This is a genomic window from Methylomonas sp. Uni0011 (genome assembly GCF_056850255.1).
This window is the reverse complement of the sequence record NZ_JBVVNO010000020.1, coordinates 1-57,181: the sequence shown is the minus strand read 5'-3', so window position 1 is coordinate 57,181 and position 57,181 is coordinate 1. Positions and strand designations below refer to the sequence as shown.

The 57,181-nt window shown below is 57.1% G+C and carries 53 protein-coding genes (1 of these 53 cut by a window edge); 26 read left to right on the top strand and 27 right to left on the bottom strand.

The window, feature by feature from the left end:
- A protein-coding gene (locus AC0IM9_RS17505; protein ID WP_482804850.1) for a CHASE2 domain-containing protein crosses the window boundary here: on the top strand, window positions 1-836 show its final stretch. It extends 1,339 nt beyond the left edge of the window; only the last 836 of its 2,175 coding nucleotides appear in the window; its start codon lies off the left edge, out of view; its stop codon occupies window positions 834-836.
- 37 nt (window positions 837-873) lie between these two features.
- On the opposite strand, the gene AC0IM9_RS17500 is transcribed toward AC0IM9_RS17505, so the two are convergent.
- The 10 genes from AC0IM9_RS17500 to AC0IM9_RS17455 form a co-directional block, all read right to left on the bottom strand.
- A complete protein-coding gene (locus AC0IM9_RS17500) occupies window positions 874-2,604 on the bottom strand; it encodes a bifunctional protein-serine/threonine kinase/phosphatase (protein WP_482804849.1) in 1,731 nt (576 codons plus the stop codon).
- 34 nt (window positions 2,605-2,638) lie between these two features.
- A complete protein-coding gene (locus tag AC0IM9_RS17495; protein ID WP_482804848.1) occupies window positions 2,639-2,944 on the bottom strand; it encodes a hypothetical protein in 306 nt (101 codons plus the stop codon).
- A 52-nt stretch (window positions 2,945-2,996) separates the two neighbouring features.
- A complete protein-coding gene (locus AC0IM9_RS17490; RefSeq protein WP_140912296.1) occupies window positions 2,997-4,472 on the bottom strand; it encodes a NarK family nitrate/nitrite MFS transporter in 1,476 nt (491 codons plus the stop codon).
- A gap of 28 nt (window positions 4,473-4,500) precedes the next feature.
- Entirely contained in the window at window positions 4,501-6,288 is a 1,788-nt protein-coding gene (locus AC0IM9_RS17485) for a bifunctional protein-serine/threonine kinase/phosphatase (protein ID WP_482804847.1), read from the bottom strand.
- 18 nt (window positions 6,289-6,306) lie between these two features.
- Complete coding sequence (gene cynS, locus AC0IM9_RS17480; RefSeq protein ID WP_445370188.1) at window positions 6,307-6,750, bottom strand: cyanase; 444 nt, start codon at window positions 6,748-6,750, stop codon at window positions 6,307-6,309.
- Between the two features lie 63 nt (window positions 6,751-6,813).
- Window positions 6,814-7,626: a formate/nitrite transporter family protein gene (locus AC0IM9_RS17475; RefSeq protein ID WP_445370187.1), complete on the bottom strand. Its 813-nt coding sequence runs from the start codon at window positions 7,624-7,626 to the stop codon at window positions 6,814-6,816.
- Window positions 7,627-8,283: 657 nt separating this feature from the next.
- Window positions 8,284-8,883, bottom strand: coding sequence for a PqiC family protein (locus tag AC0IM9_RS17470; protein WP_445370186.1), 600 nt, complete (start codon window positions 8,881-8,883; stop codon window positions 8,284-8,286).
- 15 nt (window positions 8,884-8,898) lie between these two features.
- Window positions 8,899-9,891 carry an MlaD family protein gene (locus AC0IM9_RS17465; protein WP_140912301.1) on the bottom strand — a complete coding sequence of 331 codons (993 nt, stop codon included), beginning with the start codon at window positions 9,889-9,891 and terminating at the stop codon, window positions 8,899-8,901.
- Window positions 9,888-10,679, bottom strand: a complete 792-nt coding sequence (locus AC0IM9_RS17460; protein WP_140912302.1) for an ABC transporter ATP-binding protein — start codon at window positions 10,677-10,679, stop codon at window positions 9,888-9,890. The genes AC0IM9_RS17465 and AC0IM9_RS17460 overlap by 4 nt, the downstream gene beginning before the upstream one ends.
- 2 nt (window positions 10,680-10,681) lie before the next feature.
- Window positions 10,682-11,848, bottom strand: coding sequence for an MlaE family ABC transporter permease (locus AC0IM9_RS17455; RefSeq protein ID WP_482804846.1), 1,167 nt, complete (start codon window positions 11,846-11,848; stop codon window positions 10,682-10,684).
- Window positions 11,849-12,458: 610 nt separating this feature from the next.
- Here AC0IM9_RS17455 and AC0IM9_RS17450 point away from each other — a divergent pair.
- The 5 genes from AC0IM9_RS17450 (at window position 12,459) to AC0IM9_RS17430 (ending at window position 16,177) form a co-directional block, all read left to right on the top strand.
- Window positions 12,459-13,193, top strand: coding sequence for a hypothetical protein (locus AC0IM9_RS17450; protein WP_482804845.1), 735 nt, complete (start codon window positions 12,459-12,461; stop codon window positions 13,191-13,193).
- An 87-nt stretch (window positions 13,194-13,280) separates the two neighbouring features.
- On the top strand, window positions 13,281-13,730 hold the full coding sequence (locus AC0IM9_RS17445) for a hypothetical protein (RefSeq protein WP_482804844.1): 450 nt from the start codon (window positions 13,281-13,283) through the stop codon (window positions 13,728-13,730).
- 74 nt (window positions 13,731-13,804) lie between these two features.
- A complete protein-coding gene (locus AC0IM9_RS17440; protein WP_482804843.1) occupies window positions 13,805-14,365 on the top strand; it encodes a hypothetical protein in 561 nt (186 codons plus the stop codon).
- A gap of 392 nt (window positions 14,366-14,757) precedes the next feature.
- Window positions 14,758-15,375 carry a hypothetical protein gene (locus tag AC0IM9_RS17435; RefSeq protein WP_482804842.1) on the top strand — a complete coding sequence of 206 codons (618 nt, stop codon included), beginning with the start codon at window positions 14,758-14,760 and terminating at the stop codon, window positions 15,373-15,375.
- A gap of 307 nt (window positions 15,376-15,682) precedes the next feature.
- Window positions 15,683-16,177 carry a GFA family protein gene (locus tag AC0IM9_RS17430; RefSeq protein WP_482804841.1) on the top strand — a complete coding sequence of 165 codons (495 nt, stop codon included), beginning with the start codon at window positions 15,683-15,685 and terminating at the stop codon, window positions 16,175-16,177.
- An 83-nt stretch (window positions 16,178-16,260) separates the two neighbouring features.
- Here AC0IM9_RS17430 and AC0IM9_RS17425 read toward each other — a convergent pair whose 3' ends face one another.
- The 4 genes from AC0IM9_RS17425 to AC0IM9_RS17410 are packed head-to-tail and all read right to left on the bottom strand — an operon-like array spanning window position 16,261 to window position 21,023.
- Window positions 16,261-17,376: a HupE/UreJ family protein gene (locus tag AC0IM9_RS17425; RefSeq protein WP_482804840.1), complete on the bottom strand. Its 1,116-nt coding sequence runs from the start codon at window positions 17,374-17,376 to the stop codon at window positions 16,261-16,263.
- Window positions 17,373-18,557, bottom strand: coding sequence for a tetratricopeptide repeat protein (locus AC0IM9_RS17420; RefSeq protein ID WP_482804839.1), 1,185 nt, complete (start codon window positions 18,555-18,557; stop codon window positions 17,373-17,375). Before AC0IM9_RS17420 ends, AC0IM9_RS17425 begins: the two co-directional genes overlap by 4 nt.
- Window positions 18,558-18,616: 59 nt before the next feature.
- Window positions 18,617-20,248, bottom strand: a complete 1,632-nt coding sequence (locus tag AC0IM9_RS17415; RefSeq protein ID WP_482804838.1) for a DUF4331 domain-containing protein — start codon at window positions 20,246-20,248, stop codon at window positions 18,617-18,619.
- A 43-nt stretch (window positions 20,249-20,291) separates the two neighbouring features.
- Complete coding sequence (locus AC0IM9_RS17410) at window positions 20,292-21,023, bottom strand: DVUA0089 family protein (RefSeq protein WP_186289563.1); 732 nt, start codon at window positions 21,021-21,023, stop codon at window positions 20,292-20,294.
- A gap of 428 nt (window positions 21,024-21,451) precedes the next feature.
- Here AC0IM9_RS17410 and AC0IM9_RS17405 point away from each other — a divergent pair, with 428 nt between their 5' ends.
- A complete protein-coding gene (locus AC0IM9_RS17405) occupies window positions 21,452-22,090 on the top strand; it encodes a sigma-70 family RNA polymerase sigma factor (protein WP_482804837.1) in 639 nt (212 codons plus the stop codon).
- The gene (locus AC0IM9_RS17400; RefSeq protein ID WP_482804836.1) at window positions 22,083-22,922 is read left to right on the top strand and encodes a cupin domain-containing protein; all 840 of its coding nucleotides are present in this window, start codon (window positions 22,083-22,085) and stop codon (window positions 22,920-22,922) included. Before AC0IM9_RS17405 ends, AC0IM9_RS17400 begins: the two co-directional genes overlap by 8 nt.
- A 7-nt stretch (window positions 22,923-22,929) precedes the next feature.
- Here the strand turns inward: AC0IM9_RS17400 and AC0IM9_RS17395 are convergent, their stop codons facing one another.
- Window positions 22,930-24,522, bottom strand: coding sequence for an ABC-F family ATPase (locus AC0IM9_RS17395; RefSeq protein ID WP_482804835.1), 1,593 nt, complete (start codon window positions 24,520-24,522; stop codon window positions 22,930-22,932).
- Between the two features lie 205 nt (window positions 24,523-24,727).
- Between AC0IM9_RS17395 and AC0IM9_RS17390 the strand changes: the two genes are divergently transcribed.
- On the top strand, window positions 24,728-25,402 hold the full coding sequence (locus tag AC0IM9_RS17390; protein ID WP_482804834.1) for a glutathione S-transferase: 675 nt from the start codon (window positions 24,728-24,730) through the stop codon (window positions 25,400-25,402).
- Entirely contained in the window at window positions 25,396-25,707 is a 312-nt protein-coding gene (locus AC0IM9_RS17385; protein WP_482804833.1) for a hypothetical protein, read from the top strand. The genes AC0IM9_RS17390 and AC0IM9_RS17385 overlap by 7 nt, the downstream gene beginning before the upstream one ends.
- A gap of 97 nt (window positions 25,708-25,804) precedes the next feature.
- On the opposite strand, the gene AC0IM9_RS17380 is transcribed toward AC0IM9_RS17385, so the two are convergent.
- Complete coding sequence (locus tag AC0IM9_RS17380; RefSeq protein WP_482804832.1) at window positions 25,805-25,960, bottom strand: hypothetical protein; 156 nt, start codon at window positions 25,958-25,960, stop codon at window positions 25,805-25,807.
- Window positions 25,961-26,170: 210 nt separating this feature from the next.
- Here AC0IM9_RS17380 and AC0IM9_RS17375 point away from each other — a divergent pair, with 210 nt between their 5' ends.
- Both AC0IM9_RS17375 and AC0IM9_RS17370 read left to right on the top strand, forming a co-directional pair.
- Entirely contained in the window at window positions 26,171-26,455 is a 285-nt protein-coding gene (locus AC0IM9_RS17375; protein WP_140912316.1) for a type II toxin-antitoxin system HicA family toxin, read from the top strand.
- Between the two features lie 53 nt (window positions 26,456-26,508).
- On the top strand, window positions 26,509-27,762 hold the full coding sequence (locus tag AC0IM9_RS17370; protein WP_482804831.1) for a hypothetical protein: 1,254 nt from the start codon (window positions 26,509-26,511) through the stop codon (window positions 27,760-27,762).
- Between the two features lie 90 nt (window positions 27,763-27,852).
- Here the strand turns inward: AC0IM9_RS17370 and leuB are convergent, their stop codons facing one another.
- Window positions 27,853-28,959: a 3-isopropylmalate dehydrogenase gene (leuB, locus tag AC0IM9_RS17365; RefSeq protein ID WP_278212474.1), complete on the bottom strand. Its 1,107-nt coding sequence runs from the start codon at window positions 28,957-28,959 to the stop codon at window positions 27,853-27,855.
- A 422-nt stretch (window positions 28,960-29,381) separates the two neighbouring features.
- Between leuB and AC0IM9_RS17360 the strand changes: the two genes are divergently transcribed.
- The 5 genes from AC0IM9_RS17360 to AC0IM9_RS17340 all read left to right on the top strand — a co-directional run bounded on the left by AC0IM9_RS17360 (window position 29,382) and on the right by AC0IM9_RS17340 (window position 32,724).
- Complete coding sequence (locus AC0IM9_RS17360; RefSeq protein WP_482804830.1) at window positions 29,382-29,609, top strand: hypothetical protein; 228 nt, start codon at window positions 29,382-29,384, stop codon at window positions 29,607-29,609.
- A gap of 368 nt (window positions 29,610-29,977) precedes the next feature.
- The gene (locus AC0IM9_RS17355; protein WP_482804829.1) at window positions 29,978-30,502 is read left to right on the top strand and encodes a hypothetical protein; all 525 of its coding nucleotides are present in this window, start codon (window positions 29,978-29,980) and stop codon (window positions 30,500-30,502) included.
- A gap of 25 nt (window positions 30,503-30,527) precedes the next feature.
- Window positions 30,528-30,830, top strand: coding sequence for a hypothetical protein (locus AC0IM9_RS17350; protein WP_482804828.1), 303 nt, complete (start codon window positions 30,528-30,530; stop codon window positions 30,828-30,830).
- A 558-nt stretch (window positions 30,831-31,388) separates the two neighbouring features.
- Window positions 31,389-31,844, top strand: a complete 456-nt coding sequence (gene mscL / locus AC0IM9_RS17345; protein WP_222101894.1) for a large conductance mechanosensitive channel protein MscL — start codon at window positions 31,389-31,391, stop codon at window positions 31,842-31,844.
- Window positions 31,845-32,127: 283 nt separating this feature from the next.
- Window positions 32,128-32,724 carry a Uma2 family endonuclease gene (locus AC0IM9_RS17340; protein WP_482804827.1) on the top strand — a complete coding sequence of 199 codons (597 nt, stop codon included), beginning with the start codon at window positions 32,128-32,130 and terminating at the stop codon, window positions 32,722-32,724.
- A 25-nt stretch (window positions 32,725-32,749) separates the two neighbouring features.
- Here the strand turns inward: AC0IM9_RS17340 and AC0IM9_RS17335 are convergent, their stop codons facing one another.
- From AC0IM9_RS17335 to AC0IM9_RS17325, 3 genes are all read right to left on the bottom strand, one after another.
- Complete coding sequence (locus tag AC0IM9_RS17335; RefSeq protein ID WP_482804826.1) at window positions 32,750-33,472, bottom strand: pseudouridine synthase; 723 nt, start codon at window positions 33,470-33,472, stop codon at window positions 32,750-32,752.
- A 32-nt stretch (window positions 33,473-33,504) separates the two neighbouring features.
- Window positions 33,505-35,052, bottom strand: coding sequence for a hydroxymethylglutaryl-CoA lyase-like TIM-barrel protein (locus AC0IM9_RS17330; RefSeq protein ID WP_482804825.1), 1,548 nt, complete (start codon window positions 35,050-35,052; stop codon window positions 33,505-33,507).
- 145 nt (window positions 35,053-35,197) lie between these two features.
- Complete coding sequence (locus AC0IM9_RS17325; protein WP_482804824.1) at window positions 35,198-36,703, bottom strand: phenylacetate--CoA ligase family protein; 1,506 nt, start codon at window positions 36,701-36,703, stop codon at window positions 35,198-35,200.
- A 105-nt stretch (window positions 36,704-36,808) separates the two neighbouring features.
- Between AC0IM9_RS17325 and AC0IM9_RS17320 the strand changes: the two genes are divergently transcribed.
- Window positions 36,809-37,768, top strand: a complete 960-nt coding sequence (locus AC0IM9_RS17320; protein ID WP_482804823.1) for an alcohol dehydrogenase catalytic domain-containing protein — start codon at window positions 36,809-36,811, stop codon at window positions 37,766-37,768.
- On the opposite strand, the gene AC0IM9_RS17315 is transcribed toward AC0IM9_RS17320, so the two are convergent.
- Entirely contained in the window at window positions 37,765-38,295 is a 531-nt protein-coding gene (locus AC0IM9_RS17315) for a YgjV family protein (protein WP_482804822.1), read from the bottom strand. The genes AC0IM9_RS17320 and AC0IM9_RS17315 overlap by 4 nt on opposite strands.
- Before the next feature lie 188 nt (window positions 38,296-38,483).
- Here AC0IM9_RS17315 and AC0IM9_RS17310 point away from each other — a divergent pair, with 188 nt between their 5' ends.
- The gene (locus AC0IM9_RS17310) at window positions 38,484-38,918 is read left to right on the top strand and encodes an SRPBCC family protein (protein ID WP_482804821.1); all 435 of its coding nucleotides are present in this window, start codon (window positions 38,484-38,486) and stop codon (window positions 38,916-38,918) included.
- Window positions 38,919-39,894: 976 nt separating this feature from the next.
- Here AC0IM9_RS17310 and AC0IM9_RS17305 read toward each other — a convergent pair.
- The 3 genes from AC0IM9_RS17305 to AC0IM9_RS17295 form a co-directional block, all read right to left on the bottom strand.
- Entirely contained in the window at window positions 39,895-40,362 is a 468-nt protein-coding gene (locus AC0IM9_RS17305) for a hypothetical protein (RefSeq protein WP_482804820.1), read from the bottom strand.
- 1 nt (window position 40,363) lies between these two features.
- A complete protein-coding gene (locus AC0IM9_RS17300) occupies window positions 40,364-40,717 on the bottom strand; it encodes a hypothetical protein (protein WP_482804819.1) in 354 nt (117 codons plus the stop codon).
- Window positions 40,718-41,186: 469 nt separating this feature from the next.
- Complete coding sequence (locus AC0IM9_RS17295; RefSeq protein ID WP_482804818.1) at window positions 41,187-42,149, bottom strand: hypothetical protein; 963 nt, start codon at window positions 42,147-42,149, stop codon at window positions 41,187-41,189.
- Window positions 42,150-43,164: 1,015 nt separating this feature from the next.
- On the opposite strand from AC0IM9_RS17295, the gene AC0IM9_RS17290 reads away from it, so the two are divergent.
- A complete protein-coding gene (locus AC0IM9_RS17290) occupies window positions 43,165-44,115 on the top strand; it encodes a CFI-box extended C-terminal domain-containing protein (protein WP_482804817.1) in 951 nt (316 codons plus the stop codon).
- A 17-nt stretch (window positions 44,116-44,132) separates the two neighbouring features.
- Window positions 44,133-46,940, top strand: a complete 2,808-nt coding sequence (locus tag AC0IM9_RS17285; protein ID WP_482804816.1) for a CHAT domain-containing protein — start codon at window positions 44,133-44,135, stop codon at window positions 46,938-46,940.
- A gap of 101 nt (window positions 46,941-47,041) precedes the next feature.
- On the opposite strand, the gene AC0IM9_RS17280 is transcribed toward AC0IM9_RS17285, so the two are convergent.
- Window positions 47,042-47,509, bottom strand: a complete 468-nt coding sequence (locus AC0IM9_RS17280) for a single-stranded DNA-binding protein (protein ID WP_482804815.1) — start codon at window positions 47,507-47,509, stop codon at window positions 47,042-47,044.
- A 30-nt stretch (window positions 47,510-47,539) separates the two neighbouring features.
- Entirely contained in the window at window positions 47,540-48,925 is a 1,386-nt protein-coding gene (locus AC0IM9_RS17275; protein WP_482804814.1) for an MFS transporter, read from the bottom strand.
- Between the two features lie 252 nt (window positions 48,926-49,177).
- Here AC0IM9_RS17275 and AC0IM9_RS17270 point away from each other — a divergent pair, with 252 nt between their 5' ends.
- From AC0IM9_RS17270 to AC0IM9_RS17250, 5 genes are all read left to right on the top strand, one after another.
- Window positions 49,178-49,618 (top strand): putative lipoprotein, encoded by a 441-nt coding sequence (locus AC0IM9_RS17270; RefSeq protein ID WP_278212501.1) that lies wholly within the window; start codon window positions 49,178-49,180, stop codon window positions 49,616-49,618.
- Window positions 49,619-49,630: 12 nt separating this feature from the next.
- On the top strand, window positions 49,631-51,508 hold the full coding sequence (locus AC0IM9_RS17265; protein ID WP_482804813.1) for a hypothetical protein: 1,878 nt from the start codon (window positions 49,631-49,633) through the stop codon (window positions 51,506-51,508).
- A gap of 167 nt (window positions 51,509-51,675) precedes the next feature.
- Window positions 51,676-54,492 (top strand): excinuclease ABC subunit UvrA, encoded by a 2,817-nt coding sequence (uvrA, locus tag AC0IM9_RS17260; protein ID WP_482804812.1) that lies wholly within the window; start codon window positions 51,676-51,678, stop codon window positions 54,490-54,492.
- Between the two features lie 72 nt (window positions 54,493-54,564).
- Window positions 54,565-55,155 carry a Uma2 family endonuclease gene (locus AC0IM9_RS17255; protein WP_482804811.1) on the top strand — a complete coding sequence of 197 codons (591 nt, stop codon included), beginning with the start codon at window positions 54,565-54,567 and terminating at the stop codon, window positions 55,153-55,155.
- Window positions 55,156-55,592: 437 nt separating this feature from the next.
- Window positions 55,593-56,081 (top strand): hypothetical protein, encoded by a 489-nt coding sequence (locus tag AC0IM9_RS17250; RefSeq protein WP_482804810.1) that lies wholly within the window; start codon window positions 55,593-55,595, stop codon window positions 56,079-56,081.
- Window positions 56,082-56,502: 421 nt separating this feature from the next.
- On the opposite strand, the gene AC0IM9_RS17245 is transcribed toward AC0IM9_RS17250, so the two are convergent.
- Window positions 56,503-57,030: a PEP-CTERM sorting domain-containing protein gene (locus tag AC0IM9_RS17245; protein WP_482804860.1), complete on the bottom strand. Its 528-nt coding sequence runs from the start codon at window positions 57,028-57,030 to the stop codon at window positions 56,503-56,505.
- Window positions 57,031-57,181: the final 151 nt, after the last annotated feature.

Genomic DNA, 57,181 nt, shown 5'->3' with positions numbered 1-57,181 from the left:
AATGGGCCACCTTCGTCCCGGCTGCGCCCGGCGACTGGAACCCGGATCGGCATTTGCCGCCGACCCGCCCGGAACGGGATGTCAGCGGCTTGTGCCTGGCGACCGATATCGCCGGTTACACCGGCATTGCCGCCCAGCATTCGCCGCATGAAATGTGGCAGCTGTTGAACGCCTATTATCAAGTGCTCGGCCACCCGGTGATTTCGCACCAAGGCGCGATCGCCGACGTCACCGGCGATGCCATGATGGCGGTCTGGTTCGAGCTCGCGCCGGCCAAACAGCGGCTGTTGGCCTGTCTGGCGGCGCTGGAAATGGCCGAGGCGGTCGCAGCCTTCAACAAAACCTCGCCACTGGCGGCATTGACCACCCGCATCGGTCTGCATGAAGGCCCGCTGACGCTGGGCCGGCTGGAAACCGGGCAGACCAGCCATTACCGGGCCATCGGCGACACGGTCAATACTGCGTCCCGGATCCAGGGCGTCAATACCCCGCTGGGTACGCGTATCCTGGCAACGTCGACCATCACCGCCGGGATCGACGGCGTTCTCAGCCGCCCGGTGGGCGCGTTTCGACTGGTGGGCCGCGCCGAAGCGGTGGAATTGACCGAAATCGTCGGCCATGGCGAGTCGATTCCGAACATCGTGCACAGCATCTTCGCCGATGGCCTTGCCGCGTTTCGAGCCGGCCATTGGCCGGAAGCGGTGCGGGTGTTACAAGCCGTTTTGGAGCTGGACGCTAACGACGGCCCCAGCCGTTTTTATCTGAAAAAGGCGCTGGCCTACCGGCAACACCCGCCCGAGGTTTGGGACGGGGTCATCGACTTGGACAGCAAATAAACCAGCCCGCCGCCGACACATCGGCCGGCCAAACAGTCTATTTCCCGCTCAGCAGCAGCAAAGCCAGCACAAAGCTACAGACAAAAAAGAACAACGCCGCACTCTTCCAGAACAATAACGGATTGCGCTCGACCAACGGGATTTTGTCTTCGGCCTTCAAGAATTGGGGATTCGGCGTCGCCAGATCGTGCAGAAACTCCGAAAGCTCGTCGTAACGCGATCGCGACTGGATGCTAGTGGCCTTACATAACGCACCGTCGATCCAGACCGGCACCAGCGGATTGCGCCGTATGCTCGGAACGTACTGCAAGCGCTCCAGATTGGTCCGGTTGGGTTTTTCCGGCAACGTACCGTACGGCAACTCGCCGTTCAGCATTTCGTAGCAAATCACCCCCAGCGAAAACAGATCGGACTTGACCGTGCCGCGCTGACCAAGGTGGTATTCCGGCGCCGTGTAATTTAACGTGCCGAGGATATTTTCGTCGCCGGCATAATCCAGCGGCGTGATTTCGGCAATCCCGGCGATTTTAACCGAACCGAAATCGATGATTTTGACGCTGCCGTCGGCGGCAATCATGATGTTTTCCGGCTTCAAATCCTGGTGCAGCATTTCCATGCGGTGAAACGCGCGCAAGCCTTTGGCGATTTGCTCGACTAAAGCCCTGACCTGGCGCACCTCCGGTTTCGGATTGTCCGCCATCCAGTCGCGTAAGGTGAAGCCGTCGATATATTCGGTCACATAATACAGACAGGACTTGCTGCGGTCGGTTTCCAACACCTGCAGCACATTGGCGTGCTGAATCCGTTTTCCGGCCCATTCCTCGTGCAGAAAATGCTCGATGTAATGGGTGTCGTCGTCGTACAGCACAGAGGGCGTTTTCAGAATCACCCGCCGGTTGTGCAAAGTGTCGTAAGCCCGGTAGATCTGAGTGCGCTTGCTGGCGTGCAATTCGGCTTCGATCCGGTAGCCGTCCAGCAGCATGCCCGGCTCCAGCGGCGGCGGGAACGGCAAATGGCCGTTATGGCGCAGCACTTCGTCCTCCCGCAACAACGGCAGACTGTCGACTTCGACGATCTGGCAGGTGACGTTATCGTCGCTGCCGTTGGCCAAAGCCGCAGCCACCAGATTGCGCGACACTTGTGCCAAATCGACCGCTTCCGCCAATTGTGCGCGGATCACCGCCTCGCCGACAAAATCGTGCAAGCCGTCGGTGCTGAGCAGGAAACGGTCGCCCTTCTCCAGCGTCAGCGATTTGTAATCGATCTCCAGATGCGGCTCGATGCCCATCGCCCGGTTCAAGTAGCTCTTGTCGTCGCTAACCCACAGCCGGTGGTCGCGAGTGAGTTGCTCAAGCTGGCCCTGGCGAAACAGATAGATGCGCGAATCGCCGACGTGGAAAAGATGCGCGGTATTGGATTTCAGCACCAATACGCTCAAGGTGCTGACCATGCCTTTGACCGAGGCATAACGCATCCGGCCCTGACTGTGCAGCCAGGAATTGGTGGCCGACAGGATTTTTTGGCCGGCCTTGGTCACCGACCAGGAATCCGGCGTACTGTAATAATCTTCCAGAAACGCGGTGATGCAACAATGGCTGGCTTCCTTGCCGGCCTCGCTGCCGCTCATGCCGTCGGCAATCGCGACGGCAATGCCTTTTAAGGTCAACTGCGGTTCGGCCGGCACCAAGGCGCCCCAGAAATCCTCGTTGTCGGCTTTAACACCTTTGTCGCTGGCGGCACCGATGCGTACCGTTAAAGTTTTGACCATTCTGCGGGTTTAACCTGGTGCGGAGACAAGCCCGTCAGCAAGCCGGACTGCGGCCGAGTTCGGCCAGAGCCTGTTGCAGTTTGGCGCTGACCAGCGCTTGGTGGTGGCGGCGCAATACCGAATCGGACGGGCACGGCGCCAAGCCGGCCTGGATTTCGCTATTGATTTGCGCCAGAAAGTGGCGCCTCAACACAGCATCTTCCGGCAAACTGCGGCTGCGCACCGCACAAACCGCTGCCCGCTCCGGCACCGCTTCCAGCATTGCGGCCGACTGGCGGCAAGCGGTGCGCCAACAAAATACCATCCCCAATGTCACGGTCGCCAATACAGTTTCAATCACGTCGAATACTCCTAAATCACAAGTCACAAAATGGCCGGGAGCCTCCGGCCGCTCAGTTCAGTTCGATCATCGCCACGCTACCGTCTTCCATGACTTCCGCCATATGCCCGGCCGGCTCCTCGATGAATTGAACGCTTACCGCCACCAATACCGCCGTAGCGGCGATGGTCAGGAAGAAGATTTCCGGCGTCACGAATGACAGCACGGTCAAAAAAGTCACGCCGCCAACGTTGCCGTAAGCGCCGACCATGCCGGCGATCTGGCCGGTCATACGCCGTTTGATCAGCGGCACCATCGCGTAAACCGCGCCGCAACCGGCCTGAACGAAAAACGAGCATAAAAAAGTGGCAGCGAATGCCAATACGATCGGCCAATTCGAGTCGATTTGCGACATTGCGGCGTAGCCGACCGCACAGCCGATCACGCAGATACTCAAGGACAATTTGCGGCCGTATTTATCGCTGAGCCAACCGCCGCCGGGCCGCGCCACCAGATTCATGAAGGCGAAGCTGGAGGCCAGCAAGCCGGCCTGCACCGTGGTAATCCCGGTATGCTTAAAAGTGTCGTGGAAGAACATCGGCAGCATCGAGACCACCGCCAATTCAGAGCCGAAGGTTACCAGGTAGGCTAAATCCAAAATCGCGACCTGCTTGAATTTATAGTGGTGTATCGGTTCTATAGGCTGCGCCAAGTGCTCGGCGTTGATATGCACGATTTTGTAGACGTTGAAGGCAAACAGCGTCCAAATCACGACGTAGGCGGCGATGGTTGCCGGCTCCGAAAGCAATTTCATGCCGGTCGGCGACAGCTTCCAGGCCAGCAGGGTCAGAGCCGCATACAGCGGTACGCTCATCAGGATGTACAGCGCCAAGTCGGCGTAGCTGGTGACTTCCATCGCCCCGGCCTTCTTCGGTTTGAAATAGGTCGAGCCTTTGGGCGTATCGCTGACGCTGAAAAAATACACGACCGAATACAACAGAGCCAACACGCCGGTCGCCGCAATCGCGTAACGCCAGCCGTCATCGCCGCCGAAGGCCAGCGCCAGGGACGGCAATACGATCGCCGCCGCCGCCGAACCGAAATTGCCCCAGCCGCCGTAGATGCCTTCGGCGATGCCGAGCTGCTTGGCCGGGAACCATTCCCCCACCATCCTGATGCCGATCACAAAACCGGCGCCGACGAAGCCCATCAGAAACCGGGCCAGCGCCAATTGCTCGAAATTGTCGGCGGCGGCGAACATGAAACAGGGCACGCTGCCGACGGCAAGCAAGGTCGAATAAGTACGCTTCGGCCCGAATTTGTCCACCAAAATGCCGATCGCAATCCGCGCCGGGATTGTCAGCGCCACGTTCAGGATCAAAATGGTTTTAGCCTCGGCCGGGCTGAGCTGCAAAGTTTCGGAAATCGCCAGCATCAGCGGCGCGTGGTTGAACCAGACCACGAAGCTGATAAAAAACGCCAGCCAGCTCATGTGCAAAATTTTCATTTTGCCGGCAAAACTGAACAAATCGAGGTTGCTTGATGACATATAAAACCAAAGAACAGAGTGAATGAAACTATCGTGCGGCCGCTGCCGGCGATACCGGGCCGGTCAATGCCGCCTGTGAGTGGGTGGCTTTGTGCAGCGCCAAGCTTAAGCCGAAAACCAGCAGCGCCAACAGCAACGCCAACCCCTTCCAGAATGCCAGCGGGTTGCGTTCGATCAAGGGCGGCCGCGCCCGGCGTAAGAACGCCTGATTGGGTTGGCGCAAATCGTGAACGAATTCGGCGATGTCGGCGTAACGCTGGGCGGGGTCGGGATGCAAAGCCTTGCGCAGGGCATCGTCGACCCACACCGGAATCTGCGGTTGGGCGTAATGCAGGTCGTCGTAACGCAATTTGGATTGCGCCTGCCGGCTGCGGCATTTGGCGACTTCGGCACCGTAGGGCAAGCGGCCGCTCAACATCTGGTAGGTAATCGCGGCCAAGGAAAACAAGTCCGAACGCGGCGTGCCCTGCTCGCCCAGAAAATATTCCGGCGCCGTATATTGGGCCGTACCGAGAATGTTAAGCCCGGCCTGCTCCGGCAAGAGTTCGGCGACGCCGGCCACCCGCACCGAACCGAAATCGATGATTTTGACGCCGCCGGCATGGTCGATCATGACGTTCTGCGGCCGCAGGTCCTGGTGCAGCATTTCCAGGCGGTGAAACGCGCGCAAGCCCTTGCCGATCTGTTCGACGATGGCGCGCACCGCTTCCAGCGCCGGTTGCGGGTGGTCCAGCATCCACTGCGCCAAGGTGCGGCCGTCGACGAATTCGGTCGCGACGTAAAGAAAATTGCGTTTGCGGGTCGGCGGACACGGTTTTAGCACGAAAGGGCTGTCAATCCGGCGCGCAATCCAGTCTTCCATCAGAAACCGCTCCAGATAGGCAGGATCTTGGCGCAAGTCGATCGACGGCGTCTTCAGCACCACCTGGGTGCAGCTATCGTTATCGAACGCCAGATGGACGTGGCTGCGGCTGCTGACGTGCAGCTCGCGTAGTACCGTGTAGCCATCGAATTCCATCCGCTCGCGCAACTGCGGCGGCAGCGGCAACTCGGCCAAGGCCGGCAATACTTCGTCGGCTGCCGGCTGCGGCAATTGCTCGACGCGGACGATTTGCACGGTCAGGTTGTCGCCGCTGCCGGCGGCAAGCGCAGCCTCGGCCAGCGCTTTGGCGGCGACGTCGAGATCGCTGCCGGCAGCGGCGATGTGCTGATCGAACAACTTGACACCGGTGAATTCGTAGACGCCGTCGGTAGCCAACAGGAATAGATCGCCGTTTTCCACGGTCTCCGCCCGGTAATCGAGTTCCAGATGGCTGTCGATTCCGAGCGCCCGGCTCAAATAGCTGGTTTCCGGCGACACCCACAAGCGGTGGTCGTTGGTCAGTTGTTCCCATTCGCCGCCGCGGCAGCGATAGATCCGGGCGTCGCCGACATGAAAAATATGGGCCGTGGCCGATTTGATGACCACAGCGCTGAAAGTGCAGACGTAACCGCGATCCTTGTCATAGCAATAGCGGCTGTGGCGGGTTTGCGCGTAAAGCCAGGAATTGGTCGCAAACAAGACTTTTTGCGCCGATTTTTTTACCGACCAAGCCTCGGAAGTGCAGTAATAGTCCAACAAAAACCCGGTTACCGCGGCCTGACTGGCAATATGGCTGACGTCGCTGCTGCTGATACCGTCAGCCACGGCGAATGCGATGCCTTTTGCGCTCAATTGCGGCTCTTTGGCAACGTAAACGCCGTGGCAATCCTGGTTCAGCGGCTTGCGGCCGCGGTCGGAATATTGGCCGACGCTGACTGCCAGTCGTCCGGACATCTAGGCTCCGGCTGCGAATCAGTAGCTCTTGTACGGCAAAAACTTACCGCTCATGACAATCCTGACCCGGTCGCCTTTCGGGTCCGGCTCGCGCTGCAAATCCATGCTGAAGTCGATCGCGCTCATAATGCCGTCGCCGAATTCCTCGTGGATCAGCGCCTTGAACGTGGTGCCGTAAACGTTGACCAACTCGTAGAAGCGGTAAATCAGCGGATCGGTCGGTACCGCACTCGGCAGCGAGCCTTTGTAAGGCACGACTTGCAGCTGCTCGACCGCCTCCGCCGGCAGGTCCAGTAGCTCGCCGATGGTAGCGGCTTGTGCCGCGTTCAAGGTCATCTGCCCCAACAGTGCGGCCGTGGTCCACTCCTTGCTCATGCCGATGGCCTCGGCCAGTTGCGGCCAGCTCAGTTGTTTGCGCAGTTTTTGGGCGATAACCAGTTCGGTGACTTCGTTGCGGTTCATATTGCGTTCTCCTTGTCTAATAAATACGAAATGAAGGCCCGCCGCAGGCGGGCCGGATACGGCTTAGTTAGCAGCGCGTTTCGGCGCGGTTCTGACGTGAGTGGAATACAAGGTCAGGCCGGTGAATGCCAGACCGCCGACCAGGTTACCCAGCACAGTCGGAATTTCGTTCCAGACGAAATAGTCCATAATCGAGAAATTACCGCCCATGATCAACCCGGACGGAAACAGAAACATGTTGACCACTGAATGTTCGAAAGTCATGCCGAAGAACAGCATGATCGGCATCCACATCGCAATGACTTTGCCGCTGACCGAGGTGGAAATCATCGCCCCGACCACGCCGGTCGACACCATCCAGTTGCAAAGCATGCCGCGGATGAAAATGGTAAACCAGCCGGCCATGCCGTATTTGGCATAGCCCAAGGTTCTGGCTTCGCCGATGCCCGCCAGCTTTTGGCCGACCGCATCCGGCGGCACCGAAAAGCCGTAGGTGAAAACAATCGACATCATCACCGCGACGGTCAATGCGCCCAGAAAGTTGCCGACAAAGACCAAACCCCAGTTGCGTAAAATGCCGCTCGGCGTGACTCCAGGCCGCTTGTCCAGCCAGGCCAGTGGTGCCAATACAAACACGCCGGTCAACAGATCGAAGCCCAGCAGATACAGCATGCAGAATCCCACCGGGAACAAAATCGCACCGAAGATCGGCGAACCGGTCTGCACCGTAATCGATACTGCAAACACGGCAGCCAAGGCCAAAATTGCACCGGCCATGTAAGCCCGGATCAAAGTATCCCGGGTCGACATGAAGACTTTGGATTCACCGGCATCGACCATTTTCGTGACAAATTCCGCTGGAATCAGATAAGACATAATTCACCTTTGAATTGGATTAGGTACGCAAAACCCGGACGTAACAAGGCAAATGCCCGGATGGATGTTATGGAGCCTGATCGCGCAAGCCTCCGTCCCCGACAACTGACGCCGTTATGCGCCGATTGCAGGACCTGAGACCTCAAGGTGGGAACAATGGCGAATAGCGGGTGCCGCCCGCAAATCGCGAGCCGCTTTTCAACGCCATTGTTGAAGGGGAAACGGTGCTGCTGTGCACCGGCCAGATGTAAAGCAGAATTAATGCCAATCCTCGCAATACCGCCAATTTCCTGACGGCCTCCCGAGCCAACCCAGCATTGACCCAGCAAGCTCGCACCAACTTGGACCAAGAGCGCACCAAAACCGACACAAAGCGGGGTCGACCAGGATTTGACCAGCCGGCCCGATTTACAAGGCTGCCGGCAGCGATGTCGCGGCGGCTAAAGCTCATCGTTCTACACAAGTGCCGTCATGCCAGCAGGACGCGGGCATCCAGTGCCATCGACGGCAACTTCGAGCCCTTGCAGCCTGGATTCGCTTCGCGGTCGGCTCCGGCACAAATCTGTCTGGAACAGATTTACATTACCCTGTCAGGCAGGGCAGCCTGACATGAATCCCTGCCGGAATGAAGGTTACAAACAACGATGTCTATAACGGCTAATGCGCCGCCGCAGCGGCGCGCACGGCGCCGGCCAACTCGGCGGCGAAGCGGCTCAAACAGGCGCTCTGTGCGGCGACAATGGCCTCGGCATTGTCTGCCGCCGCTTCGCTGCATTCGAAGCGCTTGCCGGCCAGATTCCGCTCGCCCTGCTTCAATTGCCACTGTGCGGACAGTACGCTGCGTCCGGCGGCGGTCTGGTGCAATTCCAGAATGTCGAAGCCAAGTTGATAGTCCAGCCGCTGCCGCGCCGGCCATGAGTAGCGCACCACTTGCTCGACGCCGAGCCGGATGGCCAAAGTCTGACTCAAGGTCCGGGCGATGTTTTCGTCCAGCCGTTCCGCCCAGCGGTTGTGTTCGTCCAGCCGGTACTGGTGATCGCTCAAGGCCGTGACCAATTGCGGCCGGTCCAGATAGGCCGGCAAGCGGATCGGCCCCAGGCCGATCACCGTTCCCGGCGCCAGCGCCGGGCCGGATTCGTTCGACGCGCCGCTGTCGGCCGTCAGCATGTAAAACTGTAACGGCGCACTGCCGCAAGCGGCCAGTCCCGCAATCGCCGCGGCCGCCAGCGCCGAGTAAATCCATCGCCTGCCGATCATCGCTTCTGCCTCCGTCTATTTGCCGTAAATGATTGCATTCGGCTGCCGCTCCAACGATTCGCCCAGGTCTTTCAAGGCGCGGGCGGCGTTGCGCATTTCCTGCATCGCCTGACTTAACGGCGCGTCCGGCGCTGCCATCGCCTCGACCGCAGCCAACGTCCCCTGCGAGGATTGCATCAACTGGGTGGCCGTATTCAAACTGGTTTCGACGGCCTTCAGCACCGGCAACAACTGCTTGTTCAATTCCTGCAAGGTGGTGCGGGTATCGCTCAAGGCACCGTTGGCGTTGGTCAGCAACGGTCCGGTCTGGCTATTTAAGGTTGTCATCAATTTCTGGGTTTCCTGCAGCGATTTGGCCAGGGCCGCCATCGATTTGCGGGTATCGTCCGATTGCAGCAACGTCCGCATCTCGATCAACGTTTCGGACAGGTTTTTCAAGGTTTCTTCCAACGGCAACTGTTTGGCGCGGTTGATGATTTCGTCGGCGGTATTGCGGATTTCGTCGACCGTGGTCGGTACGCTGGGCAATTCCGGCAGATTTTTGTAGTCCAGCTTGACCAGATTCATCGGCTTGTCGGCATGAAAATTCAGGTCTACATACAGCAAGCCGGTCAGCAGGCTCTGGGTTTCCAAACGGCCTTTCAACCCCAGGTCGATCAGTTTTTGCGCGGCCTGGCGGTGTTGCTTATCGGTGTGCGCGCCGCTCTGCAGCCCGGAAACGTCGCGTAGCAAGGCCGGGTCGATTTCAATCACCACCGGTTTGAACACCCGGCCGGTGGCTTCATCCATCACCAGCGAAATTTCGCTGACGTTGCCGATATTGACCCCCTGCAACTTGACCGGGGCGCCGACATTGAGGCCGTTCAGGGCCGAATCGAAATAAATCACGAAGCGGTTCTTTTCCTTGAAAAACTGGCCGCCGCCGAACACCATCAACGCGACCACCAGCAGCGTCAAAGCGCCGACCAGAAATATCCCGATTGCCAAAGGATTGGCTTGTTTACTCACCTATCGCTCCCTATCAAATGTTTGCTGCCGTGGCGGCCGTCCTGCTCGCCGCGGGTCAGGAAGCGGACGATACTCGGATCGGTGGATTGTTCCAAGAGCTGGCGCGGCGGGCCGCCGGCAATCATGGTGTGGGTCTCGGCATCCAGAAACACCGAATTATTGCCGATGGCGAAAATGCTATCCAGATCGTGGGTGACGACGACGATGGTCGCCGACAGCGCGTTGCTCAAACTCAAAATCAAATCGTCCAGCAGCTTGGCCGTGATCGGGTCCAGCCCCGCAGACGGCTCGTCGAAAAACAGAATTTCCGGATCCATCGCCATGGCCCGCGCCAGGCCGGCGCGCTTTTGCATGCCGCCGCTCAACTCCGACGGATAATAATCCTCGAAGCCGGCCAAGCCGACCAAGGCCAGTTTGTAGGATACGATTTCCCGAACCTTCTTCGGCGGCAGCGTGGTGGCTTCGGTGATCGGCAAGGCGACATTCTCGGCCAAGGTCATCGAACTCAACAGCGCCCCGCTTTGAAACAGCACGCCGGTGCGGGACAGTATCCGCTCGCGGGTATTCGGATCGGCTTGCCACAAGCCTTGCTCTCCGTAATAGACGTCGCCCTGGGCCGGCGCCTTCAAGCCGATCATGTGCCGCAACAACGTGGTCTTGCCGCAGCCGTTGCCGCCCATCACCACGAACACGTCGCCGCGGTTGATCGTGAAATTCAGGTCGCGCTGAATCACGAAATCGCCGTAGGTCATGGTCAGGTCTTTGACCGTGATGCAAGCTTCGGCCATGGCTAGATCCCGAGCCGGTTGCAAATGATCGTCATCACCGAATCGGCCACGACGATGAAAACGATGGCGGTGACTACAGCCGAAGTCCCGGCCTCGCCGACCGCCGAGGCGCTACGGCCGCACTGCATGCCGCGCATACAGCCGGACAGCGCGATCAGGATGCCGAACACCCCGCATTTGACAAAGCCGATGGTGAAGTCCTTCATTTTTACGGCGCTGGCGGTGCGATCCACATACTCGGTCAATGAGACGTCGAAGAAATTGACGGTCACCAAACCGCCGCCGATGATGCCCATCAAATCGGCGTACAAGCACAGCAGCGGCATGATCAGAATCAGCGCCAACATCCGCGGCAGCACCAGAAACGCCATCGGGTCCAGATTCATCGTGCGCAAAGCGTCGATTTCGCTATTGACGTGCATCGTTCCAAGCTGAGCGGCATAGGCGGCGCCGGTGCGGCCGGACATGATGATCGCCGTCATCAAGCCGCCCATTTCCCGGGTCATGCCCAGACTGACCAGATTGGCGATATAGATTTGGGCGCCGAACAACGAAAGCTGCACGGCGCCGACGAAGGCCAGAATCAGCCCGACCAGCAAGCTGATCAAGGTGACGATAGGCAAAGCCGACGGCCCGCATTCCTGCACGTACAACCACAAGTCCTCGCGGCGGAAGTGGGCCTGACCACGCACGGTCGCCAGCGTGCTCAACGCCATTTCACCGACGAACAACAACATAGCCCGGCCTTCGCGTAGCGCGCCGAGCCAGGCCGCATGCATGGCCTCATGCCACGAGACCGATTGTTGCTGGCGGTGGGCGTCGATCCGCTCCGGCACCGCGGCCGCCAGCGCCAGCAGGTTCTGGATCGGTAGCGGCAATGTGGTTTTATCGACCGCAATGCCGCTGCGATTGGCGCAATCGAGCAGTTTGACCACTTCGGTGACCAGCATGCTGTCCCAGCGCCCCAGGCCGGCCGTGGCAAAAACCAGGCTCTTCAGTGCGGTATCGGATTCGATTTGCGTCAACACCGGCTCCAGCGGCGGCACCGGCGCGTCCAGCACCCAGTCGCCGCCAATCGCCACTTCCAGCGTCTGCTGGCGGCGGACGGTACTGATTGAGGCGCCGGCAACGGCGTTAACGATTAGGGGAGAATTATCGCTTTGTATCATTCCTTGGCTTACCGAATGGAACGGGCGACCAGTATGCGCACAAGCCCGGAACAAGGCAAGGGCCGCGCAGCAACTCGTCGGCGCGCAGCCGCTTCAGCAATGCAGCGGAAGAACCGGCAGCCGGCTAGCCGATGTCCTTAAGTTAAAGATGATTCAAGCCCTGTAGCAGCAGGCCATGCCTGCGACCCTAGGCGTTTGCTCGCGGGCATGGCCCGCTCCTACAAACCACAAGCGGCCGTTGTTACCGCCAACCCACATTCTCCGCGAACCAGACGCTGTTCAAGGTTGGACGCATCTGCGCGGAGAGCTCTTTAACCAGCCTGCCGATCCCGCGGAGACTGACTGCACAAGCAAACTTCGGGAAGTCTTGACCTGGGGTTTTCGATCTGTTGCGGTCTATCGCCTAACGTGATTCAATCACAACGATTGAATTGTTTCCAGCCATAGCCTGCCATCATTGACGATATACAGAATGGATAATTATATGAGTATCAATATCTTATATTTTATAAGGCCGTTTTTTCGTAGTTATACGGAAACTATCTAATTCCTTGTTAGAGGTTTTCAAACCCGATCCAATTTCACTAGTACTTTTCAAAGGGAGTTACTCATGTTTGGTAAGTTGTTTGGCTCGAAACAACAAGAGAAGGAAGAACCGCAATTGGACCCGAAGACGGCGGCTCTCATCAATGCCATTCGGGAACGCAGCAAAGAAGACCCTTTGGTTGGCGCAAAACTCGGTGCCAAAGAAGTGTTTCAGCGACTGCTTGACGGAATGAAAGACTCAAAGGGCGTTCACGTTGAGTCTCTCCTGACTGCATTGGGTGCCTTGGCCGGCTATGCATGCCAGGCCAATCTTCGAGCCCAAGCCTTGGCTAAGGGCATGCCGGAAACAGCACCGTTCCAAGTCATTGGTACAAAAGATGGCAAGCAGTATTTCTTCGGTGACCCTCTGAACAACGCACTCGCGGGGTCTCAATACTCTGTATGGGGCTTGGTAGGTGGCGCTGTACAGCATGCGGGTGCCAAAGACTTCCCTGATCTAAATGAAATCTTCCAGCACACTTCTTCCGTGTTGGGTAGCGAGCAATTTGGAGTTCCTCGTGTTCCCGAGAACCACAAGGCTGTCGATACACCACTTAATTACCTAAAAGCCCTTTGGCCATCGCTATTTCCAACTGTAAAGCTGTTTTGCCCGAACCCAGTGGATTGGCCAATCCTTTATAGCCTCGCGATCCAAGAGGCAATCTACGCAGGCAAGGAGTCAATTGACCCGGGCTTGGCATTTCGCATAGTCATGGAAAGCGCCATTCCAATGTCAAAGGTTGATCTTGCTAACCCCTAACATGGCGCTCAACCTCGCTCCCTTCGGTCGCTGGACGCTGCGCGATAAAGCCGCGCAGCGCCGGTTAGCTCTACGTTATATGTACGAATGAAATCGCCCCAATATCAACGCTTACTGCCTTTAATTATTTGCGCCGCTCTGTTTGGCTGCACGTCAGTCCCCTTGCCATCAAAATCGTCGATAACCACCATCGAAGTCTGTAGTGGGCGGCGTGACTGTAATAATGGGAAGTTCAAAATCGAAGACAATGTGTCCATCACTAGTGCAATTGAAATGCTGTTGCCTTTTGAAAGTGGGTGGAGGACCGAAACGCAGATGGCTCTTACAACTGGCTGGTTTACCTATCCTACGCCGGAAGACCACGTGCTTTTCCGTAATAGAGATGGCGAAGTAATTCTTGTAATATGGTTTGGTACTGGTTGGATGGGGGCCGCCGTTTACGATGGCAATAACCAAGGAAAGTATTTCAGAAGTACCAGCGCTGAGGAAGTGAAGGCACTTCGTGAAGCGTTACATATAACTAGCGGGTCAACTTGACCAGCAAAAGCTACGCTCCTATCGTCGCTACGCTTTCGCCGGCAAGTTACCCTTTTCGTTATGCCACAAAAGCCATGAAGAAACTGATCCCAATTATTTTGCTAACGTCTATTACTAGTGCTACCCATGCGATAGAACTGAAAATAGTTACCGAAGGCGGATATGTTTCGTTTGCGGCGGAAGATCAATGGCCGGTGATTGCGTCTCAAACAAAGCCGCCTGTAGCCGTAATGGCATTTCAAATACCGAACCAAGGTGATGCAAGCACCCAAGATTCGACCAATTTATCAATAAGTCTATTTACTCTAAATTCTCCAAAGGCTCAGTCGGCGCTAGCTAAAATTGGAAAAAGCTTCGGTTTTGAAAATCCTACAAACCAGAAATATAAAGATTGGGAAACTTATAGCCAAAGAGCAATGCAAGAGCAAACACCTTACACAATACTTGATGCCACTAAAAAAGTGGCCAATGTGGTTGTGGCTGCCAGATTAGCTTGGCCGACGCTTAATACAAACAGAATGAGCTATGACCAAGAAATGAGGAAACTATTTTATAACTTTCTCGACTCAATAAATGGTTATACCGGCAAATATGAGCCGAAGCCTAATGAAGTTATAAGAAGACCAGTAAATTGAAGCATAACCAACGGGTAGAGGGTGTCCTGAATTTTGTGTAAACGGGATTTAATTATCGATTGGGCATCCTGTCTTCAAACTGAATGCTAAACCGATTCAAAGCGGGCACATATCTGGAAAGCCATTTTCGTTGGCAAATACGTACCTTCTGGTTCAGCTTGTTGTGGGGCATCATTGGCTTCGTTACATTCTTTATTGTCGTTGGCTGGTTTGTGCTGATTGCCGATCTTGTCTGGTTTATCTACCGTATTGTTAAAGGATGGCTACGCCTCAATGAAGGAAAACCAATGTATAGCGTCTGACCCCGTCCTCTACTCGGACAGTAAAAAGCGGCGCGACGTCGTTGCCCCGCTGTTTTACTGCCGGTTGTGGCAGACATTAAACTAGCCGTCATGTCTTTCGATTTTTGGTGGCTGGCGCGTTTCGTAGACGAAGAAGAGGTCGGCTCGGTCTCAATCTCGTTTGCAACGGCAATGGCGGCCGGAGGGCCATCAGCGGAGGGTCTGCTGGCAATTCGGCGGTGGATTCAGAACGAACCATGCGCCGCAGCGCAAAGCTACATGAGTTTGCCGCCAAGTGTTAAACAGGCTTTTGGTGGTTGGTATAAGGATTTCATTTGGGCTTTCAATCTGCCGGGATTTCAAGTTTTTGGTGAACAGGTAGCAAGTCAGCTAACCGAAGACAACTGCTGTCGCTTCATTTCAATTCGCCGCTGTAGCCCCGCCGCAGTCTTGTGGCAGGCCTTGGGATACGAAAGAGCTAGTCGTCTTCCCGGCATTTACGGGAACCTGTTCATACCGGCAAGTGAAGTGGCAACCGCCCTGAGGGTTGTTAAGGAAACCTATGCCGGACTTGACTTGGATCAGGCGACGGCACGTGCCCATGCTTGGATAGCGGATAGCAACAGCCTAGAGCAGACCAGAGAGGTAATAGAGTTATTGCCGGTCGCGCTGACCGAGGCAGCGCAGCGGGGCAAGGGTTTGGTCGTCGTAGGGAGGCCGCAGATTTAGGCATCTGCGGGCAGTTCAAAACCACCCGGCGTTTTGCTATCGCGAAAACGCCTTACGGTCTTGCCGATGACATTACAGATTCACGAGAAATCTGAAATGTGAGCTCGCGTAGGTTGGGGTGAGGTACGAACCCCAACATTTTTGCCTTTATTGGTTATTGATGGTTTATTGGTCGTGATGTCTCGCTATCACGCTCGGTTGGTGGCGGAACGGCTGTCGTGTTGGGGTTCCTGTCGTCACCCCAACCTACGCTCTGACTACCGGTAATAAATAGGGCCGGGTCAATAATCGTCCGGGGAAAGCGGTGATGACCAACCCGCTCGCGCCTATAAAACCTTGGGCGGCTAAAACTCGTGCAATACTTTTGCCCGACAGCACAGAGAACGGGATTGAGGAGGTCCTTGTGAAATATTACGGCCAATGCTTATGCGGTGCGATCCGCTATCAGCTTGCAGGCGATCCCAAGCTAGTCGCCTTGTGTCATTGCAAGGACTGCCGGAGAAGCGCCGGGGCGCCTATGGTGGCATGGGCGATGTTTCCTGAGTCAGCCCTGACTGTAACAGAAGGGCAACCAAAGACGATCAATTCGTCAGGTACCGCGATGCGCAGTTTTTGCGCCGAGTGTGGGAGCGGCCTGTTTTACCGCAACGCCGCGGTCCTTCCGGGGCTAGTCGATGTACAGACATCGACTCTCGACGACCCTGACGCCCTTGCACCTACAATGCAAATACAGGTGGCGGAGCGGCTCGTATGGATGAAACATATTCATGAGCTGCCAGAGTTCGAACGCTATCCGGTCTAAATCGAAGTGTCTGTGCTGACCTCCAATTCGGATGCACGAGCCGCCCTTTCCACCAGGCAGCTCAGCACCGAATCGGAATCCGCTCAGAAAATCGGCAAACTGATCTCCAGACTGCGCTCGGCCAGCCAGACGCAGGCCAGCGCCGCTATCGCTGCCGAGCCCCAGCGCAGCGCCGACTGCGAATAGACCGCAAACCGGCCGGCATAAACCACCAGCGGCAAAACCGCCGCCACCGCCGCCAACTGCCCGGCTTCGACGCCGAGGTTGAAACCCAACAGCGCGACCAGTTGCGAGCCGCGTGCGCTACCCATATCCAATAGCACGCTGGCGATACCCATGCCGTGAATCAAACCGAAGCCGAATGCCAGCCAGGCCCGGCGCCGAGACAGCAGCGGATAGATATTGTTCAGTGCCGCCAACGCCACCGATGCGGCAATTGCGGATTCCACCCAACGCGCCGGCAAGGCGATGACGTGCAATGCGGTCAGGCTCAAGGTCAGAGAATGCGCCAGCGTAAACGCGGTCACCACGGCGGCGGCGTCCCAGGCCGCCGTGCGCCAACTGCCGACGGCGCGCCAGCCGGTGCGATCCCAGGCCAGTCCGGCCGGCAGCAACAAGCTCAACAGAAACAACAGATGGTCGTAGCCGATCAGGATGTGCCGCATCCCCTCGCCGGCAAAACTGGCCAACACCGGCCAAATGCCGGTTTGGCTAGCCATATCGAAATCGATGCGGTGCGCGTCCGGCCCGAACACGGCCGGCCGATCGCTGCCGGCCCAACTGAACAGGCCGCGGTGCTGGGCGTCCAGATCGAAAAACAAGCGGTAATCCACCGACCACGGCCCGGCCGGGTCCGGGCAGGCCAGCGCAAAATTCAGCACGGCATAGTTGCCGTCGCTATGGCTATCGACTTGCAATGCGCCCGGCTGCAACGCGCAGGGCTGGCCGGCGCTGGCGACGGTCAGACGCTGCAAGGCATAAGCGAACACGGCATCGCCCAGCTCGCGCAATTCGCCCCAGGTGATGGCGCCGTCGCCGTTCGCATCCAGGCCCAAGGCATAATCCAGGTCGCGCAAGGCAATATCCCAGCGGCCTTGCCGGTGCGCACTGTCCAGACTCAAATAACTGTCGCTGGCTTTATGCGCCATGGCCGGGGTGCAGCAACACAAGCATAAGCAGAATACGGCCCAGCGCTTCATACTCCCTCCTCGCCGAAACGGGCGATCAACGGTTGCAAGCGGCTGTCCTGCACACCGCTGACGGCCAGGAAATCCAGCACCGGCCGCAACTCGGTCCGGGGTTTGCCGGCGGCCAGCGCCGCTTCCAGCAAGATCCTGGCGTCGCGCGGCTCGCGTTGAATCATCCAATTGGCTTGGGCCAATGCGAACGCCGCCTCGGCCTCATTGCACAGCTGCAATCGGAAGCGGGCTTCGTCGGCTTGGTGGCGGTTGTCGCCGCGCAGCCGCAACGCGGCAAACCGGGCCTGCAATGCTTCGGTATGGGCATTGCTATCCCGCTGCGACAAATGGCGTTCGGCCAGCGCCAGCCGTAACAGCAACGGGTCGGCGCGGGTGCGGTCGGCCAATAAATCGACCACCTCGGCGTAATGCTGCCGGTCCAACAGAAAATCGGCATAAGCGGCCAGCAGATAGCCGTCAGCCTCGGCTGCAGACAGCGCTTGCCGGTAATGGCGCTCGGCGGCGGCGACATCGCCGCGGCGTTCGGCGATTTCGGCCAACGTTACCAAAGCCCATTGCCGGTCGGTTGCGGCAGCCCCGGAAGCATGCTCGAGCGCCTGCTGCAACTGCCGGTAGGCCGTCTCGCTCTGCCCGGCCAGACTCAACACCGAATTGATGCAGACGGCGCCGACCAGCGCTGCGGCGGTTTTTGCTAACGGCAGACAACTGCCGGCGGCCGCGGCATAGTCGCCCTGCACTTCCAGAATCGCCGCCCGGGTCAACCAGGCCTGCGCCAGACGCGGCTGGACCGCCAAGGCCCGCTGCAACAACGCCAGCGCCGGCGCGAATTCGTGCCGGTTTTGCAGCAACGTGGCTTGCAGCGTCAACACTTCGGGATCGGCAGCTGGCCGCAGCAGCCAAGGCTGCAGGGCCGCTTCAGCGTAGCCGAAATAGCGCGGATCGGCCTCGGCCCGGCCCAACTCGATATAACGCCGGGCCAGTTGCAGCACCGGCGGCAACGCCTCCGGCTCGGCGGCAGCTTGCTGGCGCAAGGTGCGCAGTTCCAGCCAGTGGCTGCCGCGCGCCGGCAAAGTCTCGATCACCTGGCCGGCGTCGGCCGGCAGGTAGGCTTCAGCCCAAGCGGCCGGAAGCACCGACGCCAATCCGATAAACAAAGTTACCCATCTCCAACTATTTGCCATGATTGATCTCCGGATCGATGCGGCGGCGGCCAGGCCGCCACCGCAGTTGCAGCTAAGGCTCAGTTGCCCGGGCAATTGCCGGGTAAGTCAGTCAAGGCATTGAAGCAGCCGGCCTCGCCCGGATCGACGTGCCGGCTTTGGCGGCCGCTGTTGGCGAAGGCGACGTAAGGAAAGCTTTCCTGGTAGATGCGGTCGTTGCCGTTGACGCCGTCGGCGATGCGGTTGTTGGGAAAGCTGTTGAAGGACGGATTCAATACTCCGGCCACGGCCTGGGCGGCGATGTCGGTGACGTCGTCCGAGACCCGGCGGCCGTTGGGGAAACCGGCATTGTCGCCGGCCAGAAAGCCCATGCGTTGCCGTGCCGCGGCGACGGTCGGGCCGATGCCGGTGTTCAGTCGTAACAGGTCGGCCAAGGGTCCGCTCTGCCCGGCCGCACAGCCGGGGCAAATCGGCGCTGCGTAGAACACCAGCGGAGCCAGATCCAGCCGCGGCGGCGCCGGAATCGGTACCGCGCCGGCATAGGCGGCGTTCAGCACCCGCGCCAACAGCGGATCGAGCAGGTAATTGGCGAATGCCGCGTCGTTTTTCGGATCGCTCATGCTGAATTTGTCTTTGTCGCCGGTGCCGATCAACAATTCGTTGATCAACGGGTTACCCATGCGCTGGATCTGGGTATAGGCGTTCGCCAACTTGGGTTTGCCGCCCGGCTTGTCGGCATAGGCCTTGGTGCGCGGCCGCGATGTGGTGGCATAGGTACCGATCACGGCCAGCGCATCGCCGGCGGCATGCAGCTTGCCGTCCTGAGTCAATAGTGCAATCGGCAGTTCGATCGCAATCGAGTTGACATTGAAGCCGGCCACGTCGTCCGGGGCGTAATTCTTGCCGTTGTCGGCCGCCTGCGCGTCGGAAAACACGCCGGGAATGCCGGAGCCGAAGGCATCGCCGCGAAAATTGAAAGTATCGAACGCCGCACCCAGATCGATGTAGAACGGATCGTCCACCGTGCCGGCAAACACCCGGACGCCGCCGGCCAAATCGTAGATGCCCTGCCGGGCCAGGTCGGTGTAATTCGGCATCGTCCGCGGCCCGACGTTGGACGGCACCGCAAACAGTTTCTGCTGCCGGCTCAGATCGATGACCTGGCGGTTGGCGCCCTTGCCTTTGATCAAGGTCACGCTGTAACTTTGGCGCAAGCCCAGGCCCTCGGAACCGGGACCGTCCAACGCGGTGATCGCCGGCGGCACCACTGGACTGCCCGGCGCCACCGGAGCCGGCGAATTGGCCGGCGCGAAAATGCCGCTGCCGGCACCGACGAAGCCGGTGAACACGCCGGGCAAACGGTTTTCGGTTTTAAAACGAAATTGCAGCGTGACGTCTTCTTCGGCATCGAAGTTGTTGTCGACTTTCATCTCGTAGAGTATTTCCGGATCGAACCGAAAATAATTCGGGCCATTGCCGGGCTCCAGCAACGGATCGACGTTGAGTATCATCGTCACTTTGCTCGGATCGTCATAGCTGACGAAAGCGTACCAGTCGGTAATGTCGGCCTTGCTGTCCAGCGCCGTTAACGGCGCCTCGCGGTGGTTCGCGCTTTCGGCAGCCGGCAATCCGGCCAGATTGAGAATGGCACCGGCGAGCAAGGCCAGCGGCCAGCGCTTGCCGGGGGTTGTCGGTTGGATAGGCTGTTTCATAATCGGTCTCCTGTCGGATAAGTAAGCGGATACAAACTTCGCATCAGGCAATACGCGCCGGCATGCCATTCGGATGCAACGCGGCGGAAATTTTTTCGGCGCCGGTGTCCGGCTGGCCGCACAGGTAGCCCGGCCCGCGTTTCGGTTTGGCGTAGCGGCCGCCCAGCAAAAACAGGCCGGACAACCCGAGCAGCATCAGGGTCGGCGGTTCCGGGACCGTGGCCGCCTGCGCGGTATCGACGTTCAGAATGTGGAATTCCCAGGCAGCGGTGCGGTTGGCTTCGACCGGATCGTTGTTGCTGTCGAGCAGGATGCCTGCGCAGAACCGGCCGTTGGAGCAGCCGAAAGCGGCGGTAAAGTTCGGGTCGGCGTCGCGCAAGAAGCCGTCGGCCAACGCCGTGCTGGCCGAGAAATTGTCGTATTGGGTCAAGGTCGCAAGATAATCGCCGGCCGCCAGATTCAAGGCCAGGTAACTGTCGAACTCGCTGTAGTTGAAAACCGTGCCGTTGGAAACCTGGCTGCCGCCGGGGAAGCCGTCGTCCTGTTCCGCCAATTGGTTGCCGGCACTGTCCCACAGGCTCAGAATCGGATCGAAGCCGCCGCCGAGCCAGGACGAGGTAAATAAAGTGACGACGCCCGGTGCGCCGACCGTGAAATTGAAGCGCAACACGTCGTTGTCGTTGACGAAACTGCCGCTGAAGTCGAAGTCGGCGGCAGCGGCAGGCCCGGCGCTCAGACTCGCGGCGATCGCCGCCGCGCGAAGAATGGTTTTCATGATTTGGCACTCCAAAATTAGTGGTTGGCAAACGCAAGCCCCAACAGCAGCACGGCGTGCGCCGGCCGTTCGCATGGCTTGCAATCACCAATACGCGCCAAATCCGGTCGCGGATGCAGCTCGGCGAAAAAAACTTCGGCCCAAATCCGGCAGCGGCCGGTTCCGCGCGGCGACTATTTTTGGAAGCTGTTGCCTTTCAATGACTTGAGCCGGCGGCACTCTGCAGCGGGTTTGCCAGGCGAACGGAACCTGCTTTATAGTGACCGGCAAAACCCGACCGCTCCCCATAGCCTTGTGCCGTATCACGCCCGGTTGCCGACCGCATCGGTTGAATATGCTCACCAGCTCGCACATTTCAGCGCCAATCAACTCCCGCCCTGCATCCAAGCCGGCGTTTACCGCGTATTTACCGTAACGGAGCAACGGCAATGACGGACAGCAATTGGAACAATGATGACGAAGTGCAGGCGCCGGGCCGAACGACTGCGGTCGACGAAGCGCAATTGCAAAGCTGGATTGCCGCCATCGTCGATCAAGACCAGTTGGCGTTGGAACGACTCTACGATTGCCTGGTCGACCAGGTCTACGGCTTGGCGTTGCGGATAACCGGCCAGGTGCAATGCGCGGAGGAAGTGGCGCAGGATACGTTCTGGCAGGTCTGGCGGCAGGCGCCGCGTTTCGACCCGGCGCGCGGTTCGGTCAGGGCCTGGGTCATGACCATGGCCCGCAGCCGGGCGCTGGATGCGTTACGACAACGCGATACCCAGCAGACCGAATTGGCAGACGATGCCCTGGCCGCCGTCGCCGCGCCGGCAGGACAGATGCCGACCGATCTGCTCGGTGCGGTGCAACAAGGGCACCAGTTGCACGCGGCCTTGGCGCAGTTGGAACCGGTGCCGCGACAGTTGCTGGCGCTGGCCTTTTTCAGAGGGCTGAGCCACGACGAAATCGCCGAGAACTGCGGTTTGCCGTTGGGCACGGTCAAATCGCATATCCGGCGCGGATTACAGAGTATGCAGCATTTACTGACAGCCGATTTCGGCGAGGTTGATCGAACCGATGATTGAACAGCAACCGCCTCTACCCGGCTCGGAAGACGACGAGCTGGCACCGCTACGAAACCTGTTGGCGGAACACATCGCGCCGATTGCGCCGGCCGGCGAACGCCGCAACGCGATGCGGCGCGGGCTGCTGGCGCAAGTCGCAGCGGCCGTCGCCAAACAGGCCGGCCTGACCACGGTGCGGGCCAAGGACGGCGTCTGGCAAACCTTGAAAACCGGCATCCGGGTCAAACCGTTATGGGACGGCGGCAGCCTGGGCCGCTCGGTGTTGATCGAGTTCGCCGCCGGCGCCAGTCTGATCCCGCACCGACATAACAGTCTGGAGGAAGGCATCGTGCTGCGCGGCGATTTGGCGATGGGCGATTTGCGGCTGGGACCGCTGGATTACCATGCCGCCGCCGCCGGCAGCCGCCACGGCGCGATCCGCTCCGAGCGCGGCGCGCTGGCCTATCTGCGCGGCACTTCGCTGGGCGATAGCCGCGAGGTGTTGAAAGAAGTGTTGAGCGGTTTGCTGCCGTTCGGCGTCGGTCCGTCGCTGACGGCCCATGCCTCTGATATGAACGATTGGCCGGAAATCCTGCCCGGCGTCCGCAAGAAAACCTTGTGGATCGAAGGCGAACGCGAGTCGTGTTTTTACCGGCTGGAGGCCGGCGCCCGCTGTCCTGAGCACGGCCACGATACCGAAGAGGAATGCATGATGCTGGCCGGCGATTTGTTCATCGACGACCTGCTGCTACGCGCCGGCGACTACCAACTGGCACCGGCCGGCAGCGTCCACCGCGAGGTCTACACCGATGTCGGCGCCACCTTGTTCGTGCGCGGCGGCCGCAGCGATTGATCCGGGCTTAGCCGATATTCTGACTGTTCAGATAATCTTCGTAACTGCCGCTGAAATCGACGATGCCGTTCGGGGTTAACTCGATGATCCGGGTGGCCAGCGACGAGACGAATTCGCGGTCGTGGCTGACGAAAATCAAGGTGCCGGGATAGTTTTCCAAAGCCGCGTTCAAGGATTCGATCGATTCCATATCCAAATGGTTGGTCGGCTCGTCCAACACCATCACATTGTTTTTTTGCAGGATCAATTTGCCGAACAGCATCCGCCCCTGCTCGCCGCCGGAAATCACTTTCACAGATTTGTTGATCTCATCATTGGAAAACAACAAGCGTCCCAGCGTGCCGCGAATCGTTTGGTCGTCGTCGGATTCCTTCCGCCACTGGCCCATCCATTCGATCAGCGACATATCCTCGGCAAAATCCTCGGCGTGATCCTGGGCGAAATAACCGACGTCAGCGTTCTCCGCCCACTTCACTTCGCCGCTATCCGGCGTCAAATCGCCGACCAAGGTCTTCAATAAAGTAGATTTACCGATACCGTTGGGCCCGATCACCGCCACCCGTTCGCCGACCGCGATCATCATGTTCAGATTTTTGAACAATGGCTCTTCGCCATAACCCTTGGCCAAATCCTTGGCTTCCAATGCCAATCGGTACAATTTTTTGGCCTGATCGAAGCGAATAAACGGATTCACCCGGCTGGACGGCTTGACTTCGTCGAGTTTGATTTTCTCCAATTGCCGAGCCCTTGAGGTGGCCTGCTTGGCCTTGGAAGCATTGGCCGAAAAGCGGGCGACGAAGGTTTGCAACTCGGCAATCTGCGCCTTTTTCTTGGCATTGCTGGCCAGCAATTGCTCGCGCACCTGGGTCACGGCAGTCATGTAATCGTCGTAATTGCCCGGATAAACCCGCAGTTCGCCGTAATCCATATCGGCCATATGGGTGCAGACGCTGTTCAAAAAGTGGCGGTCATGCGAGATGATCACCATCGTCGAATTACGCTCGTTCAGCACGTTTTCCAGCCAGCGGATGGTGTTGATGTCCAGGTTGTTGGTCGGCTCGTCCAACAGCATGATGTCGGGATTGGAGAACAAGGCTTGTGCCAGCAACACCCGCAATTTCCAGCCTGGCGCCACCGCGCTCATCGGGCCGTTATGCTGTTCCAGCGGAATATCCAGGCCCAGCAGTAACTCGCCGGCCCTGGCTTCGGCGGTATAGCCGCCGAATTCTGCAAATACCGTTTCCAGATCGGCGGCGCGCATGTAATCGTCTTCGCTGGCTTCCATATTGGCGTAAATCGCGTCGCGCTCGGACATCGCAGCCCACATTTCGGCGTGGCCCATCATCACCACGTCCAGCACCCGCTGGTCTTCGTAGGCGAACTGGTTCTGGCGCAGGATGCCGAGGCGCTCGTTGGCATCGAGGCTGACATTGCCGGACGACGGATCCAGATCGCCGCTCAGGATTTTCATGAATGTAGACTTGCCGCAGCCGTTGGCGCCGATCAGGCCGTAGCGGTTGCCGTTGCCGAACTTGACGGAAACGTTTTCGAACAGGGGCTTGGCCCCAAATTGCATGGTGATATTGGCTGTAGAGATCAAGGGAATGTCCGTAAATGGTCAACAGAATGGCGATTGAGTACCTGAGGCGCGATTACGCATCGGCAACGGCAAAACAAAGCGGCGATTTTACCAGAGTTTGGCCGGGGCCGATTTGCAATGGCCGTAAAACGACAGCCCGGCGCCTGTTACAATCGGCGCCCAACATTCGCTTCAACAACCTGCAACTGCCCAAGCCGGCGAGGCCATGACTGCATCCAGCCACCCTATTCTTTACAGTTTTCGCCGCTGCCCGTATGCGATGCGCGCCCGCTTGGCGATCGCCGCAGCGGGCCTTTGCGTCGTGATCCGCGAAATCGAACTGCGGGCCAAGCCGGCGGAAATGCTGGCAATCTCGGCCAAGGGCACGGTACCGGTGTTGCTGCTGCCGGACGGCCGGGTCATCGACGAAAGCCTGGACATCATGCAGTGGGCCTTGGCGCAGCACGATCCGCTAGGCTGGCTGCCCGCTTCGGATAAAGCCGACGCCAAGCAGCTGATCGCAAGCAACGACGGCGATTTCAAATACTGGCTGGACCGCTACAAATACGCCGACCGTTATCCAGAACATCCGGCCGAGCACTATCGGCAACAGGGCGAACGTTTCCTGGCCGAACTGGAGCAGCGCCTGCAACGCAACCCCGGTTTCTGCGGCGAGGGTTTCGGTCTGGCCGACGCCGCGATTCTGCCGTTTATCAGACAGTTCGCCGCGGTGGACGCCGCCTGGTTCGCCGCATCGCCCTACCCGGCTTTGCGCGCAGCCTTACAACAATTGGTCGAATCCGAGCTATTCGGCAAGGCCATGGAAAAATACCCGGTCTGGCAAGCAACGGATGCGGCCAACTTTTTCGGAGCCCATCCCGACAGGAGCAGCTTATGCTGAAAATCTATAGAAAAGTCGTCGTCATCGATTCGAATCCGGCCGATCCGCGACTACCGCCGCCGCCCAAGTCCTTGTCGCAGCGCCTGTCCGGCTTATTGGCGATTCCGGCCATGGTCGCCGGTGCCATCGTCGGCACCTTGGTATTTTCGGCGCTGTTTGCCATTCTGCTGATTCCGTTGTCGATCGTCGGTTTCAAACTCTGGCGCGCCTGGCGCAATGCCCAACGCCAGCAGGCCGAGCAAACCCTGGACGCCGAGTACACCGTCATCTCCAGCGAGCACGACGACAACCGCCCCGGCCGCTAACCGCCCCGCAAAAAAAAGGCCTCTAACCTTGCGGGAAGAGGCCACGTAAGATGCAGAGCATTTACAACGAGGAGGTACTACGAAAATCGGGAAACGCTTAAATCCGGACCGGTTTGGCAACGCTCAGGTTGCTGGCCAACGAGGCCGCGCCGAACAGCAATGTCGACAGCACGAACTCGCCCGACACGAAGCTGAAAATACCGGTGGTGAAAAACAGGCCGGTAACGATGTCTTTGAATTTTGACTGGTTCATTTTTCCGCCTTGACTGAATTAAGTCGAATCGTTGAAGTTGGGTTAACTATAAACCTTTAATTTTTATTTACAATAAGCCTGTTTATAGATGATTTGTTTCTTTATGAGAAACAAAAATCGACACCGACCCGCCCGCCACGACATCGGACGGAAAATGACTGAGCATTTTTCAGGCAATCCTTTAGCCACACTATTCAGGAGTACGCCGCCATGAGCCACCATCTAAACCTGCTCCGCGCGATATTTCAGGACCCGGTCAGCGGCAACTTGCACTGGCGCGACATCGAATCTTTGTTGCGCCACTTGGGCGCCAACGTCCAACCCAGCCACGGCGCGCGCTTTCATGTGGTGTTGAACAACGTCGAAGGTTTTCTGCACCACCCGCACCACAGCGGGGTTTGCAGTAAACAAGAGATTAAACACATCCGCGAATACCTCAGCCATGCCGGCATCAGCGTGGCGCAATACGAAGCGGACCGGCACAAATCCGGTTAAGCGTCGGTTGCCGCGTTCATTTCAAGGATGACTCCATTACCAGCGCGTAAGCGATGAGACTATTCGGAAAGTTGTGCCGGCTGGCGTTCATGCTGACGCCGGTGTTAATCGCGCTGGCGATTTACGCTGGGCTGGACGCCAAACCTTTGTTGCAAAGCCGCGCCGAATTGACCCCGGAGCAAATCGGCCGCGCCCGGCAATTGTTCCACCAAAACGACCCGCGCCGGCTGCGCTCCGGCACGACCGCCCGCCTCAGCCTGGAGCAAGCCGATCTGGACCTGGCTTTGAACTATTGGGCCAACCAATTCGCCGGCGCCAGCGCCAGCTTGCAGTTGGAACAAAATCGGGCCCGGATCGACGCCACCTGGCCATTGCCGGCCAATCCGTTCGGCGGCTACTTGAATCTGCGGCTGCAACTGCGGCAGAAAATCGGCTTGCCGCAGATCGAATCGGCCCGCCTCGGCTCGCTACGGATACCGGGGCCGCTCGCCGAACTGACCGTCAAAGCCGCTGTAGCGGCACTACCGTTGCCGATCGACCTGAAACTCGTCGCCGGCCTCGTCCAGCATGTGCAGTTCCTGCCGCAACGCGCCAGCGTGTATTACCGCTGGCAAGCCGATTTGCCGGGCAAATTGCGCCGCGCCCTGCTGGCCGACGCCGAAGCCCAAATCCTGGAGCCGTACCAGCGCCGACTGGCCGAACTGAGCCGAAACACGCCGGACCGCGCCAGCCTGACGGCATTGATGCAGCCGCTGTTTCAACTGGCGCAACGTCAAAGCCGGACCGGCGACCCTATCGCCGAAAACCGCGCGGCGATTTTGGTGCTGACGCTTTATGTCAACGGCATTCCGTTAGCCAAAGCGGTACCTCAGGCAGCACTTTGGCCGCGCCCGGTCCGGCACACATTGCTGCTGAACGGCCGCGACGATTTGACCAAGCACTATTTGGTGTCGGCGATGCTGGCGGCCTACTCCGGCACACCGTTGGCCGATGCGGTGGGTCTATACAAAGAAATCCAGGACTCGCGCGGCGGCAGCGGTTTTTCGTTTCCCGACCTAGCCGCAGACCGGGCCGGCACCCGAATGGGCGAAACCGCCGTGGCCGACCGCAGCCAAGCCCTGCGGGTGCAGCAACGTCTAACCCAGGCCGGCGAAGCGGAGCTGATGCCGGCCACCGCCGACTTGGTCGAATCGATGACCGAAGCCGAGTTCATCCAGCGCTTCGGCGGCTTCGACGGCGTTGCCTACCGGCAAACCCTGGCAACCATCGAACGCCGCATCGCCGAACTGGCGCTGTTCCGGGATTGAATCGGCAGAATTCGGCCAATAAAAAAGGCGGGCCCTTACGGCGCCCGCCTTTAACTGGGTTTTAGGCCGATTCGGCTTTGCCGCCGGGATTTAAACCTTAGGCATCGCCCGCAGTTTTTCGACCACTTTGTCGCCAAATTCCTGGGTGCTGATCATCGTTACGCCACTGCCCGGCTTGGACAGGTCGGCTGTCGAGTAACCGTCGCCGAACACGCCCTGCATCGCCGCCCAGACGTTTTTGGCTTCGTCTTCCATATCGAAGCTGTTTTCCAACATCATCGCCACCGAGCCGATCATCGAATACGGGTTGGCGATGTTCTTGCCGGCGATATCCGGCGCCGAGCCGTGCGACGGCTCGTAATACGCCTTGTCGGGACCGATACAGGCCGACGGCATCAAGCCCAGCGAACCCAAGATACCACCGCCTTGGTCGCTCAAAATGTCGCCGAACATGTTTTCCATCACCATCACGTCGAACTGGGTCGGTTTCAGGCACAGCGCGGTGGCGGCGGCGTCGACCAGATAATTGACAACCTGCACGTCCGGATAGTCCTTCGCCACTTCTTCCATCACCTCGTTCCACAATACGCTGGACATCAGCACGTTGCTTTTATGGATGTTGTGCAGCAACTTGCGGCGTTTTTGCGCCAGCTTGAAGGCCTCGTGCATGATGCGGCGAATTTGCTCTTCGTCGTATTCCAGGGTTTCGCGGACATAGCGCTGACCTTGCTCGTTGACGCCGCGCTCTTTGTTACCGAAGTACAAGCCGCCGACCAATTCGCGGACCATGATCAAATCGATGCCCTCGCCAATAACTTCCGGCTTCAACGGCGAGAAATGCGCCAGCGATTTGGGCAAGGACACCGGGCGGAAGTTGGCGTAGGTGTTGTAACGGCGGCGCATTGGCAGCAGCGCGCCGCGTTCCGGTTGTTTTTCGACCGGAATTTTCTTGGATTCCTCGTGGCTCAAGCCAATCGGACCTTTCAGGATCGCGTCGGCCTGATCGCAGATGTCGATGGTGGCTTGCGGGAAGGCGTCGCCGGTTGCGAAGTAAGCGCAGGCACCGAACAAGGCCGGCAGCAATTCGAACTGGACGTCGTTGCGCTCTTCGATGACTTTTAAAACCTTGATGGCTTCCGCGGTGATTTCAGGGCCGATACCGTCGCCGGCCAGGACTGCGATTTTGTAGTTTTTCATGGGATGGTGCTGGTTGAATGGATAAATCGATAAATACGGACTGAGATCCGAGCAATAAACCTACCGATTTTACCAGATAGCGCAGGTCGTAACGCCCGGAAATAACGTTTGCACACACTGCCGCTGCATTGCCCTGCTTCCGCATTTGATAGGTCAAACCGCTTACTGCCGCCGTAGTGCTGCGACGACAGGCCAGCCCAGCTGCCAAGCAAACGAATTGCATCCCGTCCGAACGCGACTGGATAGAAACAGACCTAAAAAGCTGGCCGATCAAGGATTGCGAGGCTTCGCCGGACAATCGTTTCGGCAGGTTGAGTATTGGAAATATCGACTGTAGGGTTTATAACCAAGGCAAGTTTCAATCGATTGACGCCATTTAACCGCCATGTTTACACTCCCGTTCAAATACTCAAGAAGCAGCCATGAGCGAAGCCGTAGTCGACATTCAGCAATCGGGCAATAACCTGGGCGTGCGCCTGCCGGCGGCCGTAAAGCCGAACCAACCAGCTACGTGCTCTGCGACCCAACCCAAGTTGTTCGACTGGCGCTTGGGCAAAGCCAATCCGTATCCGCTCAAATCCTTGCCGGGCGATTTGTTCGTTCAGGTTTGTGAGCGGTTAAATCAGATGCTTCAGATTGGTTCGGGCTGATATTGCTGAGCGCTTCGTTAACGTTTCCGTCGGCTGGATTGAATAGCATCAAACCCAGTATTGATGGCTTTGGCACTGGATTTCACTGTCGTTCTAGCTAGCCCTGCATGTCCAGTACTATGCCCCTCAATGCCGTTAAATTAAGGAATAGAGGCTGGTTCACATCCTGTAGGAACAGGCCATGCCTACAACCGAAGGCTTATGATCGCGGGCAGGGCCCGCTCCTACCATCCTTAACTTAACGACATTGCCATGCCCCTCACCGGTGCCTACGCCGGCCAGAGCTTGACGGATAACGACCTGCCCGCGGCCGGTGCTGCGACACCATAATGATGAAACCTAGAGAATAGTAGCGTGAAAAAACAGTGATGTGGAAATTAAATTTTTTAGTTAACAATCAACGAAAAAAAATAGTATTTTTAGTTGTTCTGTTTTTTGCTTTTTTAGCACAGCGTGATTTGAGTAATTTGTTATTTGAAGCACCAGATTTTAACAAGTTAACTGTTAGTGAAGGCATAATAAAAATTCATAAAGGGCAAGGACGAGTACGAGACACTTTTTCTTTGCTTATTAACAACCAAGAAATGGTGTTTAGTTGCGGAATTAACGAATGTCTGCCAATTAACAAGACATTTGATTATCAAGGCAAGGCAGCGAAAGCGTGGTCGTATGAGACCAAAAATATTGGCCTAATGGGGAGTGAGAATTTGCTGTACCAACTAGAAATTAATGGGAAAATAATACTTAACTATCAAGATCAAGCGAAGCACTACATATCGACAAAATATTTTTCGCCGGCCATAAATTTAGTATTTTTTATTCTCGGAGCGGTGTTATTTATTTTATTACAATTTTCTAATAACCCGATACTACCTACAAGGAATGAAAAATGACTAAAATTTTTAAGAAAAAAAGCAAGTGTTATTTAATAAGGTTTTGTCATTGGTGAGAACTGGTGACTACAAAACCGCTGCAATTCTCCGAACATCAAAGACGCTTCTTAAAATATTGGCCGCCACGATTGTTTTAATTAAACTAATTTATATTGTTGCCCCAAATGACGATTCAATTTTTTATCAAGCGATTATTGTCGCTATTTCTATCTTAAGCTCAATTGCAGACTGGCATTATGACTGGAAAAATTTGGAGGTAAGGTTTACAAGCAACTCCTCTGATCCCGATGCTAAACAAATAACTAGAAAAATAATGAAGATTCGGTAATATTTATCTGCCCACTCTCCAATCCCTGGACGCTCCAGCCCGCTTATGGCAATAATCAGCAGGCATTGCGCCGCATGTACTCAACCTGCTACTGATTTTGCATCGTTCCCGCGCTCAAATCGATGATAATGGCTATTAACCGACCGAACCGTGGCGGAAACGGATTGCGCAGATCAAATCGCGGTCGGGAGGAATACCGCAGGATACAAATCGCGTACCTTTCTGGGCTAACGATTGCAAGGCCTAAAAATGTTCACCATGCTTATCCACCCTGGTTTGGACGGGCAAATACGGGCAGACATTCCACGAAAGCGCAGCTAATTAAACCGGGTTTGTCGGCTTAGCTGATAAGGTAGCGACTTCTTCCCATGATTTACTTGTTACATTGAATAGAGTCCGCCTAGTCAGCAAACCAATTTATCTGGTATCGTTGTCGGCGAAAGCCTACAAGCGATCCAGTCAAATCGGTTAGCCGTAGCGTTTTCAAATACCTATAACGTGGCGGCGACCCTTGCACGCCACGAATCCAGAATCATCCGTCAAAAACCGAGGCTTATCGTGAAAACATTAGAAGAATTCAAAAAATTTATCTTGAAAGGCAACGTGGTTGATCTATCTACCGGTGTGATTATCGGCGCCGCATTTACCGGCATCGTGACGGCGTTTACCAAAGGTATCGTCGAGCCTATCCTGGCATTGGCCGGCGGCGGCCCGCAACCGAAATTGACGATTCCGATTATGGAAAAAATGGTGGAAGTGACCGAAAAAAATGCCGCCGGAGAAAGTGTCACCCATATGGTCAACAAATTGATCGAGTTGGACCTGGGCGGCATTATCGGCGCTGTGGTCAGTTTCCTGATCACCGCGGCAGTGGTGTTTTTCGTGATCGTTAAACCGATGAACAAGTTGGTGGAAATGTCCAACCGCAACGCGCCAGCAGAACCAACTCCGGAACCGGTCATTCCCGAAGACGTTAAATTGCTGACCGAAATCCGCGATTTGCTGAAAAAATAAACCCGGCCCTACGGAAGGGGTTAACGACGCAACCCCTTCCCCTCTAAACCTTGTAGGTCGGGTTAGCCTAGCGTAATCCGACGACGCTCCGCACCCAGTCTGGTCACGCCCGCCGACCATCAACTCAAGGCATACGGTTGCCTCACCCCTTTGAACCGTTTCCGGGTTCAAACCGATCTTACCGACGATTTAACCGACCGAACCTAGGCGGAAAAGGTTTGCGCAGTTCACATCGCGGCCGGGAGGAGTAGAATTAGGCCGACCAGCAACGGAGGATAGAACTATGGCAGTTACCGAAAAGTTGAAGTTGAGCTGCGCCGAGTATCTGCAAGGCGAAGAGAGCGCGACGGTAAAACACGAATATTTGGACGGCGAGGTCTGGGCCATGGTCGGCGCCAGCGATGCGCATGTTTCAATTGCGATGAACCTGGCCTTTCTGCTGAAGCAAGCGCTGAAGGAATCGCCTTGCCGGGCCTATATTTCCGACATGAAAGTCAACGTCGCTGCGGCCAACGCCTTCTTTTACCCGGACGTACTGGTGAGTTGCAATCCCAAAGACCGGGACAACCGTTTGTTCAAACAACACCCGGTATTCATCGCCGAGGTATTGTCGCCCTCCACCGAAGCCTTCGACCGCGGCGCCAAGTTTGCCGCTTACCGCCAACTCGACAGCCTGCAGAGCTATTGGTTGATCGACAGCCGGACTCAGGCCATCGATTGCTTCAGGCGCACCGCAGACAACGCCTGGCTGTTGCACAGCCATACCGGACCTGACGATAAACTGGCAATTCCGGAGCTGAATTTGGAACTGGATTTTGCCGAAATATACGCCGACGTCGCGCTGGATTCCGAGCCGCCGCTGACGGCAACCCTCGGTTAAGCCGCTAAGCCAAGCCCGCCCCGCCCTACCCCGCAAACACCGACAACACCCGCAAAAAACTGTCCTCCAATTCCGCCTGCAAATGCAATCTCTCGCCGGTCGCCGGATGCGCAAAAACCATCTCGGTCGCGGCCAGCATCAAACGGCCCTGGCCGAAACGTTCCGCAAAATAACGGTTATGGCGGCCGCGGCCGTGATTGGCGTCGCCGATGATGGGGTGGCTGATGTGCTTCATGTGCCGGCGCAATTGATGTTTGCGGCCGGTTTCCGGGTAGAGCTCGACCAGGCTATAGCGGCTGGTGGCGTGGCCTTCGATGGCGACCGGAATTTCCGTTGTCGCCAGCCGCCGGTAACGGGTGCGGGCCTCGCGTTCCGCTTGCGGCTCGCCTTTCAGCCGGCGGTCTTCCGGTTCGTCGCGTAACGGATGGTCGATCAGGCCTTGTTCCGGCGTCCAGCCGCGGACCATGGCTTGGTAGGTTTTGCACACGTCGCCGGCCATCAGCGCTTTGCCCAGGCTACTGGCGGTTTGCGGGTCGCGGGCGAACACCAGCAGACCGGAAGTGGGTCGGTCCAGCCGGTGCACCGGGTAGACGTGTTCGCCGCCGTTCAAGGCCCGGGCGTATTGCAGGGCAAATTCGGTTTCGTGCTTGTCGATCGGGCTGCGGTGCACCAGCAAGCCGGCCGGCTTGTGCACCGCCAGCAACCACGCGTCGCGGTAAATTTCGATGAGAGGATTGTTTAACCGCACGGAACGAGCCGGCCGGATACGCGAAGCGAAGCCTACGCCTTTGGGCTGGCAGCCATCTCGTGCAATTGAATGTTGATCAATTTGATCGTCGCCAAAATGCCGGCAAACACTTGGTTGACGTGGACGCCGCGGGTCTTGCGCAACTCGCTGCCGCAATCCCAGGTGATTACGCACTCGGTCAGCGCGCTGGTATGGCCGCCTTTCGGGATGCGGATTTCGTAATCGGCCAGTGTCGGCAGCCGGTAATCGTACTTTTCCAGCACTTTGCCGATGGCATCGATAAAGGCGTCGAAGCCGCCGCTACCGGCGCCGGTAGCCTGATGTTTTTCGCCTTTGACGTCCACCCGCAAGCTGACGGTAGACGGCAAATCCAAGCCGCTATTGATTGCGCAAGCCAATAATTTGATGTGCTGGTAACTCTTGCTTTCCAGCACGTCGGCGATGATGAACGGCAGATCGTCGGTGGTGATGGTCTGCTTGGAATCGCCGATGCTGACGATGCGCGCCAGCACTTTTTTCTGATCTTCTTCGGATAAATCCAGTTCGAGCTGTTCCAGATTTTTCTTCAACGAAGCCTTGCCGCTCATTTTGCCCAGTGCGTAACTGCGGGTGCGCGAGAAGCGTTCCGGACCGAGCTTGGTTTTGTACAACCCGCCCTTCTGGTCGCCGTCGGCGTGGATTCCGGCAGTCTGGGTAAAAACGTCGGCGCCGACGATGGGTGCGTTGGCCGCGACCCGCTTGCCGGAAAAGTTTTCCACCATGTCGCTGATCCGCACCAGATGGCTTTCGTCGATCGCCAATTCCAGCCCCATCTTGTCGCGCAACACCACGGCCACTTCCGCTAGCGAGGCGTTACCGGCCCGCTCGCCCAGGCAATTGATGGTGCAGTGCACCGCGCTGACCCCGGCCCGCACCGCCGCCATCACGTTGGCGGTCGCCAAACCGTAATCGTTGTGCGGATGGAAATCGAATTGCACTTCCGGATAACGCTGGCACATGTCGCTGAAGCTGGCGAACACCTCGTCGGGCGCCATCACGCCCAAGGTATCCGGCAGCATGAAATGGCTGACCGGGCTTTGCCGCAGCCGATCCATCAAACCGTAGACGTAATCCGGGCTGTTCTTGTAACCGTTGGACCAATCCTCCAGATAGACGTTGACCTTCAAACCTTGCTCATGGGCATAGCCGATGGTTTGCAACACGTCGGCGCTGTGCTGATCCAGGGTCTTGCCGAGTTGCTCGCGGCAATGTTTCTCGCTGCCCTTCGCCAATAGATTGATGACCCGGCCGCCGGTGGATTTGATCCAATCCACGCTGCGGGTATGGTCGACAAAACCCAGCACTTCGACGCGCTCGGCAAAACCTTCCTGCCGCGCCCATTGGTTGATCAGTGTCACCGCTTCCTTCTCGCCTTCCGACACCCTGGCCGACGCCACCTCGATCCGGTCGACGCGCAGGTTTTGCAACAAGGCTTTGGCAATGCTGACTTTCTCCATCGGCGTGAAGGCCACGCCCTGGGTTTGCTCGCCGTCGCGCAGCGTCGTATCCATCAATTGAATGTGTCTGGCCGATGTAGACATGGTTTTCGTCGGTGTTGGTCGAGGTATTGCGCCCGGCAGCGAAACGCAATTGCGCGCCTATCGCCGCCGGGCTTGACCGGTTATTGTCCCTCAACCGGCACCCGCTTTGCAATTTGCGGCCGGATTCGTCGCCTGCACCCGGCCGTCAACGCCGGGTATAACGATGCTTGACGCCGACCGGAAAATACTCGGCATCGCCGAAGCCGTGCAGCGTGATCTGCGGCAACTGGCGCTCGGCCGGCGTGTAATGGGCGAACTCGCTGTTCAAGCGCAGCAATTGGGCTTTGACCGATTCGGCGATGGCCGGCACCATCTCCGCCGTCGGCGCGACGCCGGGCAACAGTTCCACCGCAATCTGCAGTTCCTTGTCGCCATCGGCGGTTTCCCGGGTCTGCAATACGAACTTGCCGCTGGCCCAGGCCGCGATCTGCGGCTGCTCCAAACCTACCGTCACGTTCTCCGGATAAATATTGGCGCCGTAATACGACACCGTGAAATCGGCCCGGCCGAACACGAATACGAACGGCAACTCCCGCGGCCGAAAGTCGGCCGGCAAGCCCAGATCGATATGCGATGTTACGCCGTATCGGCTTAAAAAATCCCGCATCTCGGCGAACGCGACCAAGCCGCCCTTGTCGGCGATGTGGTAGCGCAGCAGCGGTACGCTGGATGCGCCGGATACCACCAGGGTACCGTCGTGCAATTCAAAAAAGCGGCTGGCCGGATCGTATTGCACCAAGGTCGGGAGGCGCGACTCACCGAACAAGGCCCGGGCCGCATCCGGCCGCTCGGCCAGCCAACGCCGGATCGCGACGCTGTAAGGAGTTTCGTTACCCAGCACGCCGCCGTCGGCGGTGCCGTACAACGACGCACTGTCGCAGCAAATATCTGCAGAGCCGGTGCGCCGGGCCAGCAAGCTGCGCCATTCCTCGCTGAACACTTCGCCGGCGAATACCAGCTTGGGCCGGTACTTTGCCCAATCCATGCCTTCGGCAAGGCCGGCGTCGATCACGTCCTTGACGAACGGCGGATAACCCAGCAACACGGTTTGTTCGAAGTGCGGCGCCAATTCGCGCACCACCCGCAGAATCTCGGCCTTATTGTTGCCCGGCGTCGCCACCATCAACGGATAGCCCTTGCGCGCCAGCTGCCAGCAGCAGGAGGTGGTAAAGATGCCGCCGACCCAATTGCCCAAGGCAAAACACACCACCGCCAAAGTGCTACGCCGATCCGCTTGAAAGCTGTCGGCAAACACTTGCTCGAAACGCAGCGCCACCTCCAATTCGTCGGCGGCGGCGCGCGGCCAGAAGGTCGGCTTGCCGGTGGAACCGGACGACACCGCTACCCGATCCGCGCCGCGCAAGCTGCCACCGAAGCAGCGTTGCGGCAGCGGATAGGCCTGCATGTAATCGGCCTTGCCCATCAACGGCAGATTTTTGAACGCCGCATAATCGTTGACCTGCGCCGGATCGACCTGGCGCGCGGCCAGAAAATCGCGGTAGGCCGGCACCTCGGCGGCGCAGCGTTTGAACAGCTGCAAATATTTGTGCCGGACATCCAGCGCGGCATTCTCGGCCAGCAAACGATCGAGCGGCGTATTGACGAACCGATCGAACGCTTCGGCGGCCGGCGGCAACGGAAAATCGGACATGGCAATCCCCACGAAAAAAGTCGAAGCCAGATTGTAGCGCCATCCCGGCTCAACCCAACCGGCATTTGCGCGATAATCGGCTTTTCCTCGTCCGGCGTAGCGATCATGCAAGCACTGGTTTTATCCGACACCTTGGCCTACAGCACCGACTTTGCCGAGCCGTTGCCGGCAGCGGACACAGCCTTGATCGAACTGTGCCTGGCCGGCATCTGCGCCACCGATCTGGAATTGGCGCAAGGTTATGCCGGGTTCCGCGGCATTCCCGGTCACGAATTCGTCGGCCGCGTGGTGGCGGTCGGCGACCCGCAACACGACGCTTGGCTGCAACAACGGGTGGTCGGCAGCATCAACATCGGTTGCCAAACCTGCCCGGAATGTCTGCAGCATGGCCCGGAACATTGCCCGAACCGGCGCGTGCTGGGCATCCGCGGCCAACCTGGCGCCTTCGCCGACTATCTGACCCTGCCGATTCGCAACCTGCAGCGCATCCCCGACGCGGTGCCGGATCGGGCGGCGGTATTTGTCGAACCGCTGGCGGCGGCCTTGCGCGTGGCTGAGCAACTGGCGCAGCGGCCGGCCGGCGAAATCGCCGTGGTCGGTCCGGGCCGGCTCGGCCTGTTGATCGGTAAAGTGCTGGCCCTGGCCGGCCACGACGTCGTGATGCTGGGCCGGACGCCGGCTTCGCTGGCTTTACCGGCGGCTTGGGGCTTGCAGACCGGTCTAGCCGCCGATTGCCCGGACAACCGTTTCGATTGCGTGGTCGATGCCAGCGGCAACGCCGCCGGCTTTACGGCAGCGCTACGCCTGACCCGAGCGCGCGGCACCCTGGTATTGAAAAGCACCTTCGCCGCCGGCGCGGCGTTGGATTTAAGCAAAATCGTCGTTGCCGAAATTACGCTGCTCGGCTCGCGCTGCGGGCCGTTCGCTGAGGCGGTGGCGTTATTGGCGAAAGGCGCCGTGCCGGTGGAGACATTGATAGACGGCGAATATCCGTTGCGCGACGGCGTCGCCGCGTTCGCCCATGCCGCCCAGCCCGGCGTCCGCAAAATCCTGCTGCGGCGCTAAACCGAATCTTGCCGATATAAACCGACGATGGTCCGGATATTGACCAGCATGGCCACGCTCTCGGCCAGCAACGCCGGCCAAGCCTGCCAATACAGGTCGTTGCCAATCCAGGCCAGGCTGGAGGCCAGCAAGGCGATGCGCATCCGCCGATTGTCCAGATAAAACAACGCGACGGTGGTATTGATCGTCGCAAAGCCCGGCGCCAGCGATATCGGCCCCTGCCAAGAGCATGCGGTGAACGCGGCGAACGCCGCGGTAAATCCGGCGGCCGTCCAATGTTTGCCGGCCCCGTGGGTGACATAAGCGGATAACAAGGTGCGCAACGCGGTGCCGGCCATATTCAAGCCGGCGGTCCAGGCGTTCAATAAAAAATACTGGCCGGCCCAAAACAAGGCCCCAGTCGCCGACCAGCGACGAAACGCCCGGCCGCCCGGCAACCAGTAAGCGCGCCACTCCAGCACGATGCCGATACTGCCCACCGCATAGGCTAGGCTGTGCAAATCCAGGGTGTCGATCAATGCGGCCAAAGGCGGCGGATTCCTAAGTTGTAGATTAAATGCCACCGCCAGCGTGTCAACGGCCGGCGCGCCCGTTGTTCGGACGGGTCTGTTAATGTCAAATACGGCTACAGTCCGACCAGGATGATATACGCTAATCCGGATCGGGCATACCATCGGCCCAAGCCAATCTTCGCCACCCGACCCAGCAAACCGCCATGTTTCATTACCAAATCGATACCGAAATCGAAATCGCCGCGTCAGCCGCCAAAGTCTGGGCCATTTTGTCGGACTTTGCCGCCTATCCGGCCTGGAACCCGTTCGTCCGCGCCATTTCCGGCGAAGCCAAAGTCGGCAGTCGCTTGCACGTGCAAATCCAGGCCGGCAAAACCATGAAATTCCAACCGACCGTCGTTACCGTAGAGCCGGAACGGGAATTGAAATGGCTCGGCCGGGTTCTGCTTCCCGGCCTGTTCGACGGCGAACACCGATTTACCATCGAACCGCTGGCCGTGGACAAAATCCGCTTCCGCCACAGCGAGCGTTTCAGCGGATTACTAATCCCACTTTTCGCCGCCGGCTTGCAACGCGACGTGCTGCCCGGTTTTGCAACGATGAATCAGGCGTTGAAAGCCCGCGCGGAGCAGCAATAATGCAGGATGAATAGGATACGGTTGATCCGAACCGCCATATTCATTTTTTGTAGGTTGGGGAGGAGTCCATGTCATCAGCCTACGGGCTGACAGAATTACTGGAATCGACCCCTAGTTGACATTCTAAGCTTTGTGCTCAATGACGGCAGTGATTTAATGAGCCGCCATTCAATGTAAAGCTAAGGGACGCAACTTCCATGGAAAGTTGGCAAAGCCACTGAATCCGAAAATACACAAACCTACAAAACCACCCCGAAAAGGTGCGTCCCGCCGCTGCGGCGCTGAAGCATGTATTTAAATCTGGTCCGCAGGAAAAGATTGGTCAAGGGCGAGAGAAAGTCTGGAAGAAAAAAGCATATAACGAAAAAATGTAAAAATAAAAAATAATAACAGAAAAACTCCAAAAAAACTTGCGTTAATTAAATCTGAAAATAATGGCTGATTCGCATTAATACTGCAGAAAAAAATACTAAAAATAAATGCTGTCAAAATAGAAACAGGTGTACGTAATTCTATTTTTTCTTCTTTTATCTCATCAATAACATCTTTTTTCCGGCTAGGGCAACGTCAATATGAGTTTTGAGTGAGGCAATCCGAAACCGATTTTCAGTTTTAGAAAAGGAACGATCATTAAGTCTATCCAAAGCTTTACATGATCGGAGATGTTTAAGTTCGTCTGTTGTCATATAGCCTAAGGCTAAAGCATCAGCAATCAATTCACTTGTTAGTTGAGTTCTTCGAGCTTGCCACTGACTTCTCTCGTTCCAGACAAATAGTAAAATAGCTATCAATGATAGAGACGCCAACCCTAAAAAAGTCCATTTTGTAAAATATACAGACCAAATAATAAAAGTTAAATGAGCTGGTAATGATATTAATATAGTTATTGGTCGCGCAGCACCATACCCAAGAACATGAAATATTTCGTGAAGAAAAAGAAATTTAGGTATTGCTTCATCTTTTTCAGGTAAGCCACTTACAAAAACATGGGAAGAAAAAAATTGCGACCCAGTATATGTAGAGCCAATCCTTGTCCAGGCGCATAATGTATATATATCATTTCATCAAGTTTGCGCTTGAGCAAAGCATTTAAATTCAATAACCAATGCTCAATATCAGAGTAAATACTATACTCAAAAGGGAATCTATCGTTCAAAATAGAGCTCAACCGAATCGTTTTTCCAGCTACTCCTTTTGCAAGACAGCCATCTATAATTTTTAGAGTGTTAGTTCCTAGGTTATACATTGTCATGCAGTTTATGGCTAAATGGTTTACAAAAATAGCTATTATAATTAGACAAAATGATATTAATGAAGGATATTGGAAGGCGATAAAAAATTGAAAAAGTGGTATTGGATTAACGGCGATTATTTCAATCAGCATTAGAGTAAAACGCTTGGGGTTGCGTCGATAAATATCAATAACAAAAGCAGAAAATTTCAAGTTAAAGGTCCTCGGATTTTTTTATGATTATCTCCAAAATTGAAACCACATCGACATCATCAATATCTTCAGGTATTTTGAGCTGTTCGCGAACCAAAGATATAAACTCATCAATTTTGATGGCTTTATTGGTTTTTGATTTGATACGATCATGAAGAGCACAAGAGCTCTCAATAAAACCAATAATTCCCATCAAATAACCAATAACTTCAAGTACTGGTATTTCTTCCCCAAAATCAGTTTTGATTATTTTTGAATTTTCATCAAATAGCTGACTAAAATTTTCTCGTCCTATAAGATCACATTCATCCTTGAAGTTTTTTTGAAGAATTTCTTTTGTAATTTTGGTATACATGCTTATATATCCTCAAACCTGTGGCGTAATTCGGTGAATAAAAAATAAAAACATTTTAGTATAGTAGCTGTATGCAGAAGATAGAGTCATTTTCGCGCCCATGCTTGTGCCTGAGCACTGCTAATACAGGATGCTCGCCAGTCACATTATTAGTTGTTCTTTGAGTCAAGTAATAAGTACCCGCTGCTTCACTAAAAAGGCCTTAATCCAACGTAACCTTCTGGATAAAGAAGAACCGTATTTCCGATAATCAGCTTGGTTATCTAAGTATTCAAATTGAAACCTAGGATTCTAAAGTGTGCCAGGCGAACACTCGCGGAGGCTAGCGCCTGTATTCAGCGCCATGCACTGCCCCAGGAAACCCGAAAATACCAAGTCGCTTCGTGGTGTGAATGCATTGGAACGATTCATTAGGTGGTTCCACATGAGCAAATGGTAGGTATGTTTGCTAAATGCCCTATTATGATGTTCACGAAAACCTCACCTTTGTTAATTCGTCAGCCATTTTCTCAGTAATAGCAGAGAAAATGCTTTCTGACATTACTTGGTTCATATCATCAAATTGACCTTTAATAATGCTAGATACTTCGCTTGGAATTTTGTCGGCCAGTTTAGACGGAAAAGTATTGTATTCATAAACAAGTAACGCTGCAATTAACGGTAGAATGATCCATACTAACGGAACATGCGCAATGCCAACAACAGCCAACAATGCTATTAAGGCTTTTCCTATAGCAGTTTTTATCAATATACCAACGCCAACTTTCCTAATAAAATTAACAAGCACAGTTTGAAGAGCGGCTGATGCCATTACTTTCATTACAGCAGCTTTAACCGCGTTCATTACAGCGATTTTTCCTGAAGTCGTTGCCAGCATCTTGCTGATTGCCAGAACTACTTGTTTGCCAACGGTGGACTGAAAAAAATCTCCAATTTGTTGAGTAGCTGCATCAATTACTGTACCAGCGATTGAATAAGCCGCTGCATCATGATTCATTACAGCAATTTCTCTTCCTATCCAATTTTTTTCCTCTAGCACCTCATGCCGAATAGTAGACGTTCCTGCTCCGTGCTTAAGAAGTTCTTCGATAATTGCGTCGGAAACTGATTTGCATATACTATCTGACCCATAAAACTCTAAAATTGATGTCTCTACTGTTTTAATTACAACACCAGTAACTTCACTTTCAACATTATATCCTCGATATTGCTTTCCTCTGCAAAAAGCAATCATCGCTCCCGCATATTCTTCACTGGCTTCAGGTTTGTATGTTTTAATTTTATTCCCTTTTGACTCAAGTATGAATGTCAAACATTCTTTTGGGGTTAGCTTTAATATGCTTTGCTTAGTATCATGGTTTATTTTTCTAAAAAGTTCGTTTTTATGTTTCGCAATCGCGTCTTCTACAACTTTCGTGCCTGAATCAGCCATATTTGTACCATAAGTTTTGAATTTTATTTAGCCTAACTAGTAGTTAGGCTCCGTACAATTACCACGTATTTTGAATCATCACAATAAATTTGTGATCGGTAAGGAGTTTTCCCTTTTGTATATCATTCAAACTGTGCTAGTAACTTTTTTGTAGGTTGCCATGTTAAGGCCATAAGATGTGCGGGGGCGATTCCCATCAGGCACGCCGTTCGCGAACGGTGCGCCTCGCGTGGCTCAGCATAATCTATAGGTGGCCTCACCTTTTCGGGATTACAGCCGCCAGCTATAGATCTATCTACCGACGTTAGTCAGAAAAATCATCCGTCCGCAATTGGCCGAACTCAGCCAAAATATACTGACTGGCGCTTCTGCAATCCTAAGTATCCTTCAGTGAACTACTCGGCAAGTAGCCAACAAAGCCACCTCACCCCCAACCACCCGAATCTCCCCACGCAACCACGCCAACTCCGGATTGGCTTCTAAACCCGGCCGCCAAATTACTGCGGAATCGAACGGCGAGATGGGTCGCGGCGGTTCCAGCATGATCAGATTGGCCGGTAGAGCCGATCGGCTGCGGCGCGGGAAGCGACCGTCAATACCAGGTCGATGCCGTCTAACAAGGCGGCGGCCTGTCCTCGCTCCCGGCTCTGTTCGGCTGGGTCCGGCGGGCGCGGATTTGATCCTGGCAACGCGTTTGCCGCTCCGCCGCACAACCCCCAAATCCGAGCGGTTTTAAACCCGCGCCTACCGAAAATCGGGGCTGCATTTGCAATGACGAGCAAAGCCAAATAAGCTGCAGTCGGACGAAGCGGAAACCCGCTTGGCACCGGCGTGCGGGCTCGTCGCGATTCGTCCAGTTTAGCGGGCTCCGGCGATAACGCCGCAGAAAGCCCCGGTCGCACCTTTGTCGTGGCAGACCACGGCGAAGGTTTCGTAACGTTTTTCGCCCTAACCTTAACGAAAGCAGGCTACAGGATTGCAGTTTGGGTTTAACGGCATAGTGCAGGGGGTAGGTATGAACGGTCACCAACACGATCGGCGCGGGCCGACGTTCCCGATGCGGTTTAACGTGGTTACTTTTTTCCTGGTGGCGTGGCTTGGCTCGGGCTGGGCAGGAGCGGACGAGCCGAACCTGAGGCAACGGGCGTTAACCTACCCGGTATTGATTCCGCGAGTACAGCCCGCATCAAGCGAGGCTGAACAACCGGCCAGCACCCAGCCGGCCCAGCGGGTTGACGACAAGGTGTCCACACCCGCGGTTCAGCGCTTGCCGGACCGAATGACGGTCAAACCGTCACTGCTGTCGCAAGATCAGATCCGGCTGAAAAAAGAACTGCACGCGCTAAACCGGCAGAAAAAACAGTTGGAACAAGAGGCGGCGAATGCCAGGAGTCAGCTCGATCAGAAACAGGCGCAGTTGAATCAAACCAGCCAACCCTTGTTAAAACAAAGACTGCAGTTGGAGATCAATCAGATCAACTCGCAACTGGGTAGTCTGCAACAGAACCTGCAAAACGTAGACCAACAGCGGCAAACCTTGATGATGCACATCACCGATAGCAGCGATTATCAAGACGATACCGAGGAGTTGACACCTGCCGGCCAGACCGGCTCCGAAGGCCCCGGCCGCTGGAACCCCGATGGCCGCCAGAATTACTGTTTTATCGCCACGGCTGCTTACGGCAGTCCGCTGGCGCAGGAAGTGGTGGCCTTGAAACGCTTCAGGGATCGGCATTTGCTGCAATATTCGTTGGGCCGGGCCTTCGTCGATGTTTACTACCGATATTCGCCGCCGGTCGCCGACTATGTCGCCCAACACCAAGCCGCCCGGATTGCGACGCGGATGCTGCTCTGGCCGATGGTGACGGCACTGAAACACCCTGCCCTGTTTTGGTTGAGCCTGTTGTTCGGGCTGGGTATGGCCGTTAAGCGCCAGCGTAAACCGGTTACCGGCGTCAAATTGTAAAGGCCGAGATGGCGGCCATGAGCGGATTGCCCCCTTTGCGCCACGCCCTGTTGGCCGGCGTGCTGAGCTGGGTCGCTGCCGGCTGTAATTTGCTGCACAGCGCGGAGAACCTGGATTTTCCGGACGATGCCGAGTCTGGCGCCATCATGACCGGTAACTGGCCCAGCCAAGCGCAGCGCTTGCGGGAACTGGGTTTGCGCGAGTTTAAACAACAACGCTACGATCTGGCGTTAAGCCATTATCGGCAAGCCCTGGCATTGGCGCACAACACCGAGCCGCCTGAATTCAGCGGCGATTTATTTTACAAAATCGGCCGCAGCCATCTAAAACTCCAGCAATACGCACAGGCCACGACCGCCTTTGAAAACGGCCTGCTGCAATTCGACGCCGAGCACGAGAATGAGCTGGCGATATTGCACAACATGTTGGGCACCACCTATCGAAAATTGGGCGCGATCGACAAAGCCGGGGCGCATTTGGAGCAGGCTCTAAGCTTGCGGCGTAAACTGGCCGACGGCTTGGGCGAAGCGAGGACGCTGGGCAATCTGGGATTGACTTATCTGGCGCAGGGCCGCTACGCCAAAGCGCTGGAGATCTACGATCAAGCCCAACAACGGTTCTCCGCATTGCCGGAGGCGTCAGTTCGCGACAAAGGCACCATCCTCAGCAATATCAGCGCGGTTTATGCCGAAATGGGCCGATACGACACGGCCCTGGCCCAGCAACGCCAAGCGCTGGCCATTTTCGAGGCTGCCGAGGATATCGACGTCCAGGCCGATATCGCTTCGGCTTACCACAATCTCGGTTATATCTACGCCGAACAAAAAGATCACCAGGCCGCAACCAAAGCCTTCGAACACGCCATTGCGATTCGCAAGCAGCTCAACGACCGTTTCGGCGTCGCGGAAACGCAAAATAATCTCGGGCTGACGCTAAGCGAGCAACAGCAGCACACGCCAGCGCTGGCCGTGTTATCGAGCGCACTCGACGTGTTGCAACAGCTCGGCACCCGTAAGCCGACCGCGGCCACTTACGATAGCATCGGCAGCGTTTACGCCCGCCTCGGCCAACTCGAACCGGCATTTAGCGCCTACTTGCAAGCGTTGGCAATCTGGCGCGACATTGGAGACCGCGACAATGCCAGAATCACCCTGGGGAACATCGGCGCCCTGTTCGAGCGGCAAGGTCAACAGACCTTAGCTATCGCCTTCTACAAGCAGTCCGTCAACCTCAGCGAACGGATACGCAACGACTTGAAATCCCTGCCGGAACAGGATCAAAAAGCCTATCTGGCCAGAGTGCAGGGTTTTTACCGCAGTCTTGCCGATCTATTGCTGCGCCAGGACCGGGTGATCGAGGCCCAACAAGTGCTGGATCTGTTAAAAGTGCAGGAAGCCGCCGACTTCCTCGGCCCGGTGCGCGGCAACGAAACGACCGGCCAGGGTGTCGCCGAATTGCCGGCGGAGCAAGACATCTTAAAAAACTACGCCGCTTTGGAGCGACAAGCCATCAGCACCGGCCAGGCACTGGTGGCCTTGGACAAACTGGACCGCTCCCAGCGAAGCCCGGAGCAGCAAAAACAGTGGCAGGAATTGGACCGGCAGCAACGCAGCCTGCAACGTGCCTTCGCGACCTTCATCGAAAGCCGCGAGATTCAGGCTCTGATCGGCAATCTGAGCCGGGAAGCCCGAACCGCATTGCCGGCCCTGGAACAACTGCGCTCGCTCAAGGACAATCTGGCCCGCTTGGGGACACAGACGGCGTTGCTCTATCCGTTGGTGTTGGACGACCGCTTGGAGATCGTCCTGGTCGGGACGCTGAGTCCGCCATTACATATTCCGGTGCCGGTGGACCGCGCAACATTGAATCAGGCGATTTTGGACCTGAGAACCGCCCTGACCCGGCGGCACAACGACGTCGAACAAAGGGCGCAGACACTGTACCGCTGGCTGGTACAACCGATAGAACCACATCTGCACCAGCTCGGCGCCAAAACCATTCTCTACGCCCCCGACGGCGTCCTGCGCTACATCCCGCTGGCGGCCTTGCACGACGGCCGGCAATGGCTGGCGCAACGCTTTAACACCGTCAACATAACCGCTTTATCTCTGACCGAACTCGAGACCCGGCCGCTGCGCGAGCCTAAATTGCTGGCGGCGGCCTTCGCCAGCGGCGATTACGATTTCACCTTGGGCGACCGGCATTTCGACTTCAAAGGACTACCGTTTGCCGGCCTGGAAGTGAATGATCTGGCCGCTTTGTATCCGGGGGCGCTAAAGCTGGTCGACCGCAACTTCACTCCCGCTGCGGTACTTCCGGAACTGAACCGGTTCAATATCATTCACTTCGCCACCCACGCGGCGCTGGTGTCAGGCAAGCCGGACGAATCGTTCATCCTGTTCGGCAACGGCGAACGGGTTACTGTCGATCAGGTCAAGTACGAGTGGTCGCTGGAAAACGTCGACTTGATTGCGCTCAGCGCCTGCGAAACCGCTTTGGGGGCGTCGCTGGGCAAGGGTGAGGAGATTTTGGGGCTAGGCTTTCTGATGGAAAACGCCGGAGCCCGCGCTACGTTGGCATCGCTATGGTCGGTGGACGACGGCGGCACCCAGGCCTTGATGAACGCTTTTTATCGCGCCCTGCAACAACCCGGCACCACCAAGGGCGATGCCCTCCGCCAAGCCCAGCTATCCATGATAACCGGCGCTTCCGGCCCTGGTTCCGACGAAGGCCGCGGCGTGCAGACCAGCGACGGCGACGGCGGCGTTTCTTTTAGCCACCCCTACTACTGGGCTCCCTTCATATTGATCGGTAACGGCCTTTGAGCCAATCGGCGGCGGCTATACCAGGCCATGCGCTTTAACCGACGGGTACACCAAAAAAGCCCCTGAGCAGGGGCTTTTTATAGATACGGTCGCGGCGTACTTTAGAACGGAATGTCGTCATCGAAATCGTCGTAAGCGGCCGGGCCGGAAGGCGCCGGGCTGCCGCCAGCGCCTGCCGGGCGGTTGTCGTAGGCACTCGGCGGCGGCGTGTTGCTGTCGGCGTAGCTGGTAGTGCCGCCGCTGCGGCTGTCGAGCATGTTCATGTTTTCGGCGACGATTTCAGTGGTGTAGCGGTCCTGGCCGTCCTGGCCCTGCCATTTCTGGGTACGGATACGGCCATCGACGTAGACCTGGCTGCCCTTTTTCAAGTACTCGCCGGCGATTTTGGCCAAGCCGCTGAAAAACACCACCCGGTGCCACTCGGTTTCTTCCTTACGCTCGTTGGTATTGCGGTCGCGCCAACGGCGGGTAGTCGCCAGCCGGATCGTGGTGATGGCGTCGCCGCTCGGCATGTAACGTACTTCCGGATCGGCGCCGAGGCGGCCGATCAGCATGACTTTGTTCAGCATGGTTGTCTCCGTGTGTTGTTCAGCAGCAGCCTAACGCCATTGCTGTAAAAATTGGTTGAGTTGGTCTTTGTCCAGGCGCTGGCTGTCGACCTTCAGATAAGCGGCGCGTTCTTCGAAATGCAGCCGGACTTCCTCGACACCGGCAATCGCCAGCAATTGTTTGGAAAAGTCGCTACCCCGTTCGGCGGCAACGCCTTGTAACGGCAACAGCAGATTGGCCCAATAGCGCGGCGGCGACATGAACAGCGCGATCAGCACCCAACTGGCGGCCACCCCGGCCGAAAACAGGAACACGGCAACGGCGCCGAATTCGCCGTACAACCAACCGCCGGCCGCCCCGCCCAGAAACGCACCGAGGAACTGGCCGCTGGAGTAAATCCCCATCGCAGTGCCTTTTAAATCGCCCGGCGCGGTCTTCGAGATCAACGACGGCAAAGTCGCTTCCAACAAATTAAAACCGCAGAAGAAAATCCACAGACAGGCGATCAGGCCGATCAGCTGGCCGTGCAACACCACGAAGCCGAGATTGGCGACTACCAGGGTCGCGATTGCGCCAAGAAACACCGGCTTCATCTTGCGTTTCTTCTCGGCAATGATGACGAACGGAATGATGCCGGCCATCGAGGTCACCAACACCGGCAAGTACACCATCCAGTGGCTACCACCGTCCAGACCGGCATCGCGCATCAGCAAGGGCACCACGACGAAGCTGGCCATCAGGATCAAATGCAAGGCAAAAATGCCGTAATTCAGGCGCAGCAGGTCGGGGTTGGTAATGACGCTGCTCAATTCCGACGGGATGTATTCGGCGTCGCGGTGAGTGCTGATCTTTTCCGGATTGGGTACGACGAACAGAATCACTAGAATCGCCAGCGCGGCCAGTAACGCAATCATCCAGAAAATGCCGGCAATCCCGAATTGGTGGGCGATGATCGGCCCCAGCGTGATGGCGACGCCGAACGACACGCCGATACTGGCGCCTATCGTTGCCATGGCTTTGGTGCGGTGTACTTCCTGGGTCAAATCGGCCAGCAACGCCATCACCGCCGCCGAAATCGCCCCGCAACCCTGCAAGGCCCGACCGATCAGGACGCCGTAAATATCGGTGGCCAATGCCGCCCAAACACTGCCGGCCACGAACAAGACCAAGCCGATCACAATCACAGTCTTGCGGCTGAAGCGGTCGGACAGCAGGCCGAACGGAATTTGCAAAATGGCCTGGGTCAAGCCGTAAATACCCATGGTCAAACCGACCAGTTTCGGCGTGGAACCCGGCATTTGCTCGGTAAACAGCGACAACACCGGCAGCAGCATGAACAAACCCAGCATTCTGAGCGCATAGATACTGGCCAGCGACACGGTCGCCCGCTTCTCCATGGCCGTCATCGGACTGGTAATATCCTGAACCTGTGTCAAACCTGTAACTCCTCTTTGCCTCGGTACGATTTAAGCCGCTTATAGTACCAGTTTCTCGCCGGCTTCCTCCAGCGCGAACCGGCGAAATCGGCCGGGCGCCGGGCGCGGATTGCCGGCCCGCGCCGGTTGCGCGCCACCCCAAGCCACGACCGGCTTACCGGCGACGCTGGCTCGGGATATACTCTGACTTTGCTTCGGACCCGGTCGGGTCCGTTAACCCCAAATTTCAAACTCGCCTCCCGGAGGGACGCCATGAACCGTTTCACCCTGCTGCATTTGACCGCCTTGCTGATCGGCGGCAGCCTGCTCGGCGCCTGCTCGTTTTCCACCAGCTCGGAAAGCGCGTTCGACAGCTCGAAAGCCTTGTTCAACAGTGCTTCCAGCCCGTTCAAATCCAGTTCCGATTCCTCGGGCGACGCCAAGGAAAAATACGAAGCAGACGTCGCCGATTACACGGCCGATTTCGTGGTCAGTTCCAGCGGCACGCTGGACAGCTTTCGCACCCGCTTGAGCGAACTGGCGGAAAACCACGGCATCACCGATTGGGAGAACGACCGCTACACCTACCTCGGCATCGGCCGCGGCCTGCGCAAAGCCAAGCTCGGCAAGCCGCAAATCTCGGCGTTCACGGAAAGCCTGAGCCGTAACGATCCGATGAAAAAACAAGCCATCGAAGACGGCCTGAAAAAATAACCGGACCCCGCCATGCTGCAGCGTGCGCGCTTGGTTTTCGGCCGCTGGCTGGTTGGCGCGCTACTGGCGGCCGCGGCCGGATCGGTCGCCGGCGCCAGTTTCGACTTTTTGTACATCGAAGCCAACGAGGGCAACGCCAGCGGCGGCCACGCCGCACTCCGCTTCGGCGACCGGGTTTACCATTTCCAGCACGTCGAGCCGGGCTTGTTACGGCTGTACCGCGACGACTTCGCCGCGTTCCGCTTCGCTTATGCCGACCAGCAGAACCGCACCCTGCACGGCCACCGCATCGAAGTCGCCGACGCCTACTACCATGCCTTGCAGGAGACTTTCGATCGCCGGCTGGCGCAACAAAATCGCGAACTCAGCCTGTTGCGCGCGTTACAGGAAGACGCCGATCTGAGCCGCGATCTGCAGGATTCGGAGCAGGTTCCGCAACTGCGTCTGCGGGCTCTGGGCTATTTTCTGGAAGAGTATCGGGCCGCACCGATTCCGGCTGCGGCCGCAGGCGGCGACAGTCCGGAACTGGCGGCATTGCGCGCGGCGGCGCTGCAAAAGTACGGCCCGGATTTTCTGGCGCAAAAACGCCGGGACCTATGGCAGGAGTTGTCGACGCTGGCGCCCGACGATTCGGCGCAAGCAAGCGCTTCGGTCCCGCCGGCCGGCGGCCTGACTTTCGCCCAGCAATACAAAAACCGCTTGCTGAACCTGGCCGCGCTCGACCTGCTGCTGGCCGGCAAGTCGCCGCGGGCCGATGCGTTATTGCCCCTGAGTGGCGCGCATTACCGGCTGAGCCAAGCGCAGCAAAACACACTCATCCAATACCGGGACCAAATCCGCGCCGATCTGCTCCGGCTGCTGAACAGCGAACGGCCGGACTGGGGTTATCCGTTGTTGGTGGGCATGGCCCGGCTGCACGCCCTGCAGCAATCCTTGGCCGGCGGCTATCTGACGGTGCTGGATCGGCGCGCCGCCGACGCCGACCCGTATGCGCCGGCCGTCGACCTGCCGGCCGCGCTGCAGTATTCCCGGCAATTATTGAGCGCCGCCAACGCCCCATTGGCTGCGGCGCAAGCGCTCGACGAACGTAGCTATGCCACGATCGAACACGGCGCGAATGCGGTATTCGCGTTGGAACGCGCCCTATCGGAACAACCAGCCGCCGCCCTACCCCGCTTCAGCAATACGCCGGACAAATCCGCGCCGGCGGACTTTCCCCGGCCACCACTGCCGGCGGCGACAACCGAGGCTTACCGCGCCGGTGCCGCCGCCCGTTTGGCCGATTACCGCCGGCAATTGTTCGAGCGCTACGCTTACCATCTAGTGCAGCGCAATTGCGTGACCGAAATCTTTCAGTTGCTGAATGCAACCGCCGCCCAAGCGTCGGCCACAGTCGATGCATCCGACCTGGCGACGCTATCCGAGCAGGCGCTGGGCGCTTATCTGGACGGCCATTTTCCGAATCCGATTCCGTTCGTCGCCTTCGACCGGGTCGGCGAACGCTACCGCACCGTTGCCAGTTACCAACTGCCCGCCTACCGCGACCGGCAGATTCGAGAGCGTTACCGGACCGCGCCGGATTGGTGGGTAGATCTACAGGAATCGAACAGCTTGACCTCGTCCTTATACCGCTGGCAAGGCAGCGACGCCGCCTTCGTGTTTTTCACCCAGGACGCGGTCTGGCCGCGGCCGCTGCAAGGCGGCGTCAATCTGGCCGCAGCGGCGCTGGAAACCGGATTCGGCCTACTGAGCTGGCCGTGGGACGCGGGGCAACACCTGGCAAAAGGCATGAAAGGCTGGGCGGTGAGTCTGCCGGAGTTGGTGTTTTTTAACATCCGCAAGGGCTCGTTTCCGCATTTGTTGCCGGACGTAACCGCACCCAACAACTGAATCGGGATCTGCCGGTTAAAACTGGACTTGTCGCATCATCGATACCGGGTTCCGGTTCGCCTTTGGGGGTGACGAAAATCTTTGCCTCGTCATCAATCCCCCTTTGCCCAAGCCCCGGCATTCCCCGTATAGTATCCGGCTGTTAAAAATCCCAGGACTTTACCGCAGTGGACACCATCAGCATACGCGGCGCCCGCACCCATAATCTGAAAAACATCGACCTCGACCTGCCGCGCGACAAGTTGATCGTCATCACCGGCCTGTCCGGTTCCGGCAAGTCGTCGCTGGCCTTCGATACCATTTATGCCGAGGGCCAGCGCCGCTACGTCGAGTCGTTGTCGGCCTACGCCCGCCAGTTCTTGTCGATGATGGAAAAGCCGGATGTCGACCATATCGAAGGCCTGTCGCCGGCGATTTCGATCGAGCAAAAATCCACCTCGCACAATCCGCGTTCGACGGTCGGCACCATCACCGAGATTTACGATTATCTGCGGCTGCTGTACGCCCGGGTCGGCATTCCGCGCTGCCCGGAACACGGCGTGTCGTTACAGGCGCAGACCGTCAGCCAGATGGTCGACCAAGTGCTGGCGCAGCCGGAAGGCGAGCGCTGGATGCTGCTGGCGCCGGTGATCAACGACCGCAAAGGCGAGCACGTCTTATTGCTGGAAGACTTGAAGGCCCAAGGCTTTTTGCGCGCCCGCATCGACGGCGAAGTCTACGAACTGGACGAGCCCCCCGCCCTGGACTTAAAGAAAAAGCACACCATCGAAGTCATCGTCGACCGCTTTAAAATCAGGGACGACATTCAATTGCGCCTGGCCGAATCGTTCGAGACCGCGCTAAGGTTATCCGAAGGCCTGGCGATTGCCGCGTCGATGGAAAACGATCAGCAATTGCTGTTCTCCGAGCGTTACGCCTGCCCGCATTGCGGCTACAGCCTCAGCGAGCTGGAACCGCGCATCTTCTCGTTCAACAACCCGAAAGGCGCCTGCCCCAGTTGCGACGGCCTGGGCGTACGCCAACATTTCGATCCGCAATTGGTGGTGCACAACCCGGACATCAGTCTGGCCGGTGGCGCGGTGCGCGGCTGGGACCGGCGCAATGCTTACTACTACCAAATCATCTGCGCGCTGGCCGCCCATTACAATTTCGATCCGGAAGCGCCGTTCGCCAAGATTCCACGCGACGTGCAAGCCATCATTCTCTACGGCAGCGGCAACGAAAACATCGAGTTTCAAATTCAGATGGGCAACGCCAAACCCAAAGTGTCGCGCCATCCGTTCGAAGGCATCATTCCCAACATGGAGCGCCGGTATCGGGAGAGCGACTCGCAAATGGTGCGCGACGAGCTGGCGAAATATCTGGCGCAACAGACCTGCTCGGTCTGCGACGGCGCCCGGCTGAACATCGGCGCCCGCAATGTGTTCGTCGAGGACCAGCCCTTGCACCATTTGACCCGACTGCCGATCCGCGACGCCTTGCATTTCTTCCAGGCCTTGACCATCGCCGGCCATCGCGGCGAGATCGCCGCCAAAATCAATAAAGAGATTCAGGAGCGGCTGGAATTTCTGGTCAACGTCGGTCTGGATTACCTGACCCTGGACCGTAGCGCCGATACGCTGTCCGGCGGCGAAGCCCAGCGTATCCGCCTCGCTTCGCAGATCGGCGCCGGCCTGGTCGGCGTCATGTATGTGCTCGACGAACCTTCCATCGGTTTACATCAGCGCGATAACGAGCGCCTGTTGAACACGCTGTTCAGACTGCGCGACCTCGGCAATACCGTGATCGTCGTCGAACACGACGAGGACGCCATCCGCGCCGCCGACCATATCGTCGACATCGGCCCCGGCGCCGGCGTCCACGGTGGCCAAATCGTTGCGCAAGGCACGCCGGCGCAAATCCTGGCCGACGCCAATTCGCTGACCGGCCAGTACCTATCCGGCGCACAAAGCATCGATGTGCCCAAAAAGACCACGCCCAACGATCCGGCCCGGCAATTGACCATCAAAGGCGCCAGCGGCAATAACCTGAAAAACGTCACGGCCAGTTTTCCGGTGGGGCTGTTGACCTGCGTCACCGGCGTCTCCGGCTCCGGCAAATCGACCTTGATCAACGATACGCTCTACAGCCATGCCGCCCGCGTCATCAACGGCGCCAGTTGCATCCCGGCGCCGTGCGAGGCCATCGAAGGCCTGGAGCAATTCGACAAGGTGGTCGACATCGACCAAAGCCCGATCGGCCGCACGCCAAGATCGAACCCGGCCACCTACACCGGCATTTTCACGCCGATCCGCGAATTGTTTTCGGCAGTGCCGGAGGCGCGTTCGCGCGGTTACAACCCCGGCCGCTTCAGCTTCAACGTCAAGGGCGGCCGCTGCGAAGCCTGCGCCGGCGACGGCGTGATCAAAGTAGAAATGCACTTTCTGCCGGACATCTTCGTGCCCTGCGACATCTGCCACGGCAAACGCTACAACCGGGAAACGCTGGAAATCCGCTACAAAGGCAAGACCATCCACGAAGTGCTGGAAATGACGGTCGAAGACGCCGCGGCGTTTTTCTCGGCCATCCCCAGCCTGGCGCGCAAACTGCAAACCCTGATCGACGTGGGCCTGAGCTACATCACGCTGGGCCAGAACGCCGTGACCCTGTCCGGCGGCGAAGCGCAGCGGGTCAAGCTGGCGAAAGAGTTATCGAAACGCGACACCGGCACCACGCTGTACATCCTCGACGAACCGACCACCGGCCTGCACTTCCACGACATCAAACAATTGCTGAGCGTACTGCACACCCTGCGCGACCACGGCAACACCCTGATCGTGATCGAACACAACCTGGACGTGATCAAGACCGCCGACTGGATCGTCGACATGGGCCCGGAAGGCGGCAGCGGCGGCGGCACGCTAGTCGCGGAAGGCACGCCCAAACAAATCGCCAAGCATAAGACTTCGCATACCGGGGCTTATTTAAAGCGGTTTTTCAGTTGATGCGACTTGCCGCCGCGCGATGGACTGCTGATTGGGATCAGTCCTATAAATAGTGGACGAAGGAGACGAGCTGTGGCCCTAGCGCTAAAAGACCGGCAACAACACACCTACGGCGAATATCGACAATGGCTGGACGACGTGCGCTACGAATTGATCGACGGCGCCGCCTATCTGATGTCGCCGACACCCGATTTGGCCCATCAAGACGTTGCCGGGGAAATTTATTGTCAAACCGCCAACGCATTGCAAGGCAGTTCCAGCCGCGCCTTCATCGCGCCGCTGGACGTACGCCTACCGAGCCACGACGAAGCAGACGAACTGATAACCAGCGTCGTACAACCCGATGTATTGGTGGTCTGCGATGCCGATAAACTGGACAGACGCGGCGTGCGCGGCGCGCCGGATTGGATCGTCGAAGTCTTGTCGCCCTCCACCGCCAGCCACGACCAAATCAAAAAACGCGATCTCTACCAACGCCACGGCGTCCGCGAATACTGGCTGGTCCACCCTGTCGACCGCCTGCTGTTCGTCTACAAGCTGCACAACGGCGAATACGGCAAACCCGAGCTGTACCCGCTGGAAGGCGAAACCCAGGTCGGCATTCTGCCGGAGATCGTGATCCGTTGGGACGAGTTGGTCGCGCGCTTGCCCAAGGATTATTGAAGGATACAGCGGCGTCATCAAGGCCTGCACAGCCAAACCTGCCGTTTAGCCGAGGACGTTCGTCCTGATGCCACCCGCATGGCAATTTTGCGTCTCGGCGACGAACTCGTAGTGCGCCAAACGCCCGCCAATGCCTCAGCTTCGAAGCCCCAATGCCTTGGCGGTTGATTTCATCGCCGAAAGCAATCACAAAAGCCGCAGCAAAAGCCACTGTTCTATCAGGCAGATTGCCAAAAAATGTGAAATGCCTCATACCAAAAACGGCCATTTTGTAAAAAAAACTGACAGAAGCACAGTCACCCTGATGGATGTGAAAATCGGTTTTAATTGATTGAAATCAAACAAAACTATGATTTTTAACTTGACACTCCATTATTTAAAATCGACCACTGCAGTCAATTGATGTGCATAAAAAGCTGACACCCACGGATTCGACGATGTCGACACCGCAAAAACCCGCTAACGCCAGAGCTTTACCCCTCACGCCTGCGCACTTGCAGCAGGCGTTTCTGGCCGTCTGCCGGCAACGCCGGCATTTTCCGGCGGATGCCGATATCTGGCAGTTGCGACGACATTGGCCGGCGCGCAAGAGCGGGCTATTGGCGGAGATTCAGAGCGGTGACTATCGATTTTCCCCGCAGCATAGGCTGTGCAAAACCGATGGTCAGATCGTGCATCTTTGGGCGGCGGAAGACGCGGTGGTCATCAAGCTGTTGAGCGCTTGGCTGCGGGATAGGCCGACCGTGTCGCCGGCCTGCGTGCATGTCAAAGGCCATGGCGGCCTCAAACGCACCGTGACCCAGATCCAGGCCAAGCTGGGCGACTACCGCTTTGTTTGCAAAACCGATGTCAAGGGCTACTACCCAGCCAGCGCCCCAGACACGCAGCTCAATCAAAACTGCTACGCGACCCTAAAGCCGATGTAGGGTGTGGTGAGTTTACGAACCGCACCGTCCGCGAACGATGCGCTTCACGGTGTTCAGCACATCCTACAGCCCTAAACAGGCTGTCCTGAAAGCCCCCTCTCCTCGCGGGAGAGGGCTGGGGTGAGGGGAATAGCCCTGAATCAAACCTGCAACCGCTTGCCCTGACAGCAATACCCCTCCAAAACCACCATCGGCAAGATCGAGCACGGTTTTGATTTTCTGGGTTACCGCTTTTCCCGGCAACCCTTGCAACTGGCGACCGTCACGGTCGAAAAACACGTTGAAACACTGCACCGGCTTTATGAGCAACAGACCCGGAAAAAAGCCAACTCAGTGGAGTTGGCCTCGGTTCTGGGGCAGTACCGTCAACGCTGGCGGCGCTGGTGTACTGCCGGATTGGACGAAAGAAGCCAGCAGGACCTTATTTGCCCCGAGTACGCAACCATCGCTGACCGAACAAACCAATCCCGAGCAGCATGAGTGTACTGGGCTCGGGGACGGTCCAAACCGCGTATGTGAACGCGGGTAAATTTGTAAAATCATAATTTGCTGATCCTGTCTGTGCATGCGGACGTATAACTGTGGGGTTGGTACTTCGAACTAATAATCTCAATCCTGTTTGTGTGCCAACTGAATTTGTGTTCAATATTGTGACTAGTATACAAGTCTGGATATCCTCACATCCTGAAATCGAGGATGGGTTGCGCGCGAATCGTGTGTCCGCGTCGATAATTTGCTTTAAAGCGCTAAAAGCGGCGTCTATAGATGAAGGCGACTGAAACGGGAAATCAGTGTTCTGATCGCATCCGTTAAACAATGCGACGCATGTGCCGTCACCAATCCGGACATTGTAGACGCTTCCATTAACGTTGATGCCGGTGGCTCCGATCAATATATTATTTGAGTCGGTGATTAGTGAAGCAGCGCTGCTACTGTGCAGGGGCAGCATCAACAGAAATAAAACAGCGGTTAGCAGGCTGGTGAAAAACTCCCAAAGCCAAGCAATCCGAGACCGATAACGGCTGGTAGCGGTTAAAATAGGCTACCTAAATTTGGAGATGCCCCAATGCGCGGACACGATGCCATCCAACACAGCTGGT

What these genes read in the sequence shown, in the direction of transcription:
- AC0IM9_RS17500 (WP_482804849.1), bottom strand. Translation starts at nt 2,604, where the DNA reads ATGGTCAAAACTTTAACGGTACGCATCGGTGCCGCCAGCGACAAAGGT.
- AC0IM9_RS17490 (WP_140912296.1), bottom strand. Translation starts at nt 4,472, where the DNA reads ATGTCATCAAGCAACCTCGATTTGTTCAGTTTTGCCGGCAAAATGAAA.
- AC0IM9_RS17485 (WP_482804847.1), bottom strand. Translation starts at nt 6,288, where the DNA reads ATGTCCGGACGACTGGCAGTCAGCGTCGGCCAATATTCCGACCGCGGC.
- cynS (WP_445370188.1), bottom strand. Translation starts at nt 6,750, where the DNA reads ATGAACCGCAACGAAGTCACCGAACTGGTTATCGCCCAAAAACTGCGC.
- AC0IM9_RS17475 (WP_445370187.1), bottom strand. Translation starts at nt 7,626, where the DNA reads ATGTCTTATCTGATTCCAGCGGAATTTGTCACGAAAATGGTCGATGCC.
- AC0IM9_RS17470 (WP_445370186.1), bottom strand. Translation starts at nt 8,883, where the DNA reads ATGATCGGCAGGCGATGGATTTACTCGGCGCTGGCGGCCGCGGCGATT.
- AC0IM9_RS17460 (WP_140912302.1), bottom strand. Translation starts at nt 10,679, where the DNA reads ATGGCCGAAGCTTGCATCACGGTCAAAGACCTGACCATGACCTACGGC.
- AC0IM9_RS17455 (WP_482804846.1), bottom strand. Translation starts at nt 11,848, where the DNA reads ATGATACAAAGCGATAATTCTCCCCTAATCGTTAACGCCGTTGCCGGC.
- AC0IM9_RS17450 (WP_482804845.1), top strand. Translation starts at nt 12,459, where the DNA reads ATGTTTGGTAAGTTGTTTGGCTCGAAACAACAAGAGAAGGAAGAACCG.
- AC0IM9_RS17445 (WP_482804844.1), top strand. Translation starts at nt 13,281, where the DNA reads ATGAAATCGCCCCAATATCAACGCTTACTGCCTTTAATTATTTGCGCC.
- AC0IM9_RS17440 (WP_482804843.1), top strand. Translation starts at nt 13,805, where the DNA reads ATGAAGAAACTGATCCCAATTATTTTGCTAACGTCTATTACTAGTGCT.
- AC0IM9_RS17435 (WP_482804842.1), top strand. Translation starts at nt 14,758, where the DNA reads ATGTCTTTCGATTTTTGGTGGCTGGCGCGTTTCGTAGACGAAGAAGAG.
- AC0IM9_RS17430 (WP_482804841.1), top strand. Translation starts at nt 15,683, where the DNA reads ATGACCAACCCGCTCGCGCCTATAAAACCTTGGGCGGCTAAAACTCGT.
- AC0IM9_RS17425 (WP_482804840.1), bottom strand. Translation starts at nt 17,376, where the DNA reads ATGAAGCGCTGGGCCGTATTCTGCTTATGCTTGTGTTGCTGCACCCCG.
- AC0IM9_RS17420 (WP_482804839.1), bottom strand. Translation starts at nt 18,557, where the DNA reads ATGGCAAATAGTTGGAGATGGGTAACTTTGTTTATCGGATTGGCGTCG.
- AC0IM9_RS17415 (WP_482804838.1), bottom strand. Translation starts at nt 20,248, where the DNA reads ATGAAACAGCCTATCCAACCGACAACCCCCGGCAAGCGCTGGCCGCTG.
- AC0IM9_RS17410 (WP_186289563.1), bottom strand. Translation starts at nt 21,023, where the DNA reads ATGAAAACCATTCTTCGCGCGGCGGCGATCGCCGCGAGTCTGAGCGCC.
- AC0IM9_RS17405 (WP_482804837.1), top strand. Translation starts at nt 21,452, where the DNA reads ATGACGGACAGCAATTGGAACAATGATGACGAAGTGCAGGCGCCGGGC.
- AC0IM9_RS17400 (WP_482804836.1), top strand. Translation starts at nt 22,083, where the DNA reads ATGATTGAACAGCAACCGCCTCTACCCGGCTCGGAAGACGACGAGCTG.
- AC0IM9_RS17390 (WP_482804834.1), top strand. Translation starts at nt 24,728, where the DNA reads ATGACTGCATCCAGCCACCCTATTCTTTACAGTTTTCGCCGCTGCCCG.
- AC0IM9_RS17385 (WP_482804833.1), top strand. Translation starts at nt 25,396, where the DNA reads ATGCTGAAAATCTATAGAAAAGTCGTCGTCATCGATTCGAATCCGGCC.
- AC0IM9_RS17380 (WP_482804832.1), bottom strand. Translation starts at nt 25,960, where the DNA reads ATGAACCAGTCAAAATTCAAAGACATCGTTACCGGCCTGTTTTTCACC.
- AC0IM9_RS17375 (WP_140912316.1), top strand. Translation starts at nt 26,171, where the DNA reads ATGAGCCACCATCTAAACCTGCTCCGCGCGATATTTCAGGACCCGGTC.
- AC0IM9_RS17370 (WP_482804831.1), top strand. Translation starts at nt 26,509, where the DNA reads ATGAGACTATTCGGAAAGTTGTGCCGGCTGGCGTTCATGCTGACGCCG.
- leuB (WP_278212474.1), bottom strand. Translation starts at nt 28,959, where the DNA reads ATGAAAAACTACAAAATCGCAGTCCTGGCCGGCGACGGTATCGGCCCT.
- AC0IM9_RS17360 (WP_482804830.1), top strand. Translation starts at nt 29,382, where the DNA reads ATGAGCGAAGCCGTAGTCGACATTCAGCAATCGGGCAATAACCTGGGC.
- AC0IM9_RS17355 (WP_482804829.1), top strand. Translation starts at nt 29,978, where the DNA reads ATGTGGAAATTAAATTTTTTAGTTAACAATCAACGAAAAAAAATAGTA.
- AC0IM9_RS17340 (WP_482804827.1), top strand. Translation starts at nt 32,128, where the DNA reads ATGGCAGTTACCGAAAAGTTGAAGTTGAGCTGCGCCGAGTATCTGCAA.
- AC0IM9_RS17330 (WP_482804825.1), bottom strand. Translation starts at nt 35,052, where the DNA reads ATGTCTACATCGGCCAGACACATTCAATTGATGGATACGACGCTGCGC.
- AC0IM9_RS17325 (WP_482804824.1), bottom strand. Translation starts at nt 36,703, where the DNA reads ATGTCCGATTTTCCGTTGCCGCCGGCCGCCGAAGCGTTCGATCGGTTC.
- AC0IM9_RS17320 (WP_482804823.1), top strand. Translation starts at nt 36,809, where the DNA reads ATGCAAGCACTGGTTTTATCCGACACCTTGGCCTACAGCACCGACTTT.
- AC0IM9_RS17310 (WP_482804821.1), top strand. Translation starts at nt 38,484, where the DNA reads ATGTTTCATTACCAAATCGATACCGAAATCGAAATCGCCGCGTCAGCC.
- AC0IM9_RS17300 (WP_482804819.1), bottom strand. Translation starts at nt 40,717, where the DNA reads ATGTATACCAAAATTACAAAAGAAATTCTTCAAAAAAACTTCAAGGAT.
- AC0IM9_RS17295 (WP_482804818.1), bottom strand. Translation starts at nt 42,149, where the DNA reads ATGGCTGATTCAGGCACGAAAGTTGTAGAAGACGCGATTGCGAAACAT.
- AC0IM9_RS17290 (WP_482804817.1), top strand. Translation starts at nt 43,165, where the DNA reads ATGAACGGTCACCAACACGATCGGCGCGGGCCGACGTTCCCGATGCGG.
- AC0IM9_RS17285 (WP_482804816.1), top strand. Translation starts at nt 44,133, where the DNA reads ATGAGCGGATTGCCCCCTTTGCGCCACGCCCTGTTGGCCGGCGTGCTG.
- AC0IM9_RS17280 (WP_482804815.1), bottom strand. Translation starts at nt 47,509, where the DNA reads ATGCTGAACAAAGTCATGCTGATCGGCCGCCTCGGCGCCGATCCGGAA.
- AC0IM9_RS17270 (WP_278212501.1), top strand. Translation starts at nt 49,178, where the DNA reads ATGAACCGTTTCACCCTGCTGCATTTGACCGCCTTGCTGATCGGCGGC.
- AC0IM9_RS17265 (WP_482804813.1), top strand. Translation starts at nt 49,631, where the DNA reads ATGCTGCAGCGTGCGCGCTTGGTTTTCGGCCGCTGGCTGGTTGGCGCG.
- AC0IM9_RS17250 (WP_482804810.1), top strand. Translation starts at nt 55,593, where the DNA reads ATGTCGACACCGCAAAAACCCGCTAACGCCAGAGCTTTACCCCTCACG.
- AC0IM9_RS17245 (WP_482804860.1), bottom strand. Translation starts at nt 57,030, where the DNA reads ATGCTGCCCCTGCACAGTAGCAGCGCTGCTTCACTAATCACCGACTCA.